The organism is Streptomyces sp. NPDC126503 (assembly GCF_040302405.1).
GTDB lineage: Bacteria > Actinomycetota > Actinomycetes > Streptomycetales > Streptomycetaceae > Streptomyces > Streptomyces gulbargensis.
The window spans coordinates 53571-107553 of the sequence record NZ_JBEORS010000001.1 but is presented as its reverse complement, the minus strand read 5'-3'; the positions used below and the strand labels follow the sequence as shown (position 1 = coordinate 107553).

61 protein-coding genes and 1 tRNA gene (2 of these 62 only partly in view) are annotated in these 53983 nt (G+C 71.3%); 24 read left to right on the top strand and 38 right to left on the bottom strand.

Annotation, left to right across the window (positions count from 1 at the left end; translation table 11 throughout):
• Window positions 1-1473: the 5' portion of a pyruvate dehydrogenase (acetyl-transferring), homodimeric type gene (aceE, locus tag ABTY40_RS00595; protein ID WP_345283620.1), read on the bottom strand. The gene continues 1260 nt to the left of window position 1, outside the view; the window shows 1473 of its 2733 coding nt (coding positions 1-1473); the start codon lies at window positions 1471-1473; its stop codon lies beyond the left edge, outside the window.
• Between the two features lie 417 nt (window positions 1474-1890).
• Between aceE and ABTY40_RS00590 the strand changes: the two genes are divergently transcribed.
• From ABTY40_RS00590 to ABTY40_RS00565, 6 genes are all read left to right on the top strand, one after another.
• Window positions 1891-2313, top strand: coding sequence for a DUF3052 domain-containing protein (locus ABTY40_RS00590; RefSeq protein ID WP_309051592.1), 423 nt, complete (start codon window positions 1891-1893; stop codon window positions 2311-2313).
• A gap of 137 nt (window positions 2314-2450) precedes the next feature.
• Window positions 2451-2909 carry a peroxiredoxin gene (locus ABTY40_RS00585; protein ID WP_352057510.1) on the top strand — a complete coding sequence of 153 codons (459 nt, stop codon included), beginning with the start codon at window positions 2451-2453 and terminating at the stop codon, window positions 2907-2909.
• 171 nt (window positions 2910-3080) lie between these two features.
• Window positions 3081-3656 carry a TerD family protein gene (locus ABTY40_RS00580; RefSeq protein WP_345283625.1) on the top strand — a complete coding sequence of 192 codons (576 nt, stop codon included), beginning with the start codon at window positions 3081-3083 and terminating at the stop codon, window positions 3654-3656.
• A gap of 220 nt (window positions 3657-3876) precedes the next feature.
• Window positions 3877-4452, top strand: a complete 576-nt coding sequence (locus ABTY40_RS00575; RefSeq protein ID WP_345283627.1) for a TerD family protein — start codon at window positions 3877-3879, stop codon at window positions 4450-4452.
• A 29-nt stretch (window positions 4453-4481) separates the two neighbouring features.
• Complete coding sequence (locus tag ABTY40_RS00570) at window positions 4482-5630, top strand: DUF475 domain-containing protein (protein WP_352057509.1); 1149 nt, start codon at window positions 4482-4484, stop codon at window positions 5628-5630.
• 105 nt (window positions 5631-5735) lie between these two features.
• Window positions 5736-6473, top strand: a complete 738-nt coding sequence (locus tag ABTY40_RS00565; protein ID WP_345283631.1) for a TerD family protein — start codon at window positions 5736-5738, stop codon at window positions 6471-6473.
• Window positions 6474-6483: 10 nt separating this feature from the next.
• Here the strand turns inward: ABTY40_RS00565 and ABTY40_RS00560 are convergent, their stop codons facing one another.
• Complete coding sequence (locus ABTY40_RS00560) at window positions 6484-7386, bottom strand: TerD family protein (RefSeq protein WP_352057508.1); 903 nt, start codon at window positions 7384-7386, stop codon at window positions 6484-6486.
• Window positions 7387-7594: 208 nt separating this feature from the next.
• Here ABTY40_RS00560 and ABTY40_RS00555 point away from each other — a divergent pair, with 208 nt between their 5' ends.
• The 3 genes from ABTY40_RS00555 to ABTY40_RS00545 are packed head-to-tail and all read left to right on the top strand — an operon-like array spanning window position 7595 to window position 12300.
• Entirely contained in the window at window positions 7595-8800 is a 1206-nt protein-coding gene (locus tag ABTY40_RS00555) for an HpcH/HpaI aldolase/citrate lyase family protein (protein WP_352057507.1), read from the top strand.
• An 18-nt stretch (window positions 8801-8818) separates the two neighbouring features.
• Entirely contained in the window at window positions 8819-11449 is a 2631-nt protein-coding gene (locus ABTY40_RS00550) for a phosphoribosyltransferase (protein ID WP_352057506.1), read from the top strand.
• Window positions 11446-12300 (top strand): HAD family hydrolase, encoded by an 855-nt coding sequence (locus ABTY40_RS00545; RefSeq protein WP_352057505.1) that lies wholly within the window; start codon window positions 11446-11448, stop codon window positions 12298-12300. The genes ABTY40_RS00550 and ABTY40_RS00545 overlap by 4 nt, the downstream gene beginning before the upstream one ends.
• A 26-nt stretch (window positions 12301-12326) precedes the next feature.
• Here ABTY40_RS00545 and ABTY40_RS00540 read toward each other — a convergent pair whose 3' ends face one another.
• The 3 genes from ABTY40_RS00540 to ABTY40_RS00530 all read right to left on the bottom strand — a co-directional run bounded on the left by ABTY40_RS00540 (window position 12327) and on the right by ABTY40_RS00530 (window position 14739).
• Window positions 12327-12545, bottom strand: coding sequence for an FmdB family zinc ribbon protein (locus tag ABTY40_RS00540; RefSeq protein ID WP_352057504.1), 219 nt, complete (start codon window positions 12543-12545; stop codon window positions 12327-12329).
• Between the two features lie 59 nt (window positions 12546-12604).
• The gene (locus ABTY40_RS00535) at window positions 12605-13999 is read right to left on the bottom strand and encodes a hypothetical protein (protein ID WP_502990449.1); all 1395 of its coding nucleotides are present in this window, start codon (window positions 13997-13999) and stop codon (window positions 12605-12607) included.
• 77 nt (window positions 14000-14076) lie between these two features.
• Complete coding sequence (locus tag ABTY40_RS00530; RefSeq protein ID WP_352057502.1) at window positions 14077-14739, bottom strand: DUF4097 family beta strand repeat-containing protein; 663 nt, start codon at window positions 14737-14739, stop codon at window positions 14077-14079.
• 263 nt (window positions 14740-15002) lie between these two features.
• Here ABTY40_RS00530 and ABTY40_RS00525 point away from each other — a divergent pair.
• From ABTY40_RS00525 to ABTY40_RS00515, 3 genes are all read left to right on the top strand, one after another.
• Window positions 15003-15077 (top strand) — tRNA-Val (locus ABTY40_RS00525).
• A 244-nt stretch (window positions 15078-15321) separates the two neighbouring features.
• Window positions 15322-16011 (top strand): hypothetical protein, encoded by a 690-nt coding sequence (locus ABTY40_RS00520; protein WP_352057501.1) that lies wholly within the window; start codon window positions 15322-15324, stop codon window positions 16009-16011.
• 66 nt (window positions 16012-16077) lie between these two features.
• Window positions 16078-17097: a reverse transcriptase family protein gene (locus ABTY40_RS00515; RefSeq protein WP_352057500.1), complete on the top strand. Its 1020-nt coding sequence runs from the start codon at window positions 16078-16080 to the stop codon at window positions 17095-17097.
• 87 nt (window positions 17098-17184) lie between these two features.
• On the opposite strand, the gene ABTY40_RS00510 is transcribed toward ABTY40_RS00515, so the two are convergent.
• The 18 genes from ABTY40_RS00510 to kilB all read right to left on the bottom strand — a co-directional run bounded on the left by ABTY40_RS00510 (window position 17185) and on the right by kilB (window position 29054).
• Window positions 17185-18321 carry a tyrosine-type recombinase/integrase gene (locus ABTY40_RS00510; RefSeq protein ID WP_352057499.1) on the bottom strand — a complete coding sequence of 379 codons (1137 nt, stop codon included), beginning with the start codon at window positions 18319-18321 and terminating at the stop codon, window positions 17185-17187.
• Window positions 18321-18518 carry a helix-turn-helix domain-containing protein gene (locus ABTY40_RS00505; RefSeq protein ID WP_352057498.1) on the bottom strand — a complete coding sequence of 66 codons (198 nt, stop codon included), beginning with the start codon at window positions 18516-18518 and terminating at the stop codon, window positions 18321-18323. The genes ABTY40_RS00510 and ABTY40_RS00505 overlap by 1 nt, the downstream gene beginning before the upstream one ends.
• Window positions 18519-18981: 463 nt before the next feature.
• Window positions 18982-19611, bottom strand: coding sequence for an XF1762 family protein (locus ABTY40_RS00500; protein ID WP_502990448.1), 630 nt, complete (start codon window positions 19609-19611; stop codon window positions 18982-18984).
• Window positions 19612-19661: 50 nt separating this feature from the next.
• Window positions 19662-21137: an AICE element replication initiation protein gene (locus tag ABTY40_RS00495; RefSeq protein ID WP_352057497.1), complete on the bottom strand. Its 1476-nt coding sequence runs from the start codon at window positions 21135-21137 to the stop codon at window positions 19662-19664.
• A gap of 1 nt (window position 21138) precedes the next feature.
• Entirely contained in the window at window positions 21139-22011 is an 873-nt protein-coding gene (locus tag ABTY40_RS00490) for a bifunctional DNA primase/polymerase (RefSeq protein ID WP_352057496.1), read from the bottom strand.
• An 86-nt stretch (window positions 22012-22097) separates the two neighbouring features.
• A complete protein-coding gene (locus tag ABTY40_RS00485; RefSeq protein WP_352057495.1) occupies window positions 22098-22559 on the bottom strand; it encodes a hypothetical protein in 462 nt (153 codons plus the stop codon).
• 12 nt (window positions 22560-22571) lie between these two features.
• Window positions 22572-22760, bottom strand: coding sequence for a hypothetical protein (locus ABTY40_RS00480; protein WP_352057494.1), 189 nt, complete (start codon window positions 22758-22760; stop codon window positions 22572-22574).
• Between the two features lie 44 nt (window positions 22761-22804).
• On the bottom strand, window positions 22805-23047 hold the full coding sequence (locus ABTY40_RS00475; protein ID WP_352057493.1) for a hypothetical protein: 243 nt from the start codon (window positions 23045-23047) through the stop codon (window positions 22805-22807).
• A 153-nt stretch (window positions 23048-23200) separates the two neighbouring features.
• Window positions 23201-25279: a cell division protein FtsK gene (locus ABTY40_RS00470; RefSeq protein ID WP_352057492.1), complete on the bottom strand. Its 2079-nt coding sequence runs from the start codon at window positions 25277-25279 to the stop codon at window positions 23201-23203.
• A gap of 90 nt (window positions 25280-25369) precedes the next feature.
• Entirely contained in the window at window positions 25370-25582 is a 213-nt protein-coding gene (locus tag ABTY40_RS00465) for a DUF6257 family protein (protein ID WP_352057491.1), read from the bottom strand.
• A 75-nt stretch (window positions 25583-25657) separates the two neighbouring features.
• Entirely contained in the window at window positions 25658-25849 is a 192-nt protein-coding gene (locus tag ABTY40_RS00460; protein ID WP_352057490.1) for a hypothetical protein, read from the bottom strand.
• 1 nt (window position 25850) lies between these two features.
• Entirely contained in the window at window positions 25851-26231 is a 381-nt protein-coding gene (locus ABTY40_RS00455) for a DUF6251 family protein (RefSeq protein WP_352057489.1), read from the bottom strand.
• A 13-nt stretch (window positions 26232-26244) separates the two neighbouring features.
• Window positions 26245-26460: a hypothetical protein gene (locus ABTY40_RS00450; RefSeq protein WP_352057488.1), complete on the bottom strand. Its 216-nt coding sequence runs from the start codon at window positions 26458-26460 to the stop codon at window positions 26245-26247.
• A 13-nt stretch (window positions 26461-26473) separates the two neighbouring features.
• On the bottom strand, window positions 26474-26815 hold the full coding sequence (locus tag ABTY40_RS00445) for an RRQRL motif-containing zinc-binding protein (protein ID WP_352057487.1): 342 nt from the start codon (window positions 26813-26815) through the stop codon (window positions 26474-26476).
• A complete protein-coding gene (locus ABTY40_RS00440) occupies window positions 26812-27891 on the bottom strand; it encodes a conjugal transfer protein (protein ID WP_352057486.1) in 1080 nt (359 codons plus the stop codon). The genes ABTY40_RS00445 and ABTY40_RS00440 overlap by 4 nt, the downstream gene beginning before the upstream one ends.
• A 116-nt stretch (window positions 27892-28007) precedes the next feature.
• Window positions 28008-28196, bottom strand: a complete 189-nt coding sequence (locus ABTY40_RS00435; protein WP_352057485.1) for a hypothetical protein — start codon at window positions 28194-28196, stop codon at window positions 28008-28010.
• Window positions 28193-28459, bottom strand: coding sequence for a DUF6284 family protein (locus ABTY40_RS00430; RefSeq protein WP_352057484.1), 267 nt, complete (start codon window positions 28457-28459; stop codon window positions 28193-28195). The genes ABTY40_RS00435 and ABTY40_RS00430 overlap by 4 nt, the downstream gene beginning before the upstream one ends.
• Window positions 28460-28595: 136 nt before the next feature.
• The gene (gene kilB, locus ABTY40_RS00425; RefSeq protein ID WP_352057483.1) at window positions 28596-29054 is read right to left on the bottom strand and encodes a plasmid transfer protein KilB; all 459 of its coding nucleotides are present in this window, start codon (window positions 29052-29054) and stop codon (window positions 28596-28598) included.
• Between the two features lie 622 nt (window positions 29055-29676).
• Between kilB and ABTY40_RS00420 the strand changes: the two genes are divergently transcribed.
• On the top strand, window positions 29677-30747 hold the full coding sequence (locus ABTY40_RS00420; protein WP_502990447.1) for an NsdA family TPR-like regulatory protein: 1071 nt from the start codon (window positions 29677-29679) through the stop codon (window positions 30745-30747).
• Here ABTY40_RS00420 and ABTY40_RS00415 read toward each other — a convergent pair.
• Window positions 30731-31507: an NUDIX domain-containing protein gene (locus ABTY40_RS00415; protein ID WP_352057481.1), complete on the bottom strand. Its 777-nt coding sequence runs from the start codon at window positions 31505-31507 to the stop codon at window positions 30731-30733. The genes ABTY40_RS00420 and ABTY40_RS00415 overlap by 17 nt on opposite strands.
• A gap of 575 nt (window positions 31508-32082) precedes the next feature.
• Between ABTY40_RS00415 and ABTY40_RS00410 the strand changes: the two genes are divergently transcribed.
• From ABTY40_RS00410 to ABTY40_RS00390, 5 genes are all read left to right on the top strand, one after another.
• Window positions 32083-32535, top strand: a complete 453-nt coding sequence (locus ABTY40_RS00410; RefSeq protein WP_352057480.1) for a DUF6578 domain-containing protein — start codon at window positions 32083-32085, stop codon at window positions 32533-32535.
• A gap of 209 nt (window positions 32536-32744) precedes the next feature.
• Window positions 32745-33809: an HNH endonuclease gene (locus ABTY40_RS00405; protein ID WP_352057479.1), complete on the top strand. Its 1065-nt coding sequence runs from the start codon at window positions 32745-32747 to the stop codon at window positions 33807-33809.
• 31 nt (window positions 33810-33840) lie between these two features.
• The gene (locus ABTY40_RS00400) at window positions 33841-34146 is read left to right on the top strand and encodes a hypothetical protein (protein ID WP_352057478.1); all 306 of its coding nucleotides are present in this window, start codon (window positions 33841-33843) and stop codon (window positions 34144-34146) included.
• An 85-nt stretch (window positions 34147-34231) separates the two neighbouring features.
• Entirely contained in the window at window positions 34232-34627 is a 396-nt protein-coding gene (locus ABTY40_RS00395) for a DUF6083 domain-containing protein (protein ID WP_352057477.1), read from the top strand.
• Between the two features lie 31 nt (window positions 34628-34658).
• Window positions 34659-35198 carry a DUF4231 domain-containing protein gene (locus ABTY40_RS00390; protein ID WP_352057476.1) on the top strand — a complete coding sequence of 180 codons (540 nt, stop codon included), beginning with the start codon at window positions 34659-34661 and terminating at the stop codon, window positions 35196-35198.
• A gap of 70 nt (window positions 35199-35268) precedes the next feature.
• On the opposite strand, the gene ABTY40_RS00385 is transcribed toward ABTY40_RS00390, so the two are convergent.
• Complete coding sequence (locus tag ABTY40_RS00385) at window positions 35269-35718, bottom strand: lamin tail domain-containing protein (RefSeq protein ID WP_345283654.1); 450 nt, start codon at window positions 35716-35718, stop codon at window positions 35269-35271.
• Between the two features lie 407 nt (window positions 35719-36125).
• Between ABTY40_RS00385 and ABTY40_RS00380 the strand changes: the two genes are divergently transcribed.
• Together ABTY40_RS00380 and ABTY40_RS00375 are read left to right on the top strand one after the other, a co-directional pair.
• The gene (locus ABTY40_RS00380; protein ID WP_352057475.1) at window positions 36126-36350 is read left to right on the top strand and encodes a hypothetical protein; all 225 of its coding nucleotides are present in this window, start codon (window positions 36126-36128) and stop codon (window positions 36348-36350) included.
• Between the two features lie 239 nt (window positions 36351-36589).
• Entirely contained in the window at window positions 36590-36850 is a 261-nt protein-coding gene (locus ABTY40_RS00375; protein ID WP_352057474.1) for a DUF2277 domain-containing protein, read from the top strand.
• On the opposite strand, the gene ABTY40_RS00370 is transcribed toward ABTY40_RS00375, so the two are convergent.
• The 3 genes from ABTY40_RS00370 to ABTY40_RS00360 form a co-directional block, all read right to left on the bottom strand.
• Entirely contained in the window at window positions 36810-37439 is a 630-nt protein-coding gene (locus ABTY40_RS00370) for a DedA family protein (RefSeq protein ID WP_386336935.1), read from the bottom strand. The genes ABTY40_RS00375 and ABTY40_RS00370 overlap by 41 nt on opposite strands.
• A 417-nt stretch (window positions 37440-37856) precedes the next feature.
• On the bottom strand, window positions 37857-38423 hold the full coding sequence (locus ABTY40_RS00365) for a DoxX family protein (protein ID WP_352057473.1): 567 nt from the start codon (window positions 38421-38423) through the stop codon (window positions 37857-37859).
• A gap of 186 nt (window positions 38424-38609) precedes the next feature.
• Window positions 38610-39260, bottom strand: coding sequence for an HNH endonuclease family protein (locus ABTY40_RS00360; protein WP_352057472.1), 651 nt, complete (start codon window positions 39258-39260; stop codon window positions 38610-38612).
• 263 nt (window positions 39261-39523) lie between these two features.
• On the opposite strand from ABTY40_RS00360, the gene ABTY40_RS00355 reads away from it, so the two are divergent.
• Window positions 39524-40306 carry an ABC transporter permease gene (locus tag ABTY40_RS00355; protein WP_352057471.1) on the top strand — a complete coding sequence of 261 codons (783 nt, stop codon included), beginning with the start codon at window positions 39524-39526 and terminating at the stop codon, window positions 40304-40306.
• On the opposite strand, the gene ABTY40_RS00350 is transcribed toward ABTY40_RS00355, so the two are convergent.
• On the bottom strand, window positions 40290-40958 hold the full coding sequence (locus tag ABTY40_RS00350) for an HAD-IA family hydrolase (protein WP_352057470.1): 669 nt from the start codon (window positions 40956-40958) through the stop codon (window positions 40290-40292). The genes ABTY40_RS00355 and ABTY40_RS00350 overlap by 17 nt on opposite strands.
• Window positions 40959-41124: 166 nt before the next feature.
• Complete coding sequence (locus ABTY40_RS00345; protein ID WP_352057469.1) at window positions 41125-42360, bottom strand: peptidoglycan-binding domain-containing protein; 1236 nt, start codon at window positions 42358-42360, stop codon at window positions 41125-41127.
• 135 nt (window positions 42361-42495) lie between these two features.
• Between ABTY40_RS00345 and ABTY40_RS00340 the strand changes: the two genes are divergently transcribed.
• Window positions 42496-44556 (top strand): MDR family MFS transporter, encoded by a 2061-nt coding sequence (locus ABTY40_RS00340; RefSeq protein ID WP_352057830.1) that lies wholly within the window; start codon window positions 42496-42498, stop codon window positions 44554-44556.
• 42 nt (window positions 44557-44598) lie between these two features.
• On the opposite strand, the gene ABTY40_RS00335 is transcribed toward ABTY40_RS00340, so the two are convergent.
• On the bottom strand, window positions 44599-45084 hold the full coding sequence (locus ABTY40_RS00335; RefSeq protein WP_502990446.1) for a GNAT family N-acetyltransferase: 486 nt from the start codon (window positions 45082-45084) through the stop codon (window positions 44599-44601).
• 29 nt (window positions 45085-45113) lie between these two features.
• Window positions 45114-45446, bottom strand: a complete 333-nt coding sequence (locus ABTY40_RS00330) for an antibiotic biosynthesis monooxygenase family protein (RefSeq protein ID WP_352057467.1) — start codon at window positions 45444-45446, stop codon at window positions 45114-45116.
• A gap of 12 nt (window positions 45447-45458) precedes the next feature.
• Here ABTY40_RS00330 and ABTY40_RS00325 point away from each other — a divergent pair, with 12 nt between their 5' ends.
• Entirely contained in the window at window positions 45459-46649 is a 1191-nt protein-coding gene (locus ABTY40_RS00325) for a serpin family protein (RefSeq protein ID WP_352057466.1), read from the top strand.
• Window positions 46650-46708: 59 nt separating this feature from the next.
• Here the strand turns inward: ABTY40_RS00325 and ABTY40_RS00320 are convergent, their stop codons facing one another.
• Together ABTY40_RS00320 and ABTY40_RS00315 are read right to left on the bottom strand one after the other, a co-directional pair.
• Window positions 46709-47389, bottom strand: coding sequence for an O-methyltransferase (locus ABTY40_RS00320; protein WP_352057465.1), 681 nt, complete (start codon window positions 47387-47389; stop codon window positions 46709-46711).
• A complete protein-coding gene (locus ABTY40_RS00315; protein ID WP_352057464.1) occupies window positions 47386-48495 on the bottom strand; it encodes a DUF2330 domain-containing protein in 1110 nt (369 codons plus the stop codon). The genes ABTY40_RS00320 and ABTY40_RS00315 overlap by 4 nt, the downstream gene beginning before the upstream one ends.
• Window positions 48496-48806: 311 nt before the next feature.
• Here ABTY40_RS00315 and ABTY40_RS00310 point away from each other — a divergent pair, with 311 nt between their 5' ends.
• On the top strand, window positions 48807-50027 hold the full coding sequence (locus ABTY40_RS00310) for a steroid 3-ketoacyl-CoA thiolase (RefSeq protein WP_352057463.1): 1221 nt from the start codon (window positions 48807-48809) through the stop codon (window positions 50025-50027).
• A gap of 425 nt (window positions 50028-50452) precedes the next feature.
• Here ABTY40_RS00310 and ABTY40_RS00305 read toward each other — a convergent pair whose 3' ends face one another.
• The 4 genes from ABTY40_RS00305 to ABTY40_RS00290 form a co-directional block, all read right to left on the bottom strand.
• Window positions 50453-50854 carry an aggregation-promoting factor C-terminal-like domain-containing protein gene (locus tag ABTY40_RS00305; protein WP_352057829.1) on the bottom strand — a complete coding sequence of 134 codons (402 nt, stop codon included), beginning with the start codon at window positions 50852-50854 and terminating at the stop codon, window positions 50453-50455.
• A gap of 298 nt (window positions 50855-51152) precedes the next feature.
• The gene (locus ABTY40_RS00300; protein ID WP_352057462.1) at window positions 51153-52028 is read right to left on the bottom strand and encodes an ECF transporter S component; all 876 of its coding nucleotides are present in this window, start codon (window positions 52026-52028) and stop codon (window positions 51153-51155) included.
• The gene (locus ABTY40_RS00295) at window positions 52025-53758 is read right to left on the bottom strand and encodes an ABC transporter ATP-binding protein (protein ID WP_352057461.1); all 1734 of its coding nucleotides are present in this window, start codon (window positions 53756-53758) and stop codon (window positions 52025-52027) included. Before ABTY40_RS00295 ends, ABTY40_RS00300 begins: the two co-directional genes overlap by 4 nt.
• On the bottom strand, window positions 53755-53983 hold the 3' end of the coding sequence (locus ABTY40_RS00290; protein WP_352057460.1) for an energy-coupling factor transporter transmembrane component T. The gene runs 929 nt beyond the window's last position; 229 of the gene's 1158 nt are visible here — the last part of the coding sequence; its start codon lies off the right edge, out of view; its stop codon occupies window positions 53755-53757. The genes ABTY40_RS00295 and ABTY40_RS00290 overlap by 4 nt, the downstream gene beginning before the upstream one ends.

The window sequence follows — 53983 nt, the reverse complement described above, 5'->3', positions numbered from 1 at the left end:
CAGTGTCAGGGGCTTGGCCCGCACCACCCGGGTCGGCACGTACCCGCCGAGCGCCTTGCGGCGGTCGTGCATGTACTGGATCTCCTCGGAGTCCGGGCCGGGGTGGTAGTACGGCGGGAGCCCGCTCTCCAGCTCCTTGTCCGCGATCGGGATGTGCAGCCGGTCGCGGAAGCGCTTGAGGTCGTCGACCGTCAGCTTCTTCATCTGGTGGGTCGCGTTGCGGCCCTCGAAGTTCGGTCCCAGGGTCCAGCCCTTGACCGTCTGCGCGAGGATCACCGTCGGCTGGCCCTTGTGCGCCTTGGCCGCCGCGTACGCCGCGTAGATCTTCTTGTGGTCGTGACCACCGCGGCCCAGGTGCAGGATCTGCTGGTCCGACATGTTCTCGACCATCGCCCGCAGCCGGTGGTCGCCACCGAAGAAGTGCTCGCGGATGTAGCCGCCGGTCTCCGTGGCGTACGTCTGGAACTGGCCGTCGGGCGTGGTGTTCAGCTTGTTGACGAGGATCCCGTCGCGGTCCTGGGCGAGCAGCGGGTCCCAGGAGCGGTCCCACACCAGCTTGATGACGTTCCACCCGGCGCCGCGGAAGACCGACTCCAGCTCCTGAATGATCTTGCCGTTGCCGCGCACCGGGCCGTCGAGCCGCTGGAGGTTGCAGTTGACGACGAAGGTGAGGTTGTCGAGGCCCTCACGGGCCGCGATGGTCAGCTGGCCGAGCGACTCCGGCTCGTCCATCTCGCCGTCGCCGAGGAAGGCCCAGACGTGCGAGGCGGAGGTGTCGGCGATGCCGCGCGCCTCCATGTAACGGTTCATCCGCGCCTGGTAGATCGCGCCGAGCGGGCCGAGCCCCATCGACACGGTCGGGAACTCCCAGAAGTCCGGCATCAGCCGCGGGTGCGGATAGGACGAGAGGCCGTTCGGGAACTTCGACTTCTCCTGCCGGAAGCCGTCGAGCTGCGTCTCGGTCAGCCGGTCGAGCAGGAACGCGCGGGCGTAGATGCCGGGGGAGGCGTGCCCCTGGAAGAAGATCTGGTCGCCGCCGTCGCCGTCGTCCTTGCCGCGGAAGAAGTGGTTGAAGCCGACGTCGTACAGGGAGGCGGAGGAGGCGAAGGTGGCGATGTGACCGCCGACGCCGATCCCCGGACGCTGCGCGCGCGAGACCATGACGGCCGCGTTCCAGCGGGTGGCGTTCAGGACCTTGCGCTCGATCTCCTCGTTGCCGGGGAAGAACGGCTCGTCCTTGGTGGCGATGGTGTTGACGTAGTCCGTGCTGCGCATCTCGGGCACGGCCACGCGCTTCTCACGGGCCCGTTCGATCAGCCGCAGCATGAGGTAGCGGGCCCGCTCCCGGCCCCGCTCGTCGACGGCGGCGTCGAGGGAGTCGAGCCATTCCTGGGTCTCTTCCGGGTCGAAATCCGGGACCTGGCTGGGAAGGCCGCCAATGATGATCGGGTTGCGATCGGATCCGGGAGCCACACTGTTCCTTCGCTGGTCGGGAGGGGACCCCCACGAGGAGCGGGAGCCCCACTGAAGCCGGGATGACCATCGTGTACCCCACCGACCGCAAACGTCATCTTTACCGAGAGGTAACCCTCGGGGCGTCCGGCGTGGTCAAATCGCAACCTTACGCCCAACCCGCGCATGCGTTTCGTCCGGGTGTTCGGCAGACTGAAACCACACAAGCCCGCAGAGCGGGACGAATCGCGTGTGCCTGATCGCGGAGCCGGGTAGGTACGAGCCGGAAGTTGCGGCGAGACGGCCCCAAACGTCACCGTTTCGGCGGTCTCGACGGCCGGGTACTTGCGCGATCCGCCCCGGCACGTGTGGACTACGGCCAGCGCCGCGCGCACGCGTGGCCCGAGCATTTTCCGTTACATGATCAGGAGGCAAGCCGTGAGCGCGACCGCGGACCACGCGGAGGAGCGGACCAACCCAGCCGCAAGGCTGGGGTTCGAGCCCGGACAGGTGGTCCAGGAGATCGGCTACGACGACGACGTCGACCAGGATCTCCGTGAAGGCATCGAGTCCATCATCGGCCAGGACCTCGTGGACGAGGACTACGACGACGTCGCCGACGTCGTCGTCCTCTGGTTCCGCGACGAGGACGGCGATCTCACCGACGCCCTGGTGGACACCATCGGTCTCCTCGAGGACGGCGGCATGATCTGGCTGCTGACCCCGAAGACCGGCCGTGACGGCTACATCGAGCCGTCCGACATCAACGATGCCGCGCAGACAGCTGGTCTCTCCCAGACCAAGAGCATCAGCGTCGCCAAGGACTGGACGGGCACCCGCCTGGCCACCCCCAAGCGCTGATCCCCAACGCTGCGAGAAGCCCCCGCCGGACCGCCCGGCGGGGGCTTTCGTGCGCACCCCGTAGGGTGGGGCCACCGGTTCGGCCCAACGGGCCGGAAGGAACGGACGGAACCCCGCAGCGAAGGGATGCGCACGCGATGGCGATCGAGGTCGGCACCAAGGCCCCGGATTTCGAGCTCAAGGACAACCACGGCCGGACCGTGCGGCTCTCCGACTTCCGCGGCGAGAAGAACGTGGTGCTCCTCTTCTACCCCTTCGCCTTCACCGGGGTCTGCACCGGCGAGCTGTGCGAGCTCCGCGACAACCTGCCGACGTTCGTCAACGACGACGTCCAGCTCCTCGCCGTCTCCAACGACTCCATCCACACCCTGCGCGTCTTCGCCGAGCAGGAAGGCCTCACCTACCCGCTGCTCTCCGACTTCTGGAAGCACGGCGAGGCCTCCCGCGCCTACGGCGTCTTCGACGAGGACAAGGGCTGCGCCGTCCGCGGCACCTTCATCATCGACAAGCACGGCGTCGTCCGCTGGACCGTCGTCAACGCCCTCCCCGACGCCCGCGACCTCGGCGAGTACATCAAGGCGCTCGACACCCTCTGAGCCGCCGGCGGCTCCCCCGGGCACCCCGGCGGACCCGGCCGGATCCGACACCCGACGATTCTCCGGGCGAATCGTCTGTTTCGACGGGGAACCCGTCACTAGGATCCAGACGTTGATCCGATGCCAACGCACGACTGGGGGCGCTGCCCCTGGAAACCTATGGAGGGACTCGTGGGAGTCAGCCTCAGCAAGGGCGGCAACGTCTCGCTGACCAAGGAGGCCCCTGGCCTCACCGCCGTGACCGTCGGTCTGGGCTGGGACGTCCGCACCACCACCGGGACGGACTTCGACCTCGACGCCAGCGCCATCCTGGTGAACGAGGCGGGCAAGGTCCGCAACGACCAGGACTTCGTCTTCTTCAACAACCTCAAGAGCGCCGACGGCTCCGTCGAGCACACCGGCGACAACCTCACCGGCGAGGGCGAGGGCGACGACGAGCAGGTCAAGGTCAACCTGGCCGCGGTCCCGGCCGACGTCGCCAAGATCGTCTTCCCGGTGTCGATCTACGACGCCGAGAACCGCCAGCAGTCCTTCGGCCAGGTCCGCAACGCGTTCATCCGCGTCGTGAACCAGGCCGGCGGCGCCGAGATCGCCCGGTACGACCTCTCCGAGGACGCCTCCACCGAGACCGCCATGGTCTTCGGCGAGCTGTACCGCCACGGCACCGAGTGGAAGTTCCGCGCGGTCGGCCAGGGCTACGCCTCCGGCCTGCGCGGCATCGCGCAGGACTTCGGCGTCAACGTCTGAGCCGAGCCGTCCGCACCGTCCGGCGCCGCACACCACGTGCGGCGCCGGACGTGCCTCGGTCCACCGCGCCCCGCCGGCCCCGCCGCGCCCGCGCGGAAGGCGCCCGCGGGAGACGGCCCCGCCGAAGGTGCCGTACGGCCGGAGGTGCCGCACCGGCCGCGCGGGGGAACAACAGCAGCACCGCAGGACAGCGGGACCAACCGGGGAGGAACCGATCATCATGGGCGTCACGCTCGCCAAGGGAGGCAACGTCTCCCTCTCCAAGGCCGCACCCGACCTCACCCAGGTCCTCGTGGGACTCGGCTGGGACGCGCGCTCCACCACCGGAGCCCCCTTCGACCTCGACGCCAGCGCGCTCATGTGCCAGGCGGGCCGGGTGCTCGGCGACGAGTACTTCATCTTCTACAACCAGCTGCGCAGCCCCGAGGGCTCCGTGACGCACACCGGTGACAACCTCACCGGCGAGGGCGACGGCGACGACGAGTCCCTGGTCGTCGACCTCACCCAGGTGCCGGCCCACTGTGACAAGATCGTCTTCCCGGTCTCCATCCACGAGGCCGACAACCGCGGTCAGACCTTCGGTCAGGTCAGCAACGCCTTCATCCGGGTCGTGAACCAGGCCGACGGTCAGGAACTCGCCCGCTACGACCTCTCCGAGGACGCCTCCACCGAAACCGCGATGATCTTCGGTGAGCTCTACCGCTACAACGGCGAATGGAAGTTCCGGGCCGTCGGTCAGGGGTACGCGTCCGGTCTGCGCGGCATCGCTCTAGACTTCGGGGTCAACGTTTCGTAAAGCCGCGTTATTACACGATGGGGTAGACAGTGGTTCTGAAAACCTTCGGCTGGTCGTTCGCGATCACTGCGCTCGGCCTGGTCGCCGCGGTGTTCTACGGGGGGTGGGAGGCGTTCGGGATCGTCGCGATCCTCTGCATCCTCGAGATCTCGCTCTCCTTCGACAACGCGGTGGTCAACGCCGGAATCCTGAAGAAGATGAATGCCTTCTGGCAGAAGATCTTCCTCACCATCGGCATCCTGATCGCCGTCTTCGGTATGCGGCTGGTCTTCCCCGTCGTCATCGTCGCCGTCAGCGCCAAGATCGGGCCGATCGAGGCCGTCGACCTGGCCATGACCGACAAGGAGCGCTACCAGGAACTGGTGACCGACGCGCATCCGTCGATCGCCGCCTTCGGTGGCATGTTCCTGCTCATGATCTTCCTCGACTTCATCTTCGAGGACCGTGACATCAAGTGGCTCACCTGGCTGGAGCGCCCGCTGGCCAAGCTGGGCAAGATCGACATGCTGTCGGTCTGCATCGCCCTGATCGTCCTGATGATCACCGCCATGACCTTCGCCACCCACGCCCACCAGCACGGCGGCACCCACGTGGACAAGGCGCAGACCGTTCTCATCTCCGGGATCGCCGGTCTGATCACGTATCTCGTCGTCGGCGGTCTCTCCGGCTTCTTCGAGAACAAGCTGGAGGAGGAAGAGGAGCGCGAGCACGAGGCGGAGGAAGCGGCCCGGCGCAGCGGCAAGAAGCCGTCCGCGGTCCAGCTCGCCGGCAAGGCCGCCTTCTTCATGTTCCTCTACCTGGAGGTCCTCGACGCCTCCTTCTCCTTCGACGGGGTCATCGGCGCCTTCGCCGTCACCAACGACATCGTCCTGATGGCCCTCGGCCTCGGTGTCGGCGCCATGTACGTCCGTTCGCTCACGGTCTACCTGGTCCGCGAGGGCACCCTCGACGACTACGTCTACCTGGAGCACGGCGCCCACTACGCCATCGGCGCCCTGGCCGTGGTCCTCATGATCAGCATCCAGTACGAGATCCCCGAGGTCGTCACCGGCGGCATCGGCGTCGCCCTGATCGCCTGGTCCTTCTGGTCCTCCGTCCGGCGCAACAAGGCCCTTGCGGCCGCCGGCGGCGGCCCGGGCTCCTCGGGCGACAAGACAGAGGTGACGTCCGGGGTGTGACACCCCCGCCGACGAGGAACGCTTCACTGCGGGGCGGCCGGAGCACCCGGCCGCCCCGCAGGCATGTGTGCGGTACAGGCGACGAGTGTGGGGGGTGAAGGCGTCATGGCCTTCTGGGACAACCTGTTTCCGGGCAGGGCGGCGCGGTACGACTTCGGCAGCGCCACCGCCAACGCGATCGACCTGACGAAACGGCGCCCGTCGGTCTCGCTCGCCAAGCAGGGCGCCGACACCGGCAACCTCCGCGTCAACCTCTCCTGGCGCATGCGCACCTCCGACCTCGAAGGCCGCACCCGCCAGAGCGGACAGCTCCTGCGCCACCCGTCCCGGCTGTTCAAGCCCGAGGTCGTCCAGGCCCACACCCAGGGCGTGGTCAACGTCGACCTCGACCTGGGCTGCCTCTACGAGCTCACCGACGGCAGCAAGGGCGTCGTCCAGCCGCTCGGCGACTTCTTCGGCGACCTCAACGCCGCACCGTACGTGAAGCTCAGCGGGGACGACCGCTTCGGCGGCTCCTCCGGGGAGACGATCTTCGTCAATCTCGACCACAAGGACGAGATCAAGCGCCTGCTGTTCTTCGCGTACATCTACGACCAGACCCCGGCCTTCGACCGCACCCACGCCACGGTCACGCTCTACCCGAGCAGTGGCCCCCGGATCGAGATCGAGCTGGACGAACGCGCCCCGCAGGCCCGGTCCTGCGCCGTTTTCTCCGTCGACAACACCAAGGGCGAGCTGACCGTCCGCCGCGAGGTCCGGTTCGTGTACGGCTTCCAGGCCGAACTGGACCGGCTCTACGGCTGGGGGCTCCAGTGGGGACGCGGCTACAAGACCAAGGCCTGAACCCGTGCCGTCACGGGCGGAGGAACTGCGGCCCCATCGGCGGCATCCGGAACTCCGGCCCGGCGTGCGGGTCGTGCGCGGGCACCGGCTGCGGATAGCCGTACGCGGGCGCGGGCGAGTTCACCGGCTGCTGCGGGTATCCGTAGGCGGGCGCCCGGTCCGGCATGGGCGGCGGCGCGACGGGCTGCGGGGGCACGGCCGGCAGCGGCGGTACGGGGGCGTGGACCACGGTCGCGTCGAGATCCGGGCTCCCGGCTCCGCTGCCGGTCTCCGCCGGCGCGGCGGCCCCGCCACCCGCCGTCGTACCGCCGTCCCCGGCCCTACCCGCACCTTCGCCGTCCGCACCGTCCTCGCCGTCCGCGGCGGCGTCCTCGTCGACGGAGATGCCGAAGTCGGTGGCGAGCCCGACCAGGCCCGTGAGATACCCCTGGCCGACCGCGCGGAACTTCCAGCCCTCGCCGCGCCGGTACAGCTCACCGCAGATGACCGCGGTCTCCTCGCCCGTCTCCGCCGTCACGTCGAACAGGGCGAGCGGCTCACCCTCGGCCCCGCCCAGCGCGTCGTAGATCAGAATCCGCAGGTCGGAGACGGAACGGAAGGTCCCGCCGTCCGAGGAGGCGGCGACGACCACCCGGTCGACGGACGGGTCGAGTCCGCCGAGATCGGCCTCGACGGTGTCGGTCAGTCCCTCGGCCACCCGCTTCTTCGGCAGCCGGCGGACGAACCCGGACGGATGCCGCGGCTGGTTGTAGAAGACGAAGTCCTCGTCGGAGCGCACGCGCCCGTCCGGGCCGAGCAGCAGGGCCGAGGCGTCCACGTCGGGGACCCCGGGGCCCGGGGTCCAGCGGAGCACGGCCCGTACGGCCGCGGTGTCGAGAGGGACGTTGGAGCCCTTCAGCATCGCGTGCGTCATGACCGCAATCCTGCCCTCCCGGCCCTCCGGGGGACAACGCGGGGGCACCACGGACGGCGCGGACCCCGCGAACGGGCGAGGGAGCGAGGTGACGGATGCAGACGAGTTACCTGAATTTCATGCAGGCTGGGAACTGCGGACACCCGCACCTACGTACTATTACCGGCCACGTGTCGTCCGGGCTCGGAGAGCCAGACGGGGGAGTTACATGCGTCATTTCGGGCACATCCCGTCCGCCTCGCGGGCCGGGCTGTTCCACTGCGAGCCGGCCGTCTTCACGGCCGACTCGCCCGCGCGCACGCTCGCCGTGGCCCTCGGCGCCACGCTCTACAGCCCGGCCACCCGGCCGCGGCTGGCCGAGGACATCCGCAAACAGGTGGCCCGCGGAGTGGCGTCCATGGTCCTCTGCCTGGAGGATTCCATCAGCGACGGCGAAGTGGAGGCCGGCGAGGAGAACCTCGTCCGCCAGTTCGCCGCCCTCGCCGACGAGGAAGACTCCCGCGGCCCCGCGGCCGGGGAGGACGCCCCCGCGCCCGGCGACCTGCCCCTCCTCTTCATCCGGGTCCGCCGGCCCCACCAGATCACCGACCTCGTCGCCCGCCTCGGCGAAACGGTCCGCCTGCTGTCCGGATTCGTACTCCCCAAATTCACCGAGGCCCGAGGCCAGGCCTTCCTCGAAGCCCTCACCGAGGCCGAGCGCGCCGGCGGCCGCCGCCTCTTCGCCATGCCCGTCCTGGAATCCCCCGAGCTCCTGCACCTGGAGACCCGGGCCGAGACCCTCGCCGGCATCGCCGCCCTCACCGAGAAGTACCGCGAGCGCGTCCTCGCCCTCCGCCTCGGCGTCACCGACTTCTGCTCCGCCTACGGACTGCGCCGCTCGCCCGACATGACCGCCTACGACGTCAAGATCGTCGCCCACGTCATCGCCGACGTCGTCAACGTCCTCGGCCGCGCCGACGGCACCGGCTTCACCATCACGGGCCCCGTCTGGGAGTACTTCCGGCCCGGCGAGCGCATGTTCAAGCCCCAGCTCCGCCGCAGCCCCTTCCTGGAGGGCCGCGCCGAGGACCTGCGCACCGCCCTCATCGAGCACGCCATGGACGGCCTGCTCCGCGAGATCGAGCTCGACCGCGCCAACGGCCTCCTCGGCAAGACCTGCATCCACCCCACCCACGTGCTGCCGGTCCACGCCCTCTCCGTCGTCAGCCACGAGGAGTGGAGCGACGCCCAGGACATCCTGCGGCCCGAACAGTGCGGCGGCGGCGTGCTCCGCTCCGCGTACACCAACAAGATGAACGAAGTGAAGCCGCACCGCGCCTGGGCCGAGCGCACCCTCCTGCGCGCCGAGGTCTTCGGCGTCGCCAAGGAGGACGTCGGTTTCGTGGAACTGCTCACCGCCGGCCTGGCCGGCTGACGAAGGGACGTCGACGACGTGGTGTGGACCGGAACGTGGGTCGCGGAGCGACTGGGCGTCGAACTGATCGGCGACGAGGCGCTACCGGCCCTGTTGGGCCTCGCACTGCGCCGTAACCCCAAGCGGGCGCACCTGCTCGTCTCCAGCGTGCTCGGCAAGCACGTGCCGCAGCGCCCCTCCGTCGTGTACGGCTCGGGCCTGGACCTCGGGCGGCGCGTACGGGACCTCCTCGGCGAGGCGGAGGCGGCCCGCGCCGTCGTCCTCGGCTACGCGGAGACCGCCACCGCCCTGGGCCACGCCGTCGCCGACGGCCTCGGCCCCGCCCCGTACCTCCACTCGACCCGCCGTCCGGTGCCCGGCGTGGCCCGCGCCGGCGGCTTCGAGGAGTCCCACTCCCACGCCACCTCCCACCTGCTCCTCCCCGAGGACCCGGCGCTGCTGGCCGGTGACGGCCCGCTGGTCCTCGTCGACGACGAGTTCTCCACCGGCAACACCGTCCTCAACACCGTCCGCGCCCTCCACGAGCGCTACCCGCGCGAGCGGTACGTCGTCGTCGCCCTCGTCGACATGCGCGGCCCCGCCGACCGCGACCGGCTCACCGCCTTCGCCGCCGAGATCGGCGCCCGCGTCGACCTCGTCACGCTGGCGGCCGGGACGGTCCGCCTCCCGGCCGGCGTCCTGGAGAAGGGCCGGGAACTGGTGGCCCGGTACGAGGGCGGCCGCAGCACGGGGGACGGAACGACGACGGGCGCGGCCCCGGACGCTCCCGGGGCGCAGCCGGGCACGGGCCCCGGCCTCGTGCGCGCGGCCGGCGCGGGCCGGATCGGTGCGGGTGGCGACGGCGCGGGCCCGGCGGGTACGGCTTCCGGACCCGCCGCCCCGGAGGTCGTACGCGTCGCGCTCGACTGGCCGGCCGGGGTCCCGGACGGCGGCCGGCACGGGTTCACGCCCGAGCACCGCGTCCGCCTGGAGGCCGCCCTGCCGGCCATGGCCGCCCGGATCGCCGAGGCCCTGCCCGCGCCGGCGCCGACCGCCCCGGGCACCGCGCGGACGGAGGGAACGGGCGCCCGGGTCCTCGTCCTCGGCTTCGAGGAGCTGATGTACGCGCCGCTGCGCCTCGCCACCGCCCTGGAGGACGCGGGCCACGACGTGCGCTCGTCCACCACCACCCGCTCGCCCGTCCTCGCGGTCGACGACCCCGGCTACGCCATCCGCACCCGGCTCGTCTTCCCCGCCCACGACGACCCCGCCGACGGCCCCGGCGAGCGCTACGCCTACAACGTCGCGGGCGCCGGCTTCGACGCGGTCGTCGTCGTGGTCGACTCCGCCGCCGACACCCCCCGGCTCCACGCCCCCGACGGCCTCCTCGCCCGCCTCGCGGCCCACATACCGAGGGTCGTCCTCGCCGTCGTCCCGTCCTACGTACCGGCCACCGCGCCCGCGCGCCCGTCCGCGCCCGCCCTTCCGTCCGTTCCCGCCCGCACCGCAGCTCCCGAAAGGAGCTCCATGCTGCCCGAGCCCCTCCGCGGCCCCGCCTTCTCCTCGTACGCCCCCGAAGAGGTCGGCTGGCTGCTCCAGGACCTCTCGGACGTCGAACTGGAGGCGCCCACCGAGGAACGCGAGGAAGCCATCCAGAGCGGCGGCGCCCACTACGCCGAGTCGCTCCCCGTCGAGTACCAGCCCAGCGCCCGCTACCAGGACCTGTTCCACAGCGCCCTGGAGGCCTCCGCCGCCCGGATCGCCCGTGCCGTCGGCACCGTCACCGAGACCGTCCTCGCCGAGCGCGCCGGCCGCCCGGTGCTCGTCTCGCTGGCCCGCGCCGGCACCCCCGTCGGCGTTCTCATGCGCCGCTGGGCCGGGGCCCGGCACGGACTCGACCTGCCGCACTACGCCGTCTCCATCGTGCGCGGCCGGGGCATCGACGCCAACGCGCTGCGCTGGCTCGCCACCCACCACGACCCCGCGGACGTCGTCTTCGTGGACGGCTGGACCGGCAAGGGCGCCATCACCCGCGAACTCGCCGCCGCGCTCGCGGACTTCCCCGGCTTCGAACCGGAGATCGCGGTCCTCGCCGACCCCGGCTCCTGCGTCCGCACCTACGGCACCCGCGAGGACTTCCTCATCCCCTCCGCCTGCCTCAACTCCACGGTCTCCGGCCTCATATCCCGGACCGTGCTCCGCTCCGACCTGGTCGGCCCGGACGACTTCCACGGCGCCAAGTTCTACCGCGAGCTGGCCGGCGCCGACGTCTCCGGCCTCTTCCTCGACGCCGTGGCGGCCCGCTTCGACGAGGTCGCCGAGGACGTCGGCACCGACGTCAAGGAACTCCTCACCACGGACCGCACCCCCACCTGGGAGGGCTGGGCCGCCGTCGAGCGGATCAGCGAGGAGTACGGCATCCACGACGTCAACCTGGTCAAGCCCGGCGTCGGCGAGACCACCCGCGTCCTGCTCCGCCGCGTCCCGTGGAAGATCCTCGCCAAGCGCGGCGCGGGCGACGACCTCGCGCACGTCCGCCTGCTGGCCGAACAGCGCGGCGTACCGGTCGAGGAGGTGGACGAACTCCCGTACACCTGCGTGGGCCTGATCCACCCTCAGTACACGCGCGGCGCCACCGGCGCCGACGGCAAGGCGGTGACGTCCCGATGACCACCACCCCCACCGCGCCCACGACCGCCCCCGCCCCCGGCGGGGGGACGAGCCTCGTCGCGAGCGACCTCGACCGGACCCTCATCTACTCGTCCGCGGCCCTCGCCCTCGGCATGCCCGACCCGCAGGCGCCGCGGCTGCTCTGCGTCGAGGTCCACGAGTCCAAGCCCCTCTCCTACATGACGGAGGCCGCGGCCGACCTGCTCGCACGGCTCACCGCGGAGACCGTCTTCGTCCCCACGACGACCCGGACGCGCAAGCAGTACCAGCGCATCCGCCTGCCCGGCCGCGCCCCGGCGTACGCGATCTGCGCCAACGGCGGGCACCTCCTGGTCGACGGCGTGACCGACCACGACTGGCACGCCTCCGTCCTGCGCAGACTCGCGGACGAATGCGCGCCGCTCTCGGAGATCCGCGCCTACCTCACCGCCACCACCGACCTGTCCTGGGTGCGCAAGCACCGGGTGGCGGAAGACCTCTTCGCCTACCTGGTCGTCGACCGGGAGCGGCTGCCCGCGGACTGGCTGGAACGGTTCGGGGCCTGGGCGGGGGAGCGCGGCTGGACCGTCTCCCTCCAGGGCCGCAAGGTGTACGCCGTGCCGAAGCCGCTCACCAAGAGCGCCGCCGTCCGCGAGGTCGCCCGCCGCACCGGCGCGACCCTGACCCTGGCGGCCGGCGACTCGCTCCTCGACGCCGACCTGCTGCTCGCCGCGGACCGGGCCTGGCGCCCGGGCCACGGCGAACTCGCCGACACCCAGTGGACCGCCCCCCACCTCGACGTCCTCACCCAGCGCGGCGTCGCGGCGGGCGAGGAGATCCTGCGCCGTTTCCGGGCGGCGGTCCTTTCCTGAGCCGTGCTCGTGGCGGACCCCAGGGGTCAGCCGCAGCAGCCGCCACCGCAGCAGCCGCCCCCGCCCCCGCCCGAGGTGGGGGCGGGCCCGGCCGGGGCCGAACCGCCGACGGCGACGGCCGACAGCAGCTTCACGGTGTCGTCGTGCCCCGCCGGGCAGGCGGCGGGAGCGGAGGACTCGGCCATGGGCCGACTGACTTCGAAGGTGTCGCCGCAGGTGCGGCAGCGGTATTCGTAACGAGGCATGCCCCCAGGCTAGCCGCGCGCCGGAAGCCGCGGTCCACCGTCAGCCGCTCCCGCCGGAGTCAGTGCTGCCCGGCGCCGCGCTCCTCGCGGATGAGACCGACGACCCGCGCGGCCGAGGCCCGTACCGCCTCCAGCTCGGTCAGGAAGTGCCAGTAGTCGGGGTGCCGGCCCTCCAGGCCCGCCACCGCCCGGTCGAGCCGGGCCACGGCCTCGTCCAGGGGCCGCGCGTGCCGGGGGTCGGGCGTGGTCCGCCCCTCCATCGCGAGCCGCTGGGCGTCCCGTACCGCGAACCTGGCCCGCTCGATCTCCGCCCTCGGATCCTTCGCCACCGCGTCAAGGCGCCGCAGCCGATCCCCGGCGGCCGAAACCGCCTCGTCGGTGGCGTCGAGCAGCGCCCGGACCGTCGACAGGATCGCCGTCGCGTCCGGCCAGCGCTGCTCCTCCCGCGCCGTCGTCGCCTCCCGTAGCCGGTCCTCCGCCTGCCGTACGGTGCCGGCCGCCTGCTCCGGCACGTGCTGGAGGTCCTGCCAGCAGGCGAGCGAGTACCGCCGCCGCAGCTCGGAGAGGACCGGCTCGACGGCCCCGGCCCGGGTGGTCAGCGCCTCGGCGCGGGTACGGAGGGACACGAGCCGCTTGTCGATCTCGGCGGCCCGCTGCGGCAGGCGCTCGGCCTCCGCCCGTACCGCCTCGGCGTCCCGCAGGATCCGGTCGGCGCGCTGCAGGGTGTCCGGCACACCGTGCCGGCCCGCGCCCTCGTTGAGCCGGGTGAGCTCGGGCCCGAGCGCCGCGAGGCGGGCGGCCAGATCATCGGCGCGCAGCCCCGTCTCCCGTACGGAGTCCAGGGCGGCACTCGCCTCGCGCAGCGCCTGCCGTGCGCGCTCCGCGGCGGGGGCGAGGCGGGCGAGCTGGTTCTCGGCCGTCGCGAGGAGCGGACCGAGCCCCTGCTCGAACCGCTCCAGTTCGCCCCGGACCCGGTCGAGCTCCTCCTTGGCCCGGGTCAGCTCGCCCCGCGCCCGGCTCGCGGTCGCCGCGTCCAGCTCGTCCCGGTCCAGATCGTGCGCGTCGACGGCGGTGATGTACGCGAGGGAGACCTCGTCGATCCGGCGCCCGAGGGCCTCGAAACCCTCGACGGCCCGCCGGGCCTCCGGCGAACCGTCCACGGCCGTGATCGTCTCGATGGAGATCCGCAGCCCGCGCTGCGCGGTGTCGAGCTCGTAGAAGGAGGCCGCCGCGGCGTCCTTCGCCGCCTGCGCCTCGGCCCGCTGACCCTCCCCGCGCCCGCCGAACCACCGGCGCGTACCACCGCCCGCGAAGGCCTGCGGCAGCAGGGCCACCACCAGCAGCGGCAGCGCGAGCCCCACGCGGAAGACGGACGCGCCCCCCAACGCCCCGGCCCGCTCCGATGTCCCGGACGCCGCGGACGCCGCCCTGCCCCTGGCTTCGCTCGCCGCCACGTCCCTCTCCCGTGCTGTGTCCGCCGTGCCCGGTCCGGTTCATTGTCCCACCCGGTAAGGACGAACACACAGGGCGTTCAGTTCACCGTACGGACCATGACATCACCGTTGTCGCTGCGCACGCTCACGGCGTGCCCGCTGCCCTGACGTACCGGAACGTCGATGACACGGTCACCGTTGTCCGTCCCGCCCGTGACGTCGTACGTGGCACGGGGCAGCGAGACGGTCAGGTCACCGTTCTCCCCGGCGAGGTCCACCCGGCGCGGTACGGCGCCGAGCGTGACGTCCATGTCCCCGTTGGACGACCGGGCGACGACCTCGGCCGAGGTGGTGCCGCCCTCCACGACCACGTCCCCGTTCTCACTCCCGAGATCGAGCGGCCGGGACGCCTTCCGCACCCGTACGTCCCCGTTGTCGGACCGCACGCGCAGCGGGGTGCCGAACCCCTCGGCCGTCACGTCCCCGTTCTCGCTCTCCACACTCACCGCGACCCGCCGCGGCACCTGGATCCGGTGCAGCGCCCCGCACCCGGACGCCACCCCGTCGCAGTCCACCCGCAACGTGAGCCGCCCGTCCACCAGCTTCCACTCCGCCTCGGGCCCGCTCCCCAGAAACACCCACCCGTCGACCTGCCGCTCCACCCGCACGTCCTCGACGTCGGCGGGCGTGATCACCAGATCCGAGTCGTCGGAGTCCACGACGAGCGCGTCCCCGGAGAACGCGAACGCCTTCTTCTCCACCGGAGCCCCCTCCACATCCCCGGCCCCGCACCCCGCGACCGCCCCCATGACCACGAGCACGCCCCCTACGGCGGCCACCCCCCGCATACGCCGACGCGTACCCATCAACCCACCCCCGGTCCGAACCCCATCAAGACCCCCCGAACCTATGCCCCCCACCCCCCGCCCCACGATCAGGCCCCCACCCCACCTCCTGGTAGGGCTGTCCCCCTACCGGTTTGCCCCACCCACCGGTCCGCCATGTACGCTGTTGCTTCCTCCACGGGTGCGTAGCTCAGGGGTAGAGCGCTGCTCTTACAAAGCAGATGTCGGCGGTTCGAAACCGTCCGCGCCCACCAGCACAAAGGCCCCGGACCGATCATGGTCCGGGGCCTTTGACGGTAGAGGGTGACGGCAGTGCCACCTTCGGCACGAGAACGGCCCCACACCAGTTCTCTTCAACGCACCACCCAGGCCAGCCGCGGGAGGTAGCGTGACAGCGCGAAGTGCCTTCGTAAGGCCGCCCGTCTCATGCGACGACGCTTGACGGCCTGACGGCGTTGCGGCAGGCCTCACGGAAGGCTACTTGCGGTGAAGCTATTTATGGATGAGTCAGGAAACGGAAACGCCTCTCAACCGTTGATCGTTGGTGCAGTTGAGCTAAGCGAAGATGCGGATGCGGTAGAGAAGAGAATTCGAGACCTGCATAAAAGCCTATGTGCGAAGAGTAGTTTGTTCGGCTTTGGCAGCTTCGAGAAATTTCGCGAGAACGGCTTTCATAGTTCGACCGATCCGCGAGAGGTGTCCAGTCGATTTGTAGAATTGATGGGGAGTATATTTTTTCGGTCGTATATGGTTACAACCGATCGGACACGCTTTCCCGGCAGGGCAGAACCTGAGCTAATTGAGCTTATGTATGTGAAGTTGTTGAGTGATCTATCGATCAAGCATCGCCATGAGGCGGAATTGCTTTGCTATGTAGAGCAGAGCGAGGATATGAAGTCGATTATTCAGAGGCTCCCTGATGGTGTGCTCAAGCAATCCCGTAGAACGATCGGGAAAGCGACGCCACTGCCGGATCTGAATATTGCGATGGTGACGAAGCGGGATTATATGTCGACGGCCATCATCGACTACGTCATGGCGGCCGTAAGTAGGTGGCTCAAAGCGGGCTGCACCACCAGTCCATCGGAGTATGCCTATAGGTCATTTCGTGAGTTTGAGGCATCCATCTCGATCCTCTACTCACTTGAGCGTGGTCGAATCTCCAGTCGAAAGGACCCCCTTCATTGACGTGTGATACCCTCACGAGCGAGGTAGGGCCGCGGTCAACTTTGTGCGCGAGTTCGCGTGCGTTGGATGATAGCTCTTGCACGGGAGTGTGGCCCTACCTCGTGGCTCCTCATCGTAGGGGGAGTAATGCCGTACTCGATTGACGACCTGGCGGAGCAAGCCGGCGTATCGGTTGAACTTCTGGAGCATCTATCTTCGAGCCTTCCTGCAGGTGCAGGAAGACTCTATGTCCAGCGAGTGCACCGCAAGAGGCATGGCGGGGTACGAGAAATTTTCAAGCCGAGGATGGCTTTCCAGTTCACCAATAAGAACTTGCATCGGAGCTTTATAGAGCTGCTCCCTTATGAGGCTCCTGATCATGTTCACGGATTTGTTCGTGAGCGTTCTGCCGTCAGTAATGCTAGGCAGCACCTGGCGAAACCATGCGTGTTGCGCTTGGACCTTGAGGATTTTTTTCCGTCCATCAGGGCGGAAACCGTAAAGGTATCGTTGATGGAGCAGGGTTACGAGGAGAAGGCTGCGGACGTAGCTGTCGATCTCGTCACTATTGGCGGCAAGTTGCCAATTGGGCTCAGTACATCGCCATTCCTGTCTAACCTCGCCTTCCTGGACACGGACCGCTCCCTTGCCGAATATGCAAAGTCAGAGGGTCTATCGTTTACGCGTTATGTGGATGATCTCGCATTCTCTGGTGATATCAATGACCGGCATGCAGTGGATGTCGCTCGCATTCTAGACGATGCTGGTTGGTCGGTGAACACGCGCAAGACCGCTTTCATGCGTCGAGGCGGCCCGCAGTACGTTACTGGGCTATACGTCGGAGAGTCAGACGGGCCGCGAATTCCGCGCAGGGTGAAGCGGAAGATGCGATGGATCTTGCACGTAATATCGAAGTTCGGTTACGACGCTTACATGACGGAGTTTGGCGGCTCTGACGAGGGGATGACTCGTCGTCGTTTGATGGGTTGGGCATGTTATATCGCTGCAGTAGAGCCGGAAATCGGTTTTCCACTGCTGCGGGAATTTGATGCGCTAGTTCCGGACGAGGATGAAGAGGATCTGGATTACCTAGAGATCACCACGTAGCCGGTGACGAGGTCTCTGCGTTGCTCGACTCCACCAGGCGAGGGGAGTCGCCGTTTCCTCCTCGGAAGGTCGGCGACTCCGCTCCTCTCACTTCGTGCGCTTCAGGAGGCGGTCCATGTGGCCCATTGCCTCCCGCCGATGTTCGTCAGAGACGTGGGTGTAGATGTTCATGGTGACGGCGATCTGTGAGTGCCCCAGGATCTCCATCACGACCCGCGCCGGCACGCCTGCGGCGAACAAGAGCGTCGCACACCCGTGCCGGGCGTCGTGCAGCCGGATCCGGGGGAGCCCGGCCACTTCCGTAATGCGCTGGAATGAGCGGCTCAGGTTCATCGGCTCTACCGTGCGGCCCGTACGGGTCGTGAAGACGTAGTCACTGCCGAGCCAGTCCGCTCCCGCCGCGTCCCGCTGCGTGGCCTGCCTCAGACGCTGCCAGCGCAGCGGCGGCACGCACATCAGGGGGAGGGGAATGACGCGGCTCCGACGGTTCTTCGTGGAGTCCGCGTACAGCTCGTTCTGAACCCGCTGGATCTGGTTCCGCACGGTGAGGGCGCGACGCTCCAGATCGATGTCCGACCAGCGCAGCCCGAGCACCTCCCCGCGGCGCAACCCGAGGGCGACGGCCAGGACGAACGCGGCGTAAAGCGCATCCCCCCTTGCCGCCTCAAGGAAGGTCATGGTCTGTTCCAGGTCCCATGGTTTCAGCTCCCGCTGTTCCACGCGGGGGGCGGGAACGAGCTTGGCCACGTTTCGGCTGATGAGTTCCTCTCGGCATGCGGCGCTGAGAGCACTGCGCAGAACTCGGTGCGACTCCTTGGCCGTGGCCGGCGACGCCTGGGTGGAGACGGTAGCGAGCATTCGGCGTACGTCGGCCGCTCCCAGGTTCTCCAGGCGCTTGGTCCCGATGTTGGGGATCAGGTAGAGGCGGACGTGAGTTTCGTACTTGGCGTACGTGGTCTTCTTGCGGTCGTCCTTGATGAACTGCTCCAGCCAGTACGGCAGCCACTCGGAGAGCTTGGCCGAACGTGTCGGAGTCGGGATCCCCTGACGGTCCCGGCGGACGAGTTCTTGTCGCTTGGCGTCGCACTCCTCCCACGTGGCCCCGTACACCGTTTTTCTCTTCCGGGTGCCGTCAGGCTGTGGGACGTACACGCGGGCCTCATAACGCCCGTCCTTGCGCTGCCAGATGCTGCCGGCGCCGTTCGGGTTTCTCTTGCGTGCCATCAGGCGGCTTCCTCCAGGCGGTCATTCATGTACGTGCGGAGCGCATCGAGGGGGATGCGGCGGGCGCGTCCCTCGGTGTAGCTGGGCAGGGCGCCGGAGCGGATGAGGTCGTAGACCTTGCTGCGGCTGTACTTCAGGGCGGCCATGACTTCGGGGACGGTCACGGCGGTGTGGCTGGTCGGGACTGAGATCGTCACAGTGGCTTCTCCTCCGCAAGGGGCTGAGGGACCGGCACCTGTCCGAGGTGGGGATTTCTGCGTCACTGCGTCATCAGCGTCACTTTCGGGGCCTGACCTGCGGTTTTCCGGTGACGCATGGAGGGGCGCCCTGTGTCACTGGTGACGGAGCCGTCCGTCATGGGGTGACGCAGGTGACGAACGGTGACGCAGAGATTCGGGTTCTGCGTCACCGTCGTTGTTGCAGGTGAGGGGCGGTTTTCGGGGCCCGGTGACGCAGGTGACGCAGCGTCTTCCTACTTAGGAAAAAGTGGGGCCTGTTTTCTGTTGCGCGCGCCTTCAGGCGTGAAGGAGGAGCCGCGATGCGGCACGCCCTTTGGGCGGCGGCGAGCCGCCGAAGAGCAAGAGGAGCACCCGGGCGCCGGGGCGGGGTGCTCCTCTTGCCTGTGCGGCTGAGCCCGCGTGGCGGGTACGGGATGTGTATTCAGGTTGTTGGTGCCGTGTGGCGTTGGCGGTAGGCGCGCTGCCGGCAGGCGTGGGAGCAGTAGAGGGCGGGGCGGCCGGTTGTGGGCGTGGTGATTAGCTGCTTGCAGGAGTGGGCGGCGCAGCGGCGCCGTCTCGGTGGGGTTTCGTCACGGGTTTCGTCACGCCGAAGCGGTGCCAGAGTGATGGGCGGTGCGCTCTTGGCGGTGACTTCCCACAGGGTGCGGGCAACGTGTTCGGTGCCCAGCAGGTTGCGGGGACGGCTTGGGGTGTGCCAGCCAGCTCGTGCGGGTCGTGCAGCTGCGAGGCGCCATCCGGCCGCCCGCAGGCTGGCGCCGCTTTCGCCTTCTTGTGTGTAGGTGATGGCTCTGTGGTGTCCGCTGGCCTTGGCGGTTCGCCAAGCGGCACCGTAGAGCGCGGAGCAGGCGTTCGGGGTGCCGTCGGTGGCAAGCCTCGTGATCTCGACGGTGAAGCCGTCGTCATAGGCTCGTGCGATCGGACGGCCGACGATGGCGACACCGACAAGGCGCCCATCTGGGGTGACGGCTCCGAGGGAGAACTTGTGGCCCTGTGGGGCCGCGTGGTGACGGTGGACACGATCGAGGTACTGACACGCGTCCCGGAAGGACATGGGTACGACGGTGATGGCCCCGCGGGCGCTGCCCTTTTGAGGTGGCATGGCTAGAACACCCGGCCCTGCTCGTCCTGCGCGGGTGTGGGCCGGGTGATCTCGATGTAGCGGGCGCTGTTCTTGCGGCCCCAGTCGACCAGGACGCCGCGGGCGGCGAGGACGGGCTGGATGCGCTTGAGTCGGTCGGAGAGGACCTTTCCGGTGGTGGGCCATCCCTTGGGCAGGGGCCGGAACTCTCCCTCGCCGGTGTAGAGCTGGGTCAGGGCGTGCAGCCACTCGGCCGAGGTCATCCGGACCGCCGCCCCGGGCTCGATGCCGGCGGCGTGCTTGAGGACGGTCTGCGCGAGCAGGTCGCCCTCGATCACGTCGTCGTTGAGGTCGTCCAGGCTGGCCCGGTAGGCGTCCAGCGCACCGAAGCCGGTGGCCGCGTCGAGTTGGGCGCACAGGTGGGCGAAGTCGGCCATGCGCAGGTCGGTGGGGATGTCGGCGTCGGTGGCGCGGACCTTGACGGTGAGGTCGAGCAGGGAGCCGAGGATGAGGGGCAGGGCCTCTTCGAACTCCGCCCACAGTTCCGCTTCCGTGCGCCGCACCCGGGGGCGTTCCAGTCGGAGCGGGAGGAGGCGTTCCGCGAGGTCCGGCCGGATGACACCGACGTCGATCCCGGTCATGAGCAGGGGGCGGCGGTAGCGGGCGCGGTAGACGTCGCCGTCGCTGAACAGGGCGCGCTTGATGTTCTCGGCGCCGGTGACGATGCAGCACATGGCGTCGGACAGGTCCGGGCCGAGGTGGGAGAGGTTGTCCAGAGCGGTGACCCATCCGGCGGCGACGGCCGTGATCAGGTTCTCCTCGTCCTTCGGGGCGCGGCGCAGGTCGCCGCTCATGCCCTCGATGATCCGGGTGAGCATCCGGCCGGTGGTGGACTTGCCCGCGCCCTGGGGGCCGGTGAGGAAGGGGGCGGGCACGGGCGCGGTGGGGCTGAGGCAGCCGATGAGCCAGGCGATGGCCAGGCTCTCGGTCTGGGCGCTGGCGAAGTTGCACAGCCGCATCAGCAGGTCGATGCCCTTGCCGTTGGTGTCCTTGACCGGCAGCGGCAGCTCGCCGGTGAGCTGGGTGCGCCGCCAGCACACTTCACGGGGGTCGGGGGTGCGGATGTCCCAGCCGGTGGGGTGGATACGGACGGACTTGCCATCGGCGCGGCCGAGGTCGAGCCAGGTGGCGCCGTCGAATCCGGGGGCAACACGGATGTGAGTGGGCTGTACGCCCTCGTCCAGTGCGAGCGCTTCGATCAAGTCGAGTGCCTCCTTCAGGGCGGTTCCGTTGAAGACGCCGAACCCGTCGCGGAACAGGCCGACCATGAGTTCCTGGCGGTGGCTCCCACTGGTGCCCTGGGAGCGGATGGGGCGGGCGACGGGGTGACCGTTGCGCTGGGCGTAGACGGTCCCTTCGGCGGTGCGGAAGTACCGGAAATGCTGCTGGGCGTAGTCGGTGATGATCTCGCGGGCCGGAGTCTTCTCGTCCTCGGACATCTCACAACCCCAAAGCCGCGGCGGCGTTCGCCCAGGCGTCCGCGCAGTGCCGGGGGGATTCGCCCTTGGCCTGCGCTGCCGTGAACAGCCGCTCGATGTGCGCTTCGGTGAGGCAGCCGCACCGGCCGTGGACCGAGAGCACCGCCAGGAACGTGGCATACACCGTCGCGTGCACCCCGCTCGCCGCGGCGCCGATGCGCTGCTCCGCCATGGCGATCCCCCGCTCCAGAAAGACGGGCGAGCGGTGCGGGCACCTTCCGGACCCGGCCGGAGCGGGCACCGTGACCGGGCGGGGCGCGGGCCGGGCGGCGGGCTTCTTCTCGACCAGGGCGTGCACGGCGTCCGGCACGGCCGTCATGGCGCCGGCGCCCGGGCCGAGCCATCGGGCGTAGGACATGGAGGACTTGATGTCGACGCCGGGCCGGACGCCGTTCACCGACCGCACCGTGCCCGAGTAGATCCAGTGCTCCCCGCGCGTCGTCGCCACGGTGCGGGTGGGCGGCAGCGTGGCCCGGGCCCAGGCGACCGCATCCGCGTCATCCAGGTCCACCACGGTGAGGCCGGCGCCGCCGGGGTGGTAGGCGACGGCCCCGGCCCGCCGCCACACGGACACCCACTGCGGGGAGCCGATGACGCGAGGGTTGGTGGTGGCGGCGGCCCAGGCGTGGCACGGCCACGGGCAGACGCAGGGCCCGGGGGTCTTCATGTTCGGCCGGCCGCCGCAGGCGTTGTCGGTGCAGGCGCGGCAGTTCCCGAAGGGGCGCTTGTCGGCCCGCAGAGGCAGCACCGGTAGCCCGCTGGCGGCCAAGCGCAGTGCGGCATCGAGGGGGTGTCCGGTCCGGGCGTCTCGCCGGATCGGCAGGGTATGGGTCATGCTGGGTGTCTCCAGTTCGTCATCAGCGGGCTGGGTCACGAGGGCGGCCCCAGGCTTTGGCGAGACGGGGGCCGCCCTCGGCGTAGCTACGGGTGGGTGAGCCAGCGGTGGTACTGCTGGCGGACGTAGTGGCGGGGGTCGCAGATGACGGTGGCGCCGTCGATGTCCATGAGGTGACGGGCCACGTGCTCGGCATCAGCCTCGGTGGGGCTCCGTCGTCCGCGTGCCCGGGCGTTGAGGGCGTGGCGGTCGAGGAGGGCGGCCCAGCGGATCCAGAACTCCCGGTCGCCTTCGCCGTCGTAGTTGGGGTTGTCGACGTGCTCGGAGCACCACCGGGTCTCGCGGGCGATGCTCGGCGCCCCGGTGTACGCCTGCTCGGGGGTAGGCCACTCAGGCTCCGGCGTGTGTTCGGCGGTGACGTAGAGCCGGGCCCGGGTGCGGTCGCGGGTGGGTGCCTGCCGGACGGGTCCGGTGGTGAAGGCGGCGCCGAGCGTGGTGGTGATGCGGTCGGTGTCGGCGGGGTCGCAGATGATCCGGATCTCGAACACGAGCGAAACTCCTCAGAGGTTGGCGGCGGCGTCGATGAGGGACTGTGCGAGGCGGTTGATGGGCCCGGCGGCGCCGGTGGAGGCGAGGAAGAACCCGAACCCGGCGGCGGTGAACGCACCGCCGGGGCCGAGTTCCTTGGAGCGCAGGAGGAAGAACAGGACGAGCCCGAACAGCAGGACCAGGGAGATGGTCACGGCCATGGCGGTATCTCCTTTGACGGTGACCGGTGGAGGCGTCTTGAAGGTCAGCGGGTGCCGTCGCGGTGGATGACGCGGCTGTGGTTGGTCAGGCGCCGGCCGATGCGCAGACGTTTGCCGTGGCCCTTGCAGCGGCGGCAGGGCTCGGCTCGCTTGGGGCGCTTCTTGCGGTCGAGGATGACCCTGCCGCCCAGTCCCCGGCACTTGCGGCAGGTCCCGAACGGCGAGAGCGCACACAACAGTGCGTAACCGGCGAGGGTGAGCAGGGCGGCGAGGCTAGCGAGGGCCATCAGGGGGTCTCCATCCCTTCGACAGGGCGGTTCCGGGGGTTTTTCGCAGGTAGGCCGCTAGACGCTAGCGTGCAGGTCAAGGGCACTTTGGGGTGCTAGCGGGGGTGCTAGACCTAGCAGGCGGGGCTGCTAGGTCTAGCGGTCTTGCTGAGCTCAGGCGGCGGCCCGCTCGTTGTTACGGCGGGTGATGGCGGCGGTGATGTCGGTGCGGTCGATGCCGCGCCGGTTGGCGCCCTTGCCGTCGTCGGTGGTGCCCCAGACCTGTCCGGGCTTGATGCCGTGGGGCTTGAGGGCGGCAGTGACGTTCTCGCCCTTCCAGCCGGTGTAGGCGTCGGGGCGCAGAGCCGCGAGGCGGGTAGCGATCCGCTCGCACCACACGGCCTTCTCGCCGTCGTTGATGACGTCGAGGATGTCGGCCAGGATGTCGTGGCCGGCGGACTTGTCGGGGCCCTTGCCGACGGCGTGGCCGGTGACGTTGCCGTACTCCTCGCGGGCCTTGCGGGCCCGGGCGACGACCTGTTCGGCGGCGACCGCATCCACGAACGCGGAAGCCACGATCTTCGGGTCATCGCCCTCACCGGCCATCCAGCAGATGCCCCGGTCCGAACGGGAGAACATCGTGGCCCGATACCCGGACTTGTACATCGACGTGCCCAGCACCATGTCGTTGGCGGGCTGCCCCATCACCTTCAGGCAGAACCTGAGGATCGCGTTGGCGGAGATCCCGGTGGGCAGGGACTTCGCGTCCGGGCGCTGGGTGCCGAACAGCGTCACGATCCCGAGCGCGGGCCCACGCTTGACGAGATCGGTGCAGATCGCTTCGATCTCCGCCCCGTACTCGTCGTGCTCAAAGGGAACCTGGCACTCATCGAACCCGACCACGATCGGGTGCAGCCCGAGCGACTTGTCATCCGCCAGGGCCGGGGTGACCTTCGACTCCGGGCAGCGCGAGCGCGGCAGGGACTTGATGACCTTCGCCCGCCGGCGCAGCTCCTCCTTCAGTTCCCGCAGCGAGTCCACGACATATTCGATGTCCTCGTCTTCCTCACCCGCGCGGTAACGGTGGCACACCGGCTCCAGGGCGCCGAAGTCGCCGGTGCCCTTGAAATCGAACGCGTGAATCTCGGCGCGCGGGTCGAGAGCGGCGATCAGCAGCAGCAGCCGCATCAGGAACGTCTTGCCCATGCGGGGCACGGAGCCGACGACCACGGCTGCGAACATGAGCGTCACCGCCACGTCCCGCATCCGCTGGTCGTTGCCGAACACGACCGGCTGGAACAGGTCGACCGTTCCAGACTTCAGCAGCGGCCAGGCGGGCTTGGTCGTCTCGTTCATCGGCTTGTCCCCGACCCACAGCACCAGCCGCCCTTCATGCTCGGACGGGTCCGGCGCGGGCCACACACAGCCGACCTTCCGCCGAAGACCGGAGGCGAGAGGCTTGCGGGCCTCCATGATGTCCTCGGGCGTCACGCCGTAGGGCAAGTCGAGATCGGCCCGGTAGCCGGGCCCGTCCCGCACGATCTCGGAGACGAACCGGAGCCCGTTCATGTCGCCGCCCTTCTTGATGGCGGCGGAGATCTTCGCGTTGCCGATCGAGTCCAGCCCCCGCAGCACGATCGACCCGGTGAGCTTCTGGATCTCCGTCTTCAGCACCGCCGGGCCGACGACCGGGGCGTCGGGCTGCTGCCCGGCCATCCCCAGCAGCAGCACCCCACCGGTCGCGAACACGATGAGGTAGGCCGGGGCGATGACGTACAGCCAGAGCGCGAATCCGGCGCCGAAGACGAGGGAGACGAGGGTGACCAGACCGCGCAGCCGGATCCGCCCGGCCCGCAGCCGGGCCAGGCGCATGTACTCCTCCACGTCCTCCGTGCGCACCGCGTAGTCCCGCAGCGGCGCGGCCTCCCGGTCCCACACCCACCGGTTGGTGGACGCGACGAACCGGCACGCTCCCCGCGGCGACATCATCGCCAGCCGCCCGGCATACACCGGGATCCGCACCCCGTGGTAGAGCGCGGCGTAGCCGACGTTCGCCCCCGCGTGCCGGGCAGTCGCCAGAAAGTCCCGCCGGTTCGTCAGCCACCCGGCCAGCACCGGCTTGCGCTTCTCCACCGTCACCTTCGGATCGGGAAGGTTCGGGTTGTCCACCGCCACCGGAGCGGCGGACAGCTCCTCGTCACGGTCTATGTCGGGCACCGGCCGCAGGTGCGCGGCCGTAGGGGTCTCGGTCATGCTGGACGTCTCCTGCTGCTCGAAAGAGTGGAGGGGGAAGGCCCGGGGCGGTCGGGATGCTTGGCGGCTGTCGGCCGCCCCGGGGCACAGCTACTTCCGGTTCTGCTTGGCGTTCTTCTCGGCGCGGTCGCGGGCGCGGTCCAGCAGCCGGTCGACCTTCTTCTCCAGGTCGCCCTGGTAGACGGTTTCGCCGGCGATGCCGCGCTTGGCCATGCGGGCGATGTACCAGCCGAACTTCACGCCCTCGCCAACGGTGAGCGGCGGGTGCTGCGGGTCGTACTCGGCGTTGTTCCTGGCGGCCATGACGGGTCCCTTCCGGGGCCGGGACTGTCCCGACTCCCCACGGCCCCCGCACCGGGCGGGGGCCGCAGGCAGTCGTCAGTCCAGGGGCTTCAGTTCGTGGGCGTGGCACAGGACCGGGGCGATCCAGATGCTGATGCGGTGGACGGTCCACCGGCCGTTCGTGAGCGGCCCGGGGGGAACTTCGTCCAGGATCCGGCCGGTTTTGCCGATGGCGCGGGGGTCGTCCTCGCAGGCGATGATCAGGACTTTCTGTCCGCCTCGGAACATGTCACTTCCCCTTCCGGCCCCGGCGGGCCCTGGCGACGGTCTTCGCGGCCTGCTGCCCGTCAGGGCCGCCGATCGACTTCACGACGGTGTGGACACCCCAGGCCAGAGCGACGGCGAGGAACGCGAGGAGGGCGAGGTTCGCGGCGATCGCGGTCAGCGTGCCGACGAGGAGGGGACCGAAGTAGACGCCCGCGGCGACCGTGCCGGCGCCGATCCCGGAGCCGAGCGCGATGCGCTGCATCGTCCGGTCGGGCGGTGCCTGATGGATGTGCTGGTGCACCACCTGCGGGCCCGGCTGGAGCGGGGCGGGAAGGTGGTCGGCGTAGGTGAAGGTGCCGTCCGGGAGCTGCACGACCCGGACCGGCTCAGGGAGGTTGCTCATGACCGGGTTCCTCTCAGAAGTGGTTGAGCTCCATGGCGAAGAACAGGACCGTCGCGCCCTCCATGGAGGGCAGGTGGCGGGCCGCGTCGGCCTGGAGCTGGAGAAGCGTGTCGAAGCGGGTCCGGCCCGGGGGCGGGGTGTGGGTGCCGGTGAGCGTGCACGTGGCGCCACGGTTGTTCTGGAGAGTCAGCACGTACATGTGCGAGCCCTGCATGTCAGCGGTCTGCATGGTGATCTCCCAGTCAGGCAGCGGCCTGGGTGTCGGGGTAGGCGCAGGGGGTGCAGGTGCCGAGCGAGGTGGGGATGCGGTATCCGGCGTCCCGCCCGCAGGCGGGGCAGATCTGCCGGGCGGTGTTCGCCCGCTCCAGCGCGGCCCGCTTCGCCGGGGTCATCGGCCGGACCGGCTTGGCCCGGTCGACGCGATAGAGGAACGCGACCAGCGGCGGGCGGCCCCGGCGGCGGGGCCGCTCCAGCTGCGCCACGACGGGCTGCCCACCGGGGCGCAGCCCCATCGCCCGCAGTTGCCGGAACGTGGCCAGACCCTCCGGGGCCAGACGCCACCGGTAGACCGGCAGCGCGCTCACGCCGCCTCAGCCCGTTCCGTGCGCAGGGTCTCGCGCAGCCAGCGGCCCTTCTCCGGGGACGTACGTACCGCGCGTCGGATCCGGTCGGCCGTCAGTTGCTCGACCGGCCACCCCTCCGTCAACTGCCGTGCCTCAGCCAGGAGTTCATCCTTGGTGCGGCGCGGCTGGGTGGTTTTGGCGGCGGCGGGGACCCGACCGGTCGCCCGCCGGCGCGGCGCCTGCTCAGCCGCCACGGCCCGGACGGAGACCCGACCGGTCGACCCGACCGACACGGCCGGAGCAGGCTCCTCCTCCCCGTCCGGCACCGGCTCGGTAGGCGCCGGGGCGAGTGCGGGAACGGGCAGGTCAGAGGTAGACCGTTCTGTGACAGCCTGGGTAGATTCCTCCATGTTTGCGGGGTGGATCGATTCGGTGGACCGGTCCACCTCCAGCTCCACCACCATCCCACCCCGATCCGTGAGGACGGGGGCGCCGTTGGTGGTGCCGAACATGGCCGCGAGGGCGGCGTTCACGCCGGCGGTGAGCTGCTGACGCTGGACATCGAGAAGCTGCTCGCCGAGGGCGAGGTCACCGGTGCCGACCCTGGCGGCGAGCTTCCACGCCTTCAGATCCGACCGACGCCGAACCTTCTCGTCCGGGTGGTTCACGGCCCGCGCCCGCTGGTAGGCCAACGCCTGGACGGTCTCGGCCGCGCGGCGTTCGGCCTCGGCGTCCCGTCCGTCGCGGTAGACGACGATCCGCCGGGCCAGGAACGCCGCTCCTTCGGCGGAGGCGGTCATGCCCAGCGGGGTCAGGGCGTAGATGACGGCTTCTTCCTTGGTGCTGGCGGCCATGGCGGACATGACCGACGCTGCGGCCGGCAGGGCCCACAGCCCGGCCCGGATGACCAGCGGCGCCGACTGCCCCAGCAGCGTCAAGCCGAGCAGCACGATCGCCAGGACGGCGGTCGCACCCTCACCGGCCGCGACCGCACCCACCGCCGTCCCCGATCCGAACTTGGAGGTGATGTTGGTGTAGGTGCCGTAGGCGCCGGCGCCGCCGGTGGCGAGCATCGGCACGAACGCCAACCCCAGCACGACCCGCTGAACCTTGCCCAGCGGCCTCCCCGCAGCGGCGGTGCTCGTATCGGCGGTCGGCCGGTCCCGCTCGTGGCCGGGCGACAGGTCCGGGCCTGGGCCGTGCGTGGTGGGCTTCACCGGTCCTCACCCGCCCCGGCGAACTCCTCGTACGCGTCAGCGCGCAGCAGGAGCCGGTGGACGGCGATGACGCCGCACCCGGCCAGGGCGCCGGCCAGGGTGAGGTCACGGACGCCGATCGCGATGCCCCAGACCTCCGTGGCGAAGCACAGGGCCAGCAGGAACCAGTAGGTGAGGGCGTTCACGCCGCACCGCCCGACTGCGCGAGCCCCGCACGGTTGGTGAGGTTCCGGCGCTCGTCCAGGACCCGGTTACGGGCCCGGCGGATACGCCGCTCGTCCAGCGCGGTGGCCGGACGGTCCAGCATCCAGATCTCCACGTCCAGCAGCTCGATCTCCGCCTCAATCAGCGGCATCTCACGCTCAATCGCATCCAGCTCCGCATCCGACGGCCCGCCGTCGAACGAGGTGGCCGTAACAACGGCCTGAAGTGCAGCGATGGACTTCATTGGGTCGTGCTCCCTTCAACCAGGAACGGCCCGACCGAACCCCCGGTGTTCCCGCACCGGGGGTTCTCGCCTTGTGGCGCGGGCCCGTGCCCCGGCCGGGAGTCGGACCCGGCCTGCGACCATCGGGGCGAACAACTCAGAGGGCGTCGGCGGCAGCGGCCACGAGCCGGTCAGCGGCTTCGATCGCCTCGGTCCGGCGGGCGTCGAGCACTGCGGCATCGGCCGCGTGACGCAGACCGTAGGTGGCGCGAGCGGCTGTGCCGGCGTGCTCCGCCAGCGCGGGAACCAGGATCTTCACGGCCGTGAGCGGGGCGGTGATCGCGGCCCGGGTGGCGTGGCTCGCCGTCCGGGCCTGCTCGTAGGCGGCCCGGTCCGCGTCGTTCAGCCGCAGGTCCTCACGGACCCACATCGCCCGGCGGTGCTCCGCCAGGGCCGCGACCAGCGCGGTCACCGCCGCCAGACGCTCCCGCCGTAAGTCAGCGGCCTGCACCGCCACCCGCTCCCGCCGCGTCAGGCGGTACTGCAACAGCCCCGCGACCAGAGCACCGAGCAGGGTGCCGACCACAGCAATGACGCTCGTGACAACAGCTTCCATGGCGAACTCCTTCAAGACGGGATGGGAGCTACCGGCTCCCCTCAACCCCGCCCGTACAGCCACCTCGGAGGGGGGCCGGACGGGCGGAGGAGGCAACCGGTCGGCGGCCCACGGGACGCCGAAGTCAGGTGACGCGGTGGCCGCATGCAGCAGAAGCGGCGCTCAGGGTCTTCGTCGGTACATCGAGACGCCCTCGGGTCAGGGGGACTGTGTCCCCTCGGATCGAAACAAGCACTGCAAGGGGGACCACGTCCCCACTCTCCGGCCGTTGCTCGCGGTCACCGGGCCACCTCGCCAGTCGGGCCGAAGCCCTGTCCCCTGGCCTTCAGCGGGATTGCAGCGTCCCCGCCTTGAGCACACGCCGTCAGGGCCTTCACCACCCATCTGGTGCGCACCAACAGAATGGCATCTGGTGCGCACCAGATGCAACCCCAGGTTCTGGTTGCGTGTCGGTGTGCTCCTCCAGAGAACGGCCTAAGTGGGGTGCCCCGGTAGCCAACTGGGGTTAACCTCATGGGGGTTAACCGGCTTTCACCTGCGGCTTTACGGAGGCGGCGTGGCTAAGGGGTTAAAGGCGATCCGGACCGCACGCGGGTGGTCTCAGGACCGACTGATTCACGAGATGCGTCGATTCGCGGAGCAGCGGCTCATCGACATCGCCTCAGCGGCCAGCCTGAAGACCTACGTGTCAGAGTGGGAGAACGGGCGACGCGCCATCACGGATCGTTACGCCGCGATCCTGCGGCCGCTTCTTGGCGCCACGGACATCGAGCTGCGGGGCGAGGGTGAGACCCCCGAGCCTCAGGCGGACGGCTACTCAGACCTGCTGAGCCGGATCGATGCTGCGGGCAGCCTGAGTCAGTCCATGGTTCCAGCGTTTCTGGCTCAGACCGAACTACTCCGGACCATGGACCGTCAGATGGGCGCAACGGGCTTGGTCGATCAGATGAACGGCCACTTGGCAGCGATGGAGGAAGCGTTGACTTTCGCTGTGCTGCCAGGAGCGCGACGGCCCATCGCGACAGCCCTCGCGGGGGCATCCACCCTCGCCGCCTGGCAGGCGCTGGACGCCGGCGCCGTGGATCGGGCATGGCGACGGTATGAACTTGCCAAGAAGGCAGCTCAGGACGCCGAATCCCCGTTGTACCTGGCGCATGCCATGGGAGAGCAGGCGTACGTACTGGCGGATGCCGGTCGGCCTCGGCTGGCCGTTGAGCTGGTGCGAGACGCGCAGCGCACTCATTCTGAACGCCAGTCACCCCGCTTGAGGGCATGGCTGGCGGCGGCAGAGGCGGAGCTGTGTGCCGCCGTCGGCGGCCCGGAGATGGAATCGGCCGCGAGGGCGGCCCTAGAGCGGGCGACCGCACTCCTTCCGGACGATGGCGAGGTGCGCGACGCCGACATGCTGAGCATCTTTCTCAACACCGGCCATCTGTCGAGATGGCGGGGGAACGTCCTGGCTAAGCTGGGCGATGCCTCAGCAATGGAGGAGCTGTACGCGTCGCTCCGAACTGCCGACGAGACCTTTGTTCGTGCGAACTCCGGCATCCATTGCGACCTGACCCAGGCACACCTGGCCCGGGGCGAGCTGGACGAAGCGCGGACCCATCTTCAGAAGGCCCGGTTGCTGGCGAACCGCACGGGATCCGTGCGGTACCGCCGGCGCGTCGAGCTTCTTACCGGGCGCCTCTAGAGCGAGACGCGAGGATGTGGAGCAGGGCGACGAGCGTGCCTGAGCCCATGAGCTTGCCCTCGGTCATGAGACGCGGGATGTCGTCAAGCGGGATCCAAGCGATCTCCCCAGCTTCCTCGGCGTCGGTTGGCTCGCCGACCTTCTCGGCGCCACGTGCCACAAAAATCTCATGCGGCGAGTCGACCATCCCGATCATCGGCTGGTAGCTCAATACGTGCTCGACAGGGCCGGGGCGCCACCCCGTTTCTTCTTCGGTCTCACGGGCCGCCGTGGCGGCAGTGTCCTCGCCCTCGTCGACGATTCCGCCGGGCAGCTCCCACCCCCACTGCTGCGGCACGAAGCGGTACCGCCACAGCATGAGCACGCGGTCCTGGTCATCGATGACGGCCGTAACCGCTACACGGAAGAGGCGGACGACGTGATGTTCGAAGCGCTCGACTCCGGGTGGTTCGACATCGACCAGGTCCAGGTTCACCCACCGGTTCTCGTAGACGTGGCGGGAGCCGTGGATCTTCCACGGCTCCATCTCCGCTGGCGTCGGGACACTCTCGCCGCCGAGGACGCGGTAGGAGCTGCGGTCATGAGCCTTGATGAAGTGCTCGTTCGACAGACGGGCGAGCACCTGACGCAGCGCGGTGCGGCCGATCTCCAGCTCGGCGCTCAACGCTCGCTCGGACGGCAGCTTGTCGCCGGGGCCGTAGCGCCCGGACTCGATCCACGATCTGATCGTCTCGTAGACCCTCTGCGTCTTGGGTCCCATCCTTGGCGCACACTCCCGGTTCGTCGGCTGGTGACAGCCAGCGTATCCGGGGAGCAGAACGGATGACTCAGCCAATCGAATCCCACCTTCTCGTGACGGCCCCGCCCAAGCGGGCCCTGTGTCGGGCCTGTGGCGCGCACACCCCGGCGCTCCTGCGTCTCGTGCGCCGATCTGACGGCAGTCAGTGACGGCAACACCGGCGTACATGAGCGGTCTCGTACCCCCTTCGACGCCCTGAGCGCCGCTAGTTCAGGAGCGCCGTCCAGGGATTGACAGCGCAGTTGGGCGAACTTACAAAGCAGATGTCGGCGGTTCGAAACCGTCCGCGCCCACCAGCAGGTAGATAGACAAAGGCCCAGGTCACCGGTACTGAACCGGGAACCTGGGCCTTCGTCGTTCCCCGGCCGGGAGCCGGCGGTGGGGTGTCGCACCACTTACTTGCCGCACTCTCCTGTGGTGTGGGGCGGTAGAGATGGCCCCACTCGCAGGCCGGGGCGCCACAGCGCCGGCTGTCAGGTGATGTCGGCGTCGAGGCTCTGGAGAGCGAAGATGTGGCTGTCGAAGGGGGAAGCCTCATGAGCGTGGGCCGCTCGGCGGAGAATGACGACAGGGCGTTGACGATTTGGGTCGATGACTGGCAGATGCAGTGCTGCGGAGAGAGCTTCGTGCCAGGGGATGTCGTCTCGTGGACCCTGCTGGAAGTCGATCCGGAGGACTACGCCGACATCGTCGGTGGCGAACGTGCGGATGAGATCGACTTCTGCGAAGAGCATCACGGCCAGGACGGGGGACGCATGCCCACCTCGGTGGAGGTGGTGTCGATCGTCGAGGTGCACTGCCGTTACGGGGTGGCCCCGGGTGCCACGGACAAGGCGAACCGCCCCGTTCCGGGCACGACCGTGCTGGTGCCGGTGGAGAAGGCGGACGGGTGGGCGAAGGCCAGGCCGGGCGTGAGTTTCGCGGGCTACTTGGTGACCGCCAGGCGGGTCACCGACCTGCCAGAAGGTGCGACTGCTCGCGATCGATGAGTGAGCCGGAGGCACGCCTACCGGATGTGTGCGGGTCGAGCGTCGATCACGGGGACCGGAGGTTCGCTGCGGTGGCCCCGATCTGTGCCGGCTGTGGCTACGCACAGGGAGAGAGCTGCGGTGCCGGATCCGCTGCGTGCCCGGTGGATGCGTCCCGTCACCAGGAGGCCCCCCAGCAGGTTGTCAGCGGCCACCCTTACCCTTCCGCCATGCGCAAAGGTGAGATCGGTCCGCAGGACGTCCTCAAAGCCATGGCGGAGTACGACGAGTTAGGCCGTGACCGGTTCCTGTCGAAGTACGGGTACATGCCGTCCACCGGGTACCTCCTCATTCACGAGGACCGGACGTACGACTCGAAAGCCATCGCCGGTGTGGCCCACAAGTTCAGCCAGGGCCGGGCCCTGAGGCCTGATGAGTTGAGCGGAGGCAGATCGCACGCTGCGAGGTGGCTCGCCCGGCAGGGTTTCCTCATCCGCGCGACGCGGAGCCCGGACTGGACGCGTGACGAAATCATTCTTGCTTGCGACCTGGCGATGGCCAATGGCTGGAAGCGGCTGGAGTTCGACGACCCACGCGTGATCGAGCTGTCCGCACTGCTGCAGGCCATGCCGATCCATCCTGTGGAGCAGCGGAACGAGCTGTTCAGGAACCCCAACGGTGTAGCTCGCAAAACGGTGGACATCACGTGTCGGCACCCGGATTACCCGGGGAAGCCCACCAACGGCAACGCACTCGACTCCGAAGTCCTGATGGACTTCCTTGCCCACCCGGCTGAGATGGCTGCGGTGGCTCAGCTTATTCGGCGTGGTCTCACCACCGGCACATTCCAGGACACGCCCCCACAGGTGGAGGAGGACGATGATGACGGTGCCCCCGAGGGGCGCCTCCTCGTCCGCCGGCACAAGGCCCGGGAGCGGAGCAAGAGCCTGCGCAAGAAGAAGATTGCTTCCGTACTTCAGCGCGGTGGGCGGTTGGCGTGCGAGGCGTGCGGTTTTGACTTCGAGGAGGTCTATGGCGACCGCGGGGCCGGATACATCGAATGTCATCACGTCGTGCCGCTGCACGAAGCGGGCGAGGGGCGGACGAAGCTCAGCGATCTCGCACTCATATGCGCCAACTGTCATCGCATGATCCATCGGGCTGCGCCGTGGCCGACTCCGGATGAGTTGCGAGCTTCCATCCAGCGCAAGCATGCAAACGACAGGCGCGCGGCGGAAGTTGTGGCACGGCCTCGCAGGGCGGCCGACGAGCAGATGCCCGGCCTTGTGATCTGACACCCGGGTGACAGGGATGTCCTGCAGCACGATGCAGGACGTCAAGGTGGGTGCATTCGGCTTCGAGGCGGCCAGGCGTTCGGTCGCCGATCAGGCCGGTGCCGGTGCCGGTGCCGACGTGGCGTTGCGGTACGCGGTTGCTGACGGTCCTGCCCTGCGGGAGGTGCGGGAGTTGTGGGCGGCGCCGTGCGAGCGGCTGGTCGGTGGCGCTTCGGAGCCCCGGGGCGTCCGGGCGGGTAAGCGGGTGGAGCTGCTGGAGGAGGAGTGTCTCGTCGGGACCGCTCAGGCGGCCGTCGTCGGGGACGACGGCCGAAAGGCGACCTGTCGGAGGGTGTGAGGGGGCGGTCACACTCGGGCACATGGGGGCGACAGGGGCGGACCGCCCGGAGAGGTGTGAGGGGTGTGGGGAGGGGCGCCCCGGTGTGCGGGCGCGGGGGCGGGTCCGGGTGGTGGCCGTGCTGTGCGAGGAGTGCTGGGACAGGGCCGCCAACGACTTCGCGCTGGACGAGGGGGCGACGGCCGCGCCGCCCGGGGAGCCGGGGCCGGACGACCTGGGCTGGATCGAGGCGGCTGTGTGCCCCCGGTGCGGGCGGGAGGTGCGGGCGTACCGGACCAACTACGACCGGTGGGTGCACCTGGACGACGAGGAGCTGCCCCCGGGGGAGGTGCCGGCGCGGTTCCGGTGGCGGCTGATGCGGCGGTACGCCCGCCATACGGAGATGGTCGTGGAGACCGTGGCCGTACGCGTGCGGGCCGTCGATCCGTGGCTGGGCGAGTGGGTGGTGCCCGCCCACGGCATGCGGTGCGAGCCGGTTTGACGTCAACACGGGGGCAGGGTGTACTCCCGGCATGGCTGAGCTGGGGGACGCGCCCGACACGGACGTGCAGAGCGGTGAGATGACGCCGCAGAAGTACATCGAGAGCAGACTCGGGCAGTACCAGGAGTGGTACGACACCAAAGCGGCCCGGATGAAGGCCATGCACCTGCGGATGCGGACCGTCTCCGTCGTCGGTGGCGCGCTGGTCCCCGTCTTCGTCAACCTCGACCTGGGGTTCGCGCGGGTCACGGCGACCGTGCTCAGCGTGGTGGTCGTCGCGGCGGTGTCCCTGGAGAGCGTGTACCGCTTCAGGGAGCAGTGGAAGAACTACCGGTCCACCGAGCAGCTTCTCGGGCACGAGCGGATCTACTTCGAGACCCGGGTCGGGCCGTACCACGGGCTGTCGAAGCGGGAGGCGTTCTCCCTGCTCGTCGCGCGCGTGGAGAAGGCCATCGCGGGGGAGAACTCCGCCACCCTGAACGTGATGACCCTGGGCGGACAGGTCTTTGCCGACGTGCAGCAGCACGGTGTCGTCCCCTCGCCCCGCCGGTCGCCCGAGGCGGTGGCCTGAGGGAGTCCCGGGAGGGCAACGGCCTCCGCGTGCGCGAAGACCGTTGCCCGCGCCTAGATGTGATGAAGTGTCAGCACCACACGTAGTCGTAGCGCGTCGAGTTGTACGAGCAGACGTCCGCGCGCGTGCCGTTCGACTTGCGCAGCGTCGCCGTGTCTTTGTCGTTGTTCCAGACGTACCAGCCGCGGTTCTGGTAGACGTTCGCGGAGGTGTTGGTGCCGCGGCCCGTGCGCAGGGTCACGATCTTGCCCTTGCCGAGGACGAAGTTGCCGAAGGTGTACTTGTGGTTGGCGGCGTCCGTGACCGACCAGCCGCGCAGGTTGACCGCGGCGCCGGTCGTGTTGCGTATCTGGACGTACTCGGCGTTGATGCTGGTGTTGCCGCCCCGGTCGGTGCCCGGGCTGTCGTAGTAGATCTTGTAGAGGTGGACCGAGCCGGCGGCCTGCGCCTGCGAGGGCAGGAGCAGAACGCCGGAAGCGGCGGCCGCGGTCACGGCCGCGAGCGTGCGTGCGCGAAGCATGAATGTCCCTCAGTTTCCGTCCGGACTCCCGCCGTTGGGGCCCGGTGCGCACACAGGATACGCACGTTCTTCACGCCGTCCGCACGGCTTCCGGAGAGTGGGCGTCCGCTCGCCCGGCGCGCGGCCGTCACCGCCTCCTGTGACCGCCGGCGGCCGGGGAAGAGGGTGGCGGCGGGGCGGATCACGGCTGCCGTACGACGGAGGCGCGCCGTTTCGGGTGGCGGGTCCGTCACCTGCCGTCACGACCTGCCGGCCGGGCGGCACGGCGCCTCGGGGGCACAGGTGTGCGCTGCTCCGACCGGTCGGTCCGTCCATCGGAGGGGCATCTCCGGAGATACGTTGACAGGGCGCGAGGTCCGGGTTTCCCTAGGGGTCCCCAAGGATCAGGAACGGGACGGAGGGGACGCGTGCAGCCACTGCCCGAGGTCGGTGACCTCGTCCGTGACACCGCCACCGGGCGGGTCGGCTTCTACGTGCAGAGCGTCTCCGGCCGCTACCTGATCCGCGCCGTCCACGGCGGCGCCGAGTGGGAGGCCGAAGCCGCCGACGTGCAGCTCGCCACGCCCCTGCGGGAGCTCCGCGCCCGCGCCGCCGAGATCAACGCGCGCAGTCGGCGGGCCTTCGGGACGTGACGTTCCGGTCCGGCGGGCTGTCGCGGCGGCCGGGTCGCGGGGGCCCGTAGGAGTCGCCTGGTGACGCCGGCCCGGGTGGTCGAGCCAGGGGCGTGGAGCCCGGCGGGCTGGTCTCAGCGGCCGGCGCGCCTGAGGGTCGGCCGGGTGGCTCGGGGCGGCAGGGCGGCCGGTCGCTCCCCGTGAGCGGGGCCGTACCGGCGGGCGGGGCGATTGTCAGTGGTGCGCGTCACACTAGAGGCATGTGCCGAAGCATCAAGACGTTGCGACCTCCCGCGCTGCCCGAGGAGGCCACCGCGGACGACATCCACGCCGCCGCCCTGCAGTACGTACGCAAGGTGTCCGGTTTCCGCGCGCCCGCCGCGCACAATCGTGAGGTCTTCGACCGGGCCGTACGGGAGATAGCGGAGGCGACCGCCCGGCTGCTCGACGGACTCGAGGTACGCGGGGCGCACCCTGGCGTCAGGCAGCGGGCGCCGGAGCCGCAGCCGGACGCCGTATGAGGTACGCGGCGAGACCGCCCGCCAGGAACAGGGCCAGCGTCGACACGCCCGCGCTGAACCAGGTCGCGCCCAGCCACTGGCCGCCCAGCCAGCCGAGCCCGACGCTGTAGGACGCCCAGGTCACCCCCGCCAGCGCCGACCACGGCAGGAACTCCTCCACCCGCCGCTTCGCCGCGCCCGCGCCCAGGGACACGACGGAACGCCCGGCCGGTGCGAAGCGCGCCAGGACCACCAGCAGGCCGCCGCCCCGGGCCAGGGCGGTGCCGAGACGTTCCTGCGCCAGGGTGAGGCGGCGCGAGCGGGCGATGGCCCGGTCGAGGCGTGCCCCGCCGCGCCGGGCCAGGCGGTACGCGAGGAAATCGCCCAGGACCGAGGCGGAGGCCGCGCAGAGCAGAAGGGGCAGCAGCGAGGGCACGCCGGTGGAGGCGGCGGTGGCGGTCGCCGCCGCCGTCGCCGCGGTGATCACGAGGAAACCGCTCGGCAGCACGGGCAGGAAGACGTCGAGCAGGATCGACGTCGCCACCACCGGGTATATCCACGGGCCCGCGGTCAGCGACCTCAGCGAGCCCAGGCTGTCGAGCAGATTCACGCGCCTGAGACTACGCGGCGGCGCCGACCGGTCGCGGAGAGGGGCCGACGATCGCCGGGTAGGGCTGGATACGAGGGGCGGTCCGGATGCGACCGGATGCAAGGCGGGCCCGTCGCGAGGGCCGCGGCGGTCCGGAGGGTGAGGGCGGGAGCGGGAGTGGGAGACGGCGCCGCTCGGATCGCGGGAGCGGGGGCCCGCCCTGATCACGAGGGCGTACAGGAGCGAGAGCAACCCGGATCGCGGGGAGCGGGAGCAGGCGCGCCTCGGATCGCGGGGCCGGGAGCGGCCCGGGTTCGGGAGGGCGTATGGGCGCGCGGCGGGAAGCGGGGGGCGGTACGGGGCGGTATGCGCGGGTACGGCGGTGGCCGGAAACCGTTGTTGGGGTTCCGGCCACCGCCGCGTGCGGACCGTTTCGGGTCAGGCCTGGGCCGGCACGGTGGCGGTCTGCTGGTCGCCGTTCCCGTGCGCGCCGGAGCCGGCGGTGCCGCGGGAGCCGAAGGCGCGGTCCAGGGCCAGGGCGCCCGGGCCGGTGAAGACGAGCAGGGCGAAGGACCAGCAGAACAGGGCCGCGATCTCGCCGCCGTTCTGGAGCGGGAACAGCGCCTCCGGCTGGTGGACCTTGAAGTACGCGTACGCCATCGAGCCGGAGGCGAGGAAGGCCGCGCTGCGCGTGCCCACGCCGGCCAGGACCAGGACGCCCGCGACCAGCTGGATCACGGCCGCGTACCAGCCGGGCCAGGCCCCCGTCGGCACCGTCCCGCCGCCCACGGCCCCGCCCAGGACGCCGAAGAGGGAAGCGGCGCCGTGGCAGGCGAACAGCAGGCCCACGACGATCCGGAAGAGGCCGAGCGCGTAGGGCTGGGCCCGGTCGAGGCGGCCGACGAGGCCGTCCGGCGTGCCCGTGGTGCCTGCGGGGGCGGTGGCGCCCGTGGGGGCGCCGGGGGCTGTGGAGGCGGTGGCGCCCTGGGTGTTCGGGGTGCTCATGGCGGGGACTCCTTCGGTCTGGCCCGCTCGGGTGAGAGCGGACCGTGGGGGACGGGAACCGATGAGGCCGTCAGGTTAGGCACCCCTCATTAATACTTGCAAGTTCAACATTCGGCCGTCGGGGAGTCTGTGGCGCGGCTCACTCCCCGACGTCCGCATGGTGAGACCCCGTCAAGGGGAAAGGTTTCAGCAGGCGTTGAGAACCGACTGCAGGGCGCTCTTCTCCGCCGAGTCCACGCTGAGGTTCCAGTGGTACTTCACGTGCACCCAGGCGCGGGCGTAGGTGCAGCGGTACGCCGTGCGCGGCGGCAGCCACTCGGCCGGGTCGAGGTCGCTCTTGGCCTGGTTCACGTTGTCGGTGACGGCGATGAGCTGCGGCCGGGTGAGGTCGTTCGCGAAGGCCTGGCGCTGCGAGGTGGTCCAGCCGCTGGCGCCGGAGCGCCACGCCTCGGCCAGGGCGACGACGTGGTCGATGTCCAGGTCGGAGGCGACCGTCCAGGTGGCGCCGTCGTACTCCGAATACCAACTTCCGCTTATGGAAGCGCAGTTGGAGTCGGTCACGACGTTCACGCCGTCGCGCTTCAGGACGGTCTCGCGGGTGTTGCAGGCGCCGGACTGGGTGATCCAGTGCGGGAAGAGGTCCCGGCTGTAACCGGTGGAGGAACCTTCCGCCTTCACCGTCAGGGCGGCCAGGTAGCTGCGCGCCGTGGCGGCGCTCACCGGGGTGGGCATCGCGGCCTGTGCCGCCGGCGCGGTGGCGAGGAGTCCGGTGAGGGTGACGGCGGCGGAGGTGGCGAGCACGGCGATTCGACGCGCGTAGACGTTACCGAGGGGCATGGGAACTCCCTTGAAGGGGCGGGGGCATGGCCGTGTGCCGTCCCCGCGAGACGGGTGCCGGGCGACGGCCCGGTCATCGTGGCGGCGCCAGGTTTCGGTGGGGGGTGCGCCAGGTAACAGGGTGGCGACATGGGCACGTCACATCAAGGGGTGTGACGGGATTGGCGGAGCGTCAGATTCCGCCCCGCGCATATGGGTTGGTTTGGGCGGCGACGCCCCTTCTGTCTTCAGGGGAGCGGGGGTCGCGCGCCTAGGGTGGGCCCGTGCTTCTGGACGTGAACGCCACCTTCGCCGCGGTCCTCGCCGTACTCCTCGCCGCCGCCGCGGGTGTCGTCGCCCTCGCCCGGCTCGGCCGGGCCCGCGACACCCTGCTCGCCGGCGCCCGGGCCGCCGTCCAGCTCGTGGCCGTCTCGCTGGTGATCGGCTGGGTGGTGCGGTCCGTACCGCTGCTGTTCTGCTTCCTGGTCCTGATGTACGCGGTGGCGGTACGCACGGCCGGGCGCCGGGTCGTACCCGCGCCGGGCCGGGGCTGGTGGTGGGCGGCCGTACCGATCGCCGCCGGTGTCCTCCCGGTGGTCCTGGCCCTCGTCCTCACGGGGCTCGTACCGGTGAAGGGCATCACGCTCGTGCCGGTGACCGGCATCCTCGTCGGCGGCGCGCTCACGGCCACCGTTCTGGCGGGCCGTCGCGCGCTCGACGAGCTGGAGGGGCGGTGGGGGGAGGTGGAGGCCGGGCTGGCGCTCGGCCTGCTCGCCCGGGAGGCCCGGCTGGAGGTGGCGCGGAAGGCGGCGGCCGACGCCCTGCTCCCGGGCATGGACCAGACCCGCACGGTCGGGCTCGTCACCCTGCCCGGCGCCTTCGTCGGCATGCTCCTCGGCGGTGCGTCACCGCTGCACGCCGGGGCCGTTCAGCTGTTCGTGCTCATCGCCCTGCTGGCGGTGCAGGCGGTCGCCGCGGCGACCGTCCTGGAACTCGTCGCCCGCGGCCGGATCGTCAGGCCGCGGGCGGGGGAGGCGGGGGAGGGGCCGGTTACGGCAGCGCGGTGAGCGTGACCGTGCCGTCGGCGCCCGCCTCCACGCGGAGCCGGGTGAGGTCCGGCACGTACAGATCCGGTGCGAACGCCGCCGCCCGGGGGCCCACGCCCACGATCCGCATGCCGGCCGCCCGGCCCGCCTGGATGCCGGCCTCGGAGTCCTCGAAGACCACGCACTCCGCAGGGGTGAAGCCCAGTTCCGCCGCCCCCTTGAGGAAGCCCTCCGGGTCCGGCTTGCTGGCTCCTACGCACTCGGCGGTGATCCGGGTCTCCGGCATCCGCAGCCCCGCCGCCCCCATCCGGGCCGCCGCGAGCGCCGCGTCCGCCGAGGTCACCAGCGCGTGCGGGAGCCCGGCGATCGCGTCCATGAAGGCGGGGGCGCCGGCGACGGGAACGACCCCGTCGAGGTCGGCGGTCTCCTCGGCCAGCATGACGCGGTTGTCCGCGTGGTTCTGTTCCATCGGGCGGTCGGGCAGGAGGACCGCCATCGTGGCGTACCCCTGGCGTCCGTGCACCACCTTGAGGACCTCGTCCCCGTCCAGGCCCTGCCGGTCCGCCCAGCGGCGCCAGCAGCGTTCGACGACGGCGTCCGAGTTGACGAGGGTGCCGTCCATGTCGAGCAGGAGGGCGCGGGCGGTGAGCGGTGCCGGGGTGGTGGCGGCCATGGGGTCTCCCGAGGGGTGGCGCGGAGAACAGAGTGGACCCGCCCGCCGGTCAGGGAGTGCGAGCGGGGCCACTTTGTTTTTTAACGATACAAAACCGGGGGCGGTCTTGGCCAGCCGGTTCGCCTCCGGTCCGCTACCCGGACCGGACGCGGGCATGCCGCCGGGTTCAGATGTGGGGCGTGTTCCGCTCCAGAACCTCACGGGTGGCGGGGCCGTACACGCCCCTCGGGTCCTCCTGGATGTACATCCACGACTGGTACGCCTTCACCGCGCGCCAGACGCCCTGGTCGTACGCGCCGTCCAGCGGCCCGTCGTAGGCGCCCACGTCGGTCAGCCGCTCCTGCAGCTCCCGCACCTCCGCCCCGCTGTCCCCGTAACTCAGCGTGCGCGGCTCCTCCGCGGGTTCCTCCGTCTCCTCGGGCGGAGGCGGCGCGATCGGCCGGGTGCTCGGTGCGCCCGTCCCGGTTCCGGGCGCCGCCGGGGCCGTGGACGCGGGGTCCGCCGGTGCGCCCGGCACCGTGGACGTACCGGAGGCCGACGCGGACGCGGACGTGGAAGCCGGCGCCGAGGACGGGCCGGTCGGTGAGGCGGAGGCGGAAGGGGAGCCCGAGGCCGTCGGGGTCGCCGAGCCGGACGGGGAGGCGGAGCTTTCCCGTGCCGACGGCGACGCGGAGGACGGCTCGGGGCCCGAGGTGGACGGCGTCGCGGTGGACGGCGCCTCCGATACGGCGATGTTCAGCGACGCGCTCGTGGTCACCTCGGGCACCGCCGCCCGGTCCTCACGCTCGCTGCCGAACCCCAGGACCGCCGCCGCGAGGGCCGCCGTGCCCGCCACGGCCGCCGCCGACACCAGGACGACCGTCCCGCCCCGCCGGGCGCCGCGCCGGCGCGGCCCCGCCCCGTCGCTCATGCCCGCCGCGCCGGGCCCGTCGATCAGCAGCGGCCTCGTCTCGTCGGCGCCGCCGCCGCGATACGGTTCCGGACCCGCCGCCCAGTACGGTTCGGGGCCCGCCCCCCGGCCCCCGGAGCCCCCACCCGTCCCGCCCGTCCCGCCCGTCTCACCCGTCACGCCCTCCGGCCGCACGGCGGTCAGCCGCGCCGTGGGCGCATCTTCCTCACCGGAACCACCGGAACCACCGGAACCACCGGAACCACCGGAACCGCCGGAACCGCCGGAGCCGCCGGGGCCCGATCCCAAGGAACCGCCGGTCACCCCCTCGGCACCCCCGGCACCCCCCGCCCCCGCGTCCCCCTCCTCCGTCGCCTCCAGCGTCACGTACGGCCGGATGCGCAGCGGGTCGAAGTCCTCGGCCGCCGCCACCTCCGCCGCGAGCCCGGCCGCCCGGGCGCACGCGCAGCCAGGTCTGTGTCCACCGCATTCAGGACAGACATGTCCGGTCATGATGGGTCCCCTCCCCGAAACGACTGCGAGCGATTATGCAGTCCACCCCCTTCGGGCGGGTGAACACACGTACCCCTCGGCAGGCCATATCCGGACATTCGGATCATGATGGAGGGAACCTCCGAGGAGACGCCCATGGCCCAGGACATCCGCTCGCCCCAGCTCGGCGGCGGCCCCGCGCCCGGAGCGGGGCAGAGCCACCGCGGGGTCCTCGTCGCGATCGGCGCGCTGCTGCTCGGCATGCTGCTCGCCGCGCTCGACCAGACCATCGTGTCGACCGCCCTGCCGACCATCGTCAGCGAACTCGGCGGCATGGAACACCTCTCCTGGGTGGTCACCGCCTACATGCTGGCCTCCACCGCGGCCACCCCCCTGTGGGGAAAGCTCGGCGACCAGTACGGGCGCAAGAAACTCTTCCAGGCCGCCATCGTCATCTTCCTCATCGGCTCCGCCCTCTGCGGCATCGCCCAGAACATGCCGCAGCTCATCGCCTTCCGCGCGGTCCAGGGCCTCGGCGGCGGCGGGCTCATGGTCCTGTCGATGGCGATCGTCGGCGACCTCGTGTCGCCGCGCGAGCGCGGCAAGTACCAGGGCCTCTTCGGCGCCGTCTTCGGCGCCACCAGCGTGCTCGGCCCCCTGCTCGGCGGTGTCTTCACCGAGCACCTCTCCTGGCGTTGGGTCTTCTACATCAACCTGCCGGTCGGCATCGTCGCCCTCTTCGTCATCGCCGCGGTCCTGCACATCCCGGTCCGCTCCACCCGCCACACCATCGACTACCTCGGCACCTTCCTCATCGCCTCCGTCGCCACCTGCCTCGTCCTCGTCGCCTCCCTCGGCGGTACGACGTGGGCCTGGGGCTCGGCGCAGATCATCGGCCTCGCCGTCCTCGGAGCCGTACTGCTCGTCTGGTTCGTGCGCGTCGAACGGCGGGCGGCCGAGCCGGTCCTGCCGCTCAAGCTGTTCCGGGTGCGGACCTTCACGCTGGTCTCCGTCATCAGCTTCGTCATCGGCTTCGCGATGTTCGGCGCGATGACCTACCTGCCGACCTTCCTCCAGGTCGTCCAGGGCGTCACCCCGACGATGTCCGGCGTCCACATGCTGCCCATGGTCTTCGGCGTGCTCCTCACCTCCACCGCGTCCGGGCAGATCGTCTCCCGCACCGGCCGGTGGAAGATCTTCCCGATCCTCGGCACCGCCGTCACCGCCCTCGGTCTGCTGCTCCTCCACCAGTTGAGCGAGACCAGCTCGACCTGGATGATGAGCGTCTACTTCTTCGTCTTCGGCGCGGGCCTGGGCCTGGTCATGCAGGTCCTCGTCCTCGTCGTCCAGAACGCGGTCTCCTACGAGGACCTCGGCGTCGCCACCTCCGGCGCCACCTTCTTCCGCTCCATCGGAGCCTCCTTCGGCGTCGCCGTGTTCGGCACGATCTTCACCAACCGGCTCACGCACAAGCTGGAGGAGGTCTTCGCCGGCGCCGGTCCCGGAGTGCCGCCCGGCACCGGGCCCGAGCAGGTCGCCGCCGACCCCCGCGCCATCGGGGCGCTGCCGCCCGGACTGCGCCCTTCCGTGCTCCACGCGTACGCCACGTCCATCACCGACGTGTTCCTGTACGCGGCGCCGGTCGTCCTCCTCGCCTTCGTCGTCGCCTGGTTCCTGAAGGAGGACCGGCTGCGCGGGTCCGTCACCGCGCCCGACACCAGCCAGACGCTCGCCTCCAACCCGGTCGAACGCTCCTCCTACGACGAGTGCGCGCGCGCCCTGTCCGTCCTCGGGTCCCGGGAGGGACGCAAGGCGGTGTACGAGAAGATCACCGCGCGCGCCGGGCTCGACCTGCTGCCCGCGTCGAGCTGGCTGCTCCTGCGCATCCGCCGGCACGGGTCCGTCGAACCGGCGCTGCTCGCCGAGAGCACGCCCGTGCCGCTGCGGGCGATCACCGAGGCCGCCCGGGAGGTGGAGGGCCGGCGCCTGGCCCGCAGGGAAGGGCTCCAGCTGATGCTCACCGACGAGGGAGTGGTGGCCGCGACCAAGCTGGCCAAGGCCCGGGAGGACTCGCTGGCCGAACTCCTCGGCGACTGGTGGGGCCCGGAGCGGCCCACCGATCTCGTACGGCTCGTGGAGGAGCTGACGGCCGAGCTGAGCGGCTCGGACGCGGAACGCCCGCACACGCCGCCACCGCCCCGCGACCACCACGCCTGAGACGGGGGGAGGCGGGGCGCGAAGGCACCGGAACCGGGTGGCTCAGAGCTCCTTGCCGTACCAGACCTCCATGTACGGACCCGTGCAGTACGCCGGTATCTCCGCGTATCCGTGCCGGGTGTACAGGGCCCGCGCCTCCACCAGGTCCAGGCGGGTGTTCAGGACCATCCGGCGCGCGCCGAGGTCCCGGGCGGCGTCCTCCAGGTGCGCCAGGAGCGGGCCCGCGCCGCCCTTGCCCCGGTAGGCGTGCCGCAGGAAGACCCGGGTCAGCTCGGCGCGCTCCTCGTCCAGGAGCAGGACGCCGCCGCATCCGGCCGCCTCACCGGCGAAGCGGGCCACCAGGAACGCCCCGGTCGGCGCGGTCAGGAGCTCCACCCCGTCGTTCGTCAGGCCCTCGTCGATCTCCGCCTCGGTGGCGGGCCGCTTCCAGTAGCGGCCGGCGACGTCGCCGTAGTACTCGCGGCGCAGGGCGGTGGCGTCCGGGGTGTCGACGCGCTCGGGGGTGAAAGTCCAGGTCATGCGCGCCATTCTGGGGCGCGCACGACACCGGACGCACCTCAGTTCTTCGGGGACGCCTGCTGGACGACCTCGAACGACCACAGGGTCGAGCCGGAGGCGGCCGGCTTCGGGCGCTCGGCCCCGCCCTCGCCGCCGGCCGTGCCCTGGTGGGCGGCCTTCATGGAACCGTTCATCCAGGCCTGGAAGTCCTCCTCACTGCGCCACCGGGTGTACACCAGGTACTGGTCGGTGCCCTCCAGCGGGCGCAGCAGCTCGAACCACTCGAAACCGTCGGACCCCTCCACGGCCCCGGCCCGCGAGGCGAACCGCTGCTCCAGGACGTCCCGCTGCTCGGCGGGGACGGTCAGTACGTTGATCTTCACGATGCTCATGGAGGGCAGGATATGACCCCGCACCCCGCGAACGATCACCTCGGACGCGCCGCCGACGCGGTGCGGGAGTGGGGCGGGCGGTGGGTGGAGCGGTTCGGGGCGCGGGACTTCGTGTGCGCGCCCGCCGGGTTGTGGCTGGCGCTCGGGGCCGTGGCCTCGGGGGCGCGGGGGCGGACGGCCGCGGAGTTGCGGGAGGTGGTCGGGGCCGGCGGGGAGGCCGCGGCGGAGGCGGTGACCGAGGTGGGGCGGCGCATCGGCGAGGGGGCGGCGGCCGGGGTGGCGGTCGCGACGGGGGTGTGGAGCCGGGTGCCGGTGCGCGGGGCGTTCCGGCGCGGGCTGCCGGACGTACGGTTCGGGGTGCTGCCCGGCGCGGCGTACTTCGCGCTGCCCGACGCCGCGTTCGGGGCGACGGACGACCTGTCCTTCGAACCCGGGACCGGGCCGGCGGACGCGGACGCGCAGGGGGAGATCGAGACCTGGGTACGGGGGGCCACGGGGGGCAGGATCACGCGGCTGCCACTGGAGCTGGACGGTTCCGAGCAGCTGGTGCTCGTCAACGCCCTGGCACTGAAGGCCTCGTGGGCGAGCGCCTTTCCCCGGCACCTCACCCGGGACGCGCCCTTCACGGACGGCGACGGGGTCACCCGTCCCGTACCGACGATGCACCGGCGCGTGCCGGGCGCCTGGGCGTGGCGGACGGGCCGGGTCACCGTGGTGGAGCTGCCCTGTGCGGGGGAGGGGGTGCCCCGGGTCCGGTTCGCGCTCGGCCCCCGGGACGCAGGGCCGGGCGAGGTGATCACCGCCGCGTGGGCCGACGGCGGCGGTGGCCGTGCCCCGTTCGGCGCGCGGGCCGTCGACCTCGCCCTGCCGCGCTTCTCGCTGCGTACGCGGACCGACGTCACCCGCGACCTGCCGGCCCTCGGCGTCACGCGCGCCGTGCGCCCCGGGGCGGATTTCTCCGGGCTCTCGGCGGCGGAGCTGTTCGTCTCCGGGGTCGGACAAGGGGCGCTGGTCGAGATCGCCGAGGAGGGGGTGGAGGCGGCGGCCGTCACGCAGGTGACCATGGCCCGCAGCGCGGCACCGCCCCGCCCCGGGGCGGCTGAACGGATCGCCTTCGACCGGCCCTTCGGCGTGGTCGTCCTCGACGCGACGGGCCGGCTGCCCCTCTTCGCCGGCTGGCGCCGCACCGCGCCCGTCGTCTGAGGCCGAACCGGCCCGGCGGACGGCGGACCAGACGGTCGTCCGGTCCGCCCGTCCGCCGGTCAGCCGGTCACGCGGGCGATCAGCAGCCCGTCGTACCCCTTCGTGCCGACCGTCTGGAGGGCGGTCGCGTCGAGGCGCGGTTCGCGGGCGACGAGTTCGAACATCTCGCGGGTGCCGGTGATCGCCGGGTCGTCCGGGTGCGGGGTGGCGACCTTGCCGTCGCGTACGACGTTGTCCACGACGATCAGGCTGCCCGGGCGGCTCAGCTTCAGCGCCCAGGACACGTAGTGCGGGTTGTTGACCTTGTCGGCGTCGACGAAGACGAGGTCGAAGGGGCCGGCGCCCTCCTGGTCCAGGAGCGGGAGGGTGTCGAGGGCGGCGCCGGTGCGGACCTCGACCTGCTTGTCCAGGCCGGCGCGGGCGATGTTGGCGCGGGCGACGTCCGCGTGCTTCGGGTCGTACTCCAGGGTCGTCAGCGTGCCGTCGGCGGGCAGCGCGCGGGCGAGCCAGATGGTGCTGTAGCCGCCGAGCGTGCCGATCTCCAGGATCTTCCGGGCGCCCTGGACGAGCGCCAGGAGGTGGAGGAACTTGCCCTGGTTGGGGGCGACGGCGATTTCGGGCAGGCCCGCGGCCGTGGAGTCGGCGAGCGCGGCGGTCAGCGCCTCGTCGGCGGGGGCGAGGAGATCGGTGACGTAGGTGTCGACCTCGGACCACTGCGGATTGGGCTGAGAGAGCGTCATGCGGCCGACGCTACACCGCTGTTCGCCCCATTCGTCCGCCGTTTCCGCCGGGCGCGCAGCGCTGCGCCGGCGGTGAGGGCCGCCGCACCGGCGACCACGGCGAGCAGCCAGACCGGGACGCCGCCGGCGACGGTGAGCAACCGGTCGGTGTACTCGACGCGGCGGTACGGCGTGTCGGCGACGGTCCGCAGAAGGTGGTCCCCGTCGATCCGCTCGGGGCGCGGGAAGCCCTGCTCGAGAGCGGTCAGGTGGACGGTGCGGCCACCCGTGAGGCCGGCGAGGGGCCCCTCCGGGCGGTCGACGCGGCCCGCGAAGGTCACCTCTGGGCGCTCGCCGCCGATCGCCGAGCGCGGCTCCATGCGGTGGTCGGCCAGGACGTACAGGCCGAGGGACTGCGGCGTCCGCGCGAGGCGCGAGAGGCGCATCGGGTAGACGAGTTCGCGCGAGGCGAAGGTGATCCGCAGCGGGGTGAGTTCGCCGCGCAGGACCGCGTTCTCCTCCTCCGGGGCCAGGCGGATCGCGACGTACTCCCACCTCCGCTCGACGTACGGCCGCAGCGCGCCCGGCAGGCGTTCGGGCAGGTCGAACCCGTGCGCGCGGAGCCAGCGGCCGAGGGCCTCGGGATCGGTGGCCGTCAGCCGGGCCACGTCGAAGGGGCCGAGCCGCTCGCGCCCGACGACACCGACCCCGGTGCCGGCCGCGCCGCCGGGCGCCGCCGCCCCCGCCCCGTCGCCGCGGCCCGCGCTGAAGGGCCAGTCGTCGCCGCGCGGCCAGAAGTAGAAGCGGTCGCGCCGCTCGGGGGCGGTGAGGTCTTCGAGGTGGTCGAAGAGGCCCGGGTCGCCGAGCGTGACGTCGGCGCGGCCCGGGACCGGCATGATCCAGGCGGCCCGCCGGGCGTTGCCGCTGACGTGGAAGCGCATGACGATCGTCTCGGTGGCGCCGTCCCAGTGGACGGCGGACTCCTCGCGGTCCACGCCGATGCGCGCCGCCGGGTCCGGGATCATGGCGCCGCAGCCGCAGGCGTACGCCGGCACGACGAGCGTGCCGAGCAGCTGGAAGGCGATCAGCGCGACGAGTGTGGTCAGGATTCGGTGTGTCCCCCGCATGTGGTGTCGGACGCGGGCCGGGAGGGGCCGGTTCCGCGCGGGAGCGGGGGTCGGTGCCGGGGGGCGGCTCCGTACGGACGCAGGTCGGAGTCGGTGGGGGAGCGCCGCAGGGCGCGGGGGGCCGGGCCGTACGGCAACGCGTTCCAGCCGACCGGTCCGGCGCGGCGGGAACCGGCGCCTGCCCCGCCCTTGCGTACCGGCGGTAGCAGTCCTCAGACTGCTCGGGAATCCGGAACGCGTACCAGTCGCCCCTGACGCGCCGACCGGGCGGGTGCCACGCTCCCGGCCGGGGCCGAGGAGAGGACGAGACCATGCCCGCGGAACCCGTCATCGTCGAAGCCGTACGCACCCCCCTCGGCAGGCGGGGCGGCGCGCTCGCCGGGCTCCACCCCGTCCGCCTCCTGGGGGAGACCTACCGCGAACTCCTCGCCCGCACCGGCATCCCCGCCGACTGCGTCGAGCAGATCGTCGGCGGTACGGCCACCCTCGCCGGCGAACAGGCGGGAAACCCCGCGCGCACCGCCTGGCTGGCGACGGGGCTCCCGTACGAGACGGCCGCGAGCACGGTCGACGCCCAGGGCGGCTCCTCGCAGCAGGCGAGTCACATGGTGGCCAACATGATCGCGGCCGGGGTCATCGACGTGGGCGTCTCCTGCGGCGTCGAGTCCGCGTCCCGCGTGCCGCCCGGCTCCGGCTCACCGTTCGGATGGGACGCCCGCGAACCGATCGGCGCCGACCCCGGCACCGGAACCGGCAGCCCCTTCCCGGACGGGTGGGACGTCGACCTGCCCCACCCGGTCGAGGCCGCCGAGCGCATCGCCCGCCGCCGCGGACTCACCCGGGAGCACGCCGACGCCCTCGGGCTGCTCTCCCGGGAGCGGGCGGCCGTCGCCCGGTCCGAGGAGCGCTTCAAGCGCGAGACCTTCCCCGTCCGGGTTCCCGCCGGCGCGGAGGAGCGGGCGGCGGGGCGCGGCCCGGGACGGCTCGTCGACCGGGACGAGGTGCCGGGTGACACCGGTACGCAAGAGCCGGCGCGGCTCCGGCCCCTCCTGCCCATGGCGATCCACACGGCCGGGAACGCGGCCCCGGCCGCCGACGGCGCCGCCGCGCTCCTGTGGGCCTCCCGGCGCACGGCCCGCGCCCTGAAACTGCGGCCCCGCGCCCGGATCGTGGCGCAGGCGCTCGTCGGCGCCGATCCGCACCGCCACCTCGACGGGCCGGTGGACGCGACCCGCGCGGTGCTGGGCAGGGCCGGGATGAGCCTGCGGGACATCGACCTCGTGGAGATCGACGAGGTCTTCGCCTCGGTGGTGCTGAGCTGGGCGCGGGAGTTCGAAAGCGATCTCGACGGCCTGGAGAAGGTGAACGTCAACGGCGGCGCGCTCGCGCTGGGCCACCCCCTCGGGGCCGCCGGCGTCCGGCTCCTGACCACCGCGTTGCACGAGCTGGAGCGCGCCGACAAGGAGTTCGCCCTGGTCACCCTGTGCGCGGGCGGAGCGCTCGCCGGGGCGACGATCCTCCAGCGGCTCTGAGGGAGCGGGGGCGGAGTCGGCCGGGCCCTGGGCATCGGGCCCGGAAACGCCGCAGGCCCCGCCCCTCCGGGTGCGGAGGGCGGGGCCTTGCGGATGCGCGGACCGGGTGTGGGGGACCGGCGGGGTGTCCGGCCGGACTCGTGGACCGGCTGGACGCGGGGCCGGCGGTCGTGGGCCGGCCGGTACTGCGGGGCCGACCGTTCGAGGGCCGGCCCGGGTGCTGCGGGGCCGCGGCGCCGCGCTGGAGGCGGCGCTCCGACTGCCGCACGGCTGTGCCGTGCCGCGGTCCTGCGGGACCGTGCGAGGTGACGGGCCGCGCCGGTACGGCGCGGGGCCACCGGGGTGCGGCGGTGAGCCGCGGAGCTGCCCGGTACCGGCGGAGCCGCCGGGTACCCGTGGGGCTGCCCGCTACCGGGCGGTGCTTCTTAGTACCAGCCGTTGGCCTGCCAGAACGCCCAGGCGGCGTTCGGGGAGCCGTAGCGCTCGTTCATGTAGTTCAGGCCCCACTTGATCTGGGTGGCCGGGTTGGTCTTCCAGTCGGAACCGGCCGAGGACATCTTCGAGGCCGGCAGGGCCTGGACGAGGCCGTAGGCGCCGCTGGAGGAGTTGGTCGCGGCGGGGTTCCAGCCGGACTCGTGCTCGACGATCTTGCTGAAGGACGTGTACTGCGAGGCGGGCACGATCTGCCGGGCGAGCTCCTGCGGGCTGGCGGCCGAGGCCGAGCCCGTCGTGCCCAGCACCGCACCGGACGCGCCGAGCAGCACGGCTGCGGAGGCGGCGAAGGTCTTCTGGCGGGCGGAGACACGAGTGGTGAGCGAGCGGAACAAAACGTCATACCTAACGTCGGGGACATGGGTCGCGCCGGGCGTTTTCGGCATGCCGGAACCAGAGCCCGGGAGACCCGGGGACTGGGGGGAACCGGCCGTCCGTGGCGCTGCGATCAGCACCGGCTGCCTGGCGACGTCCACCAGACAAGCAAACCCGGCGGGACGGTGCAACGACCCCCTGTACGAGGAAGGTTCGGACCCCGGGGGCCGCTCCGGCGGGGTTCCCCCGCTCCCTCACCGGGTCGTTTCCGCAGGTGAGATCCCTGTATGGGCGTTTTGGGAGGATTATCCAGGACTACTATTCCGGCTCGTACGTGACCTGGGTCCTATGAGGGGCCTCACCCGGGAGGGGCTTCCGGGGACCCTCGAATGTGACCTGGGCCGCGAAGTTCGCCCGCCGCGTGGCCCGCCGCAGCGCCCGCAGCAGAGGCCCGCCCACCGCCCAGGTGAGGACGACCGTGAGCACCGCCCGCCCCAGGTCCCAGGCGAGGGACGTGGCCACCACGTACGCCAGGAACCGCACCAGGTTCTCGCCCAGCGGGTCCCCGGGCCGGAAGGAGATCGCCTGCCCCGCCCCGCCGACGGTCACCCACCCGTACAGATTGGTGACCGTGCCGTACGCGAACGCCGCCACGACCCCGTACGCCGAGAGCATCAGCAGCTCCCGCCGGCCCCGGATCCGCTCCGGTCCGGGCAGCAGGCCCGCGCCCATGGCGAACCAGCCCATCGCCATCATCTGCATCGGCATCCACGGCCCCACCCCGCCCGTCAGGAGCGCGGAGGCGAAGAGGGTGACCGCGCCCAGGACGAAGCCGAAGCCGGGCCCGAGGACCCGGCCGCTGAGCAGCATCAGGAAGAACATCGGTTCCAGACCGGCCGTCCCCGCCCCCAGCGGGCGCAGCGCGGCGCCCACGGCGGCGAGCACGCCCAGCATGGCCACCGCCTTGGCGTCCATCCCGCAGTCCGCGATCGTCGCCACCACCACGGCGATGAGCAGCGGCAGCAGCAGGGCGAAGAACCACGGCGCGTCGGCCGCGTGGTCGGTGACGGCGGATCCCGCGTCGGCCAGCAGCGGCCAGCTGACGGCCGCCAGGCCGACCAGGGACACGAGCACCAGGGCCGCGACCGACTTCGGACCCAGCCGGATCGGGCGGGCGGGGGCGCCGGCGCTCACAGGGCCGCCTCCACCTGTTCGACCGTGAGCCACGGCCGGGGGGCGAGGACCTTCGCCACCTGCGGGGAGAAGGCGGGCGAGGAGACGACCACCTCGGCCGTCGGGCCGTCCGCCACCACCTCGCCGCCCGCGACGATCACCACGCGGTCGGCGAGTTCGGCGGTCAGTTCCACGTCGTGGGTGGCGAGGACGGTCGCGTGTCCGGCGGCCGCGAGGGTACGGAGGTGGGCGACCAGCCGGGCCTTGGCGGCGTAGTCCAGACCACGGGTCGGCTCGTCCAGGAGGAGCAGCGGCGGGCGGCCGGTCAGGACGACGGACAGGGCGAGCGCGAGCCGCTGCCCCTCCGACAGGTCCCGGGGATGCGTGGTGTCCGCCACGCCCGGCAGCAGCTCGGCCACCAGGGCCCGGCAGGTGCCGGGGGCGGCGCCCGCGTCGGCGTCGGCCGCCGCGCACTCGGCGGCGACGGTCTCCGCGTACAGCAGGTCGCGCGGCTCCTGCGGGACCAGGCCCACCCGCCGGATCAGGGTGCGCGGATCGGTGGTGTGCGGGGTCAGGCCGGCCACGCGGACGGTGCCGGCGGTGGGGGCGATCGTGCCGACGAGCGTGTGGAGGAGGGTCGACTTCCCGGCGCCGTTGCGGCCCATCAGGGCGACGGTCTCGCCGGCCCGCACCTGGAGGTCGATCCGGCGCAGCGCCTCGACCCGGCCGCGGCGGACGGCCAGGCCGCGCACGTCGACCAGGGGGCCGGGCGCCGTGTCCTCGGCCGGGGCGGTGCGCGCCCTGCGGAACGGGGAACGGCGGCCGGAGCCCCGTCCCGGGAACCCGGCGCGGGACGGACCGCCGGCCCCGGACGGACCCGTCACCTCGGTTCCGCCGTCCTCCGGGACGTGCCGCCCCGCGAGGTCGCGCGGCGGCTCCGGGTTCCGGTCGGCGAGGCGGTCGCGGAGGGCGGCGGCGCGGCGGCGGGCGTCGCGGACCGTCAGGGGGAGCGGGTCCCAGCCGGCGAGCCGGCCCAGGGCGACCACCGGCGGGTGGACCGGCGAGACGGCCATGATCTCGGCCGGCGGACCCATGCGGCCGTCGGGGAGCAGAAGGACCTGGTCGGCGTACTGGACGACCCGTTCCAGGCGGTGTTCCGCCATCAGGACCGTCGTGCCCAGGTCGTGCACGAGCCGCTGGAGGACCGCGAGGACGTCCTCGGCCGCCGACGGGTCCAGGGCGGAGGTCGGCTCGTCGAGGACGAGGACCCGCGGGTGCGGGGTGAGGACGGAGCCGATCGCGACCCGCTGCTGCTGGCCGCCGGAGAGCGTGGCGATCGGCCGGTCCCGCAGCTCGGCCAGGCCGAGCAGGTCGAGGGTCTCCTCCACGCGGCGGCGCATCACGGCCGGTGCGAGCCCGAGGGACTCCATGCCGTACGCCAGCTCGTCCTCGACCGTGTCGGTGACGAAGTGCGCCAGGGGGTCCTGGCCGACCGTGCCCACCAGGTCCGCCAGCTCGCGCGGCTTGTGGGTGCGGGTGTCCCGGCCGCCGACGGTGACCCGGCCGGTCAGGGTGCCGCCCGTGAAGTGGGGGACGAGCCCGGACACCGCGCCGAGCAGGCTGGACTTGCCGACCCCGGACGGGCCGACGAGCAGCACCAGCTCGCCCTCGGGCACGGTCAGGTCCACGTTCCGCAGGGTCGGCGCGGCGGCCCCCTCGTAGGTGACGGAGACGTTCTCGAAGCGGATCACGTGTCCTCCTTCGGTACGGGGGCGACGAACGCGGGCAGCAGACCCACCAGGACCGCGAGCGCCGGCCACAGCGGCAGTTCCGGTGTCTCCAGCGGGACGACCCCGGGACGCAGGGCGTCCGGTACGCGGGCGGCGGCGAGGACCATCGCGGCGGCGACCGTGACGCCCGAAGCGGCGACCAGCCACGACCGGGGTCCGAACCGGTCGGGCCGGTAGCGGGTGCGG

What these genes read in the sequence shown, in the direction of transcription:
- ABTY40_RS00520 (WP_352057501.1), top strand. Translation starts at nt 15,322, where the DNA reads ATGGATGAGTCAGGAAACGGAAACGCCTCTCAACCGTTGATCGTTGGT.
- ABTY40_RS00410 (WP_352057480.1), top strand. Translation starts at nt 32,083, where the DNA reads ATGAGCGTGGGCCGCTCGGCGGAGAATGACGACAGGGCGTTGACGATT.
- ABTY40_RS00400 (WP_352057478.1), top strand. Translation starts at nt 33,841, where the DNA reads ATGCAGGACGTCAAGGTGGGTGCATTCGGCTTCGAGGCGGCCAGGCGT.
- ABTY40_RS00575 (WP_345283627.1), top strand. Translation starts at nt 3,877, where the DNA reads ATGGGCGTCACGCTCGCCAAGGGAGGCAACGTCTCCCTCTCCAAGGCC.
- ABTY40_RS00490 (WP_352057496.1), bottom strand. Translation starts at nt 22,011, where the DNA reads ATGACCCATACCCTGCCGATCCGGCGAGACGCCCGGACCGGACACCCC.
- ABTY40_RS00510 (WP_352057499.1), bottom strand. Translation starts at nt 18,321, where the DNA reads ATGGCACGCAAGAGAAACCCGAACGGCGCCGGCAGCATCTGGCAGCGC.
- ABTY40_RS00585 (WP_352057510.1), top strand. Translation starts at nt 2,451, where the DNA reads ATGGCGATCGAGGTCGGCACCAAGGCCCCGGATTTCGAGCTCAAGGAC.
- ABTY40_RS00320 (WP_352057465.1), bottom strand. Translation starts at nt 47,389, where the DNA reads ATGACGCTCTCTCAGCCCAATCCGCAGTGGTCCGAGGTCGACACCTAC.
- ABTY40_RS00515 (WP_352057500.1), top strand. Translation starts at nt 16,078, where the DNA reads ATGATAGCTCTTGCACGGGAGTGTGGCCCTACCTCGTGGCTCCTCATC.
- ABTY40_RS00390 (WP_352057476.1), top strand. Translation starts at nt 34,659, where the DNA reads ATGGCTGAGCTGGGGGACGCGCCCGACACGGACGTGCAGAGCGGTGAG.
- ABTY40_RS00365 (WP_352057473.1), bottom strand. Translation starts at nt 38,423, where the DNA reads ATGAGCACCCCGAACACCCAGGGCGCCACCGCCTCCACAGCCCCCGGC.
- ABTY40_RS00495 (WP_352057497.1), bottom strand. Translation starts at nt 21,137, where the DNA reads ATGTCCGAGGACGAGAAGACTCCGGCCCGCGAGATCATCACCGACTAC.
- ABTY40_RS00545 (WP_352057505.1), top strand. Translation starts at nt 11,446, where the DNA reads ATGACCACCACCCCCACCGCGCCCACGACCGCCCCCGCCCCCGGCGGG.
- ABTY40_RS00450 (WP_352057488.1), bottom strand. Translation starts at nt 26,460, where the DNA reads ATGCAGACCGCTGACATGCAGGGCTCGCACATGTACGTGCTGACTCTC.
- ABTY40_RS00555 (WP_352057507.1), top strand. Translation starts at nt 7,595, where the DNA reads ATGCGTCATTTCGGGCACATCCCGTCCGCCTCGCGGGCCGGGCTGTTC.
- ABTY40_RS00470 (WP_352057492.1), bottom strand. Translation starts at nt 25,279, where the DNA reads ATGACCGAGACCCCTACGGCCGCGCACCTGCGGCCGGTGCCCGACATA.
- ABTY40_RS00415 (WP_352057481.1), bottom strand. Translation starts at nt 31,507, where the DNA reads ATGGGACCCAAGACGCAGAGGGTCTACGAGACGATCAGATCGTGGATC.
- ABTY40_RS00565 (WP_345283631.1), top strand. Translation starts at nt 5,736, where the DNA reads ATGGCCTTCTGGGACAACCTGTTTCCGGGCAGGGCGGCGCGGTACGAC.
- ABTY40_RS00560 (WP_352057508.1), bottom strand. Translation starts at nt 7,386, where the DNA reads ATGACGCACGCGATGCTGAAGGGCTCCAACGTCCCTCTCGACACCGCG.
- ABTY40_RS00375 (WP_352057474.1), top strand. Translation starts at nt 36,590, where the DNA reads ATGTGCCGAAGCATCAAGACGTTGCGACCTCCCGCGCTGCCCGAGGAG.
- ABTY40_RS00405 (WP_352057479.1), top strand. Translation starts at nt 32,745, where the DNA reads ATGCGCAAAGGTGAGATCGGTCCGCAGGACGTCCTCAAAGCCATGGCG.
- ABTY40_RS00310 (WP_352057463.1), top strand. Translation starts at nt 48,807, where the DNA reads ATGCCCGCGGAACCCGTCATCGTCGAAGCCGTACGCACCCCCCTCGGC.
- ABTY40_RS00350 (WP_352057470.1), bottom strand. Translation starts at nt 40,958, where the DNA reads ATGGCCGCCACCACCCCGGCACCGCTCACCGCCCGCGCCCTCCTGCTC.
- ABTY40_RS00345 (WP_352057469.1), bottom strand. Translation starts at nt 42,360, where the DNA reads ATGACCGGACATGTCTGTCCTGAATGCGGTGGACACAGACCTGGCTGC.
- ABTY40_RS00340 (WP_352057830.1), top strand. Translation starts at nt 42,496, where the DNA reads ATGGCCCAGGACATCCGCTCGCCCCAGCTCGGCGGCGGCCCCGCGCCC.
- ABTY40_RS00420 (WP_502990447.1), top strand. Translation starts at nt 29,677, where the DNA reads ATGCGTCGATTCGCGGAGCAGCGGCTCATCGACATCGCCTCAGCGGCC.
- ABTY40_RS00325 (WP_352057466.1), top strand. Translation starts at nt 45,459, where the DNA reads ATGACCCCGCACCCCGCGAACGATCACCTCGGACGCGCCGCCGACGCG.
- ABTY40_RS00430 (WP_352057484.1), bottom strand. Translation starts at nt 28,459, where the DNA reads ATGAAGTCCATCGCTGCACTTCAGGCCGTTGTTACGGCCACCTCGTTC.
- kilB (WP_352057483.1), bottom strand. Translation starts at nt 29,054, where the DNA reads ATGGAAGCTGTTGTCACGAGCGTCATTGCTGTGGTCGGCACCCTGCTC.
- ABTY40_RS00455 (WP_352057489.1), bottom strand. Translation starts at nt 26,231, where the DNA reads ATGAGCAACCTCCCTGAGCCGGTCCGGGTCGTGCAGCTCCCGGACGGC.
- ABTY40_RS00330 (WP_352057467.1), bottom strand. Translation starts at nt 45,446, where the DNA reads ATGAGCATCGTGAAGATCAACGTACTGACCGTCCCCGCCGAGCAGCGG.
- ABTY40_RS00475 (WP_352057493.1), bottom strand. Translation starts at nt 23,047, where the DNA reads ATGGCCCTCGCTAGCCTCGCCGCCCTGCTCACCCTCGCCGGTTACGCA.
- ABTY40_RS00360 (WP_352057472.1), bottom strand. Translation starts at nt 39,260, where the DNA reads ATGCCCCTCGGTAACGTCTACGCGCGTCGAATCGCCGTGCTCGCCACC.
- ABTY40_RS00315 (WP_352057464.1), bottom strand. Translation starts at nt 48,495, where the DNA reads ATGCGGGGGACACACCGAATCCTGACCACACTCGTCGCGCTGATCGCC.
- ABTY40_RS00480 (WP_352057494.1), bottom strand. Translation starts at nt 22,760, where the DNA reads ATGGCCGTGACCATCTCCCTGGTCCTGCTGTTCGGGCTCGTCCTGTTC.
- ABTY40_RS00500 (WP_502990448.1), bottom strand. Translation starts at nt 19,611, where the DNA reads ATGTCCTTCCGGGACGCGTGTCAGTACCTCGATCGTGTCCACCGTCAC.
- ABTY40_RS00460 (WP_352057490.1), bottom strand. Translation starts at nt 25,849, where the DNA reads ATGTTCCGAGGCGGACAGAAAGTCCTGATCATCGCCTGCGAGGACGAC.
- ABTY40_RS00385 (WP_345283654.1), bottom strand. Translation starts at nt 35,718, where the DNA reads ATGCTTCGCGCACGCACGCTCGCGGCCGTGACCGCGGCCGCCGCTTCC.
- ABTY40_RS00540 (WP_352057504.1), bottom strand. Translation starts at nt 12,545, where the DNA reads ATGCCTCGTTACGAATACCGCTGCCGCACCTGCGGCGACACCTTCGAA.
- ABTY40_RS00465 (WP_352057491.1), bottom strand. Translation starts at nt 25,582, where the DNA reads ATGGCCGCCAGGAACAACGCCGAGTACGACCCGCAGCACCCGCCGCTC.
- ABTY40_RS00335 (WP_502990446.1), bottom strand. Translation starts at nt 45,084, where the DNA reads ATGGCGCGCATGACCTGGACTTTCACCCCCGAGCGCGTCGACACCCCG.